The following is a 57671-nucleotide window of genomic DNA, read 5'->3' as shown; positions in this document are numbered from 1 at the left end:
GCGAGGATTTCGAATTCCATCTTCATCGCTTCCACCACCACCACCGGTTGCCCTTCGGTGACCTGGGCTCCTTCGTCCACCAGCAGCTTCCAGACATTGCCGCTGATTTCCGCGCTGATCAGGTGCCCGTTGACTTCGCCAATGTCCGTTTTGCTACCGAGCATGGCGGAGGCGATGGCGGCGTCTTCGTTCTGCCAGCGCGCCACTTCCTCACGGTAGGCGGCATCCCGTTGCTCGGTGAAGCGGGCAATGCTGTCGGCATTGTCGGCGAGGAACTGGCGATGTTCGGCAAGACTGAAGGGTTCTTCGGTGATGTCGATCTGCAGATGCCCATGGCGGAAAGCGTCTCGCATTTCGTCGAGTTGCGCTTCGCTGACCGGGTAATAACGGACCTGATCAAAGAACTTGAGCAGCCAGGGTTCGTCGTTGGCGAATTGCGGATTTTTCAGGTGTTTGTTCCAGATCGGCAGGGTGCGGCCCACCAGCTGGTAACCACCCGGGGAGTCCATGCCGTAGATGCACATGTACACCCCGCCGATGCCCACGGTGCCTTCGGCGGTGTAGGTGCGTGCCGGGTTGTACTTGGAGGTCATCAGACGATGGCGTGGATCAATGGGCACGGCACAGGGGGCGCCCAGATACACGTCGCCCAGCCCCATCACCAGATAGCTGGCGTTGAACAGGGTGTCGCGAACCTGATCGATGGAATCGAGACCGTTGATACGACGAATGAATTCCACATTGTTGGGCAGCCAGGGCGCTTCGCTGCGAATGGTTTCCTGATAGCGGGTCACCGCATCCAGGGTGGCGCTGTCTTCGAATGCCATGGGCAGGTGCAACACCCGCGAGGTGACCACCATGTCATCCATGCTGCCGAGGCGGTTTTCCCGCTCCAGCAAGGTGTTGACCAGGTCTCTCTGGGTGATCAGGCGGGAGTCGTAATGCACCTGCAGGCTGCGCACCCCCGGGGACAATTCCAGGATGCCTGACACCGGTGTCGCCTTGAGGTTTTCCATCAGGGCGTGGACACGCATGCGCAGGGCCAGATCGAGCACGTTGTCGCCGTATTCGATCAGGATGTACTTGTCGCCGGCTTGCCGATAGACAATGCGAGGCGCATCCCCGTCGGCGTCTTGTTCCGCCAGCATGGTGTGCGAGGTAAAGGCATGGTCTTCGGAGCTCACCTGGGGATGAATCACCGGGATGCAGCCAAGGTTGTCGATGGAGGCATCCTGGGCTTCCTCCATGGCTCTGGCTTCGGCAAAGCTGATGGGCGAAAAGCGAATGCTGTCGCCGGGTTTCAGCTGGCCCACTTTCCACAGTTCGGCCTTGGCAATGGTGACCGGACAGACAAACCCGCCGAGGCTGGGGCCATCCTTGGTAAGAATGACGGGGAAATCCCCGGTGAAGTTAATGGAGCCGATGGCGTATTCGTTGTCGTGGACATTGGAGGGATGCAGCCCGGCCTCACCACCGTCAGTCCGGGTCCAGCTGGGCTTGGGGCCGACCAGGCGAATGCCGAGGCGATTGGAGTTGTAGTGCACCTGCCAGTCTGCAGCAAAGAACTCGTCGATGGCGTCTTGGGTAAAAAAGTCGGGGGCACCGTGGGGGCCGTAGAGTACCTTGATGTCCCACTGCTGCGGGTAGTCCGGAATCAGTGAGACTTCCGCACCGTGAGGCTCGGCCACTGGCGCCGGGGTGGGGCAACCTGCGAGCCGAGGTTGGCAGATGGAGAGGACGTCTCCCTTGCGCAGGGTGCGTCCTCCGTGGCCGCCAAACTGACCCAGGACAAAGGTGGATTTGCTGCCGAGATAATCGGGTACATCAATGCCGTTGCGAATGGCGATGTAGCTGCGGCAGCCAGAGGTGACCTTGCCGGTGGTCAGGGTTTGCCCGGCGTTGACCGTGATTGGCTGCCACAGGGCAACGGGCTGGCCGTCCAGTTGGGCCTCGCAGTCTGCGCCGGTCAGGGCAATCACGGTGTCACAATGAAAGGTCAGTGAGGGGCCGCACAGGGTCGCTTCCAGTCCTGCTGCGGAGGGATGGTTGCCGACGATGCGGTTGGCCAGCCGAAAAGCAAAATCGTCCATGGGGCCGGAAGGCGGAACGCCGATATCCCAGTAGCCGTCACGGCCGGGGTAATCCTGCACCGTGGTGTAGGTGCCGGGGTCCTCAATTTCGAACGCGGTCGGGGCGTAGTGGAAGGTTTCCAGGTAACGGGTGGAGACCTTGCCGGCGATCACGTTTTCGTCGCGCAGGATCTGGCGCAGGTAATCCAGGTTGGTGGCGATACCGGACAGTCGGGTGTGTGCCAGTGCATCCTGCATTTTAGCCAGTGCATCAGTGCGGTCGGCACCGTGCACGATTACCTTGGCAATCATCGGGTCGTAGTGCGGGCTGACCACGGTGCCGGTGTCGACCCAGCCGTCCAGTCGAATGTTGTCCGGGAAAAAGACTTCGGTCAGTTCACCGGGGCTGGGCTGGAAATCTTTCAGGGCGTCTTCTGCGTAGATACGCACTTCCATGGAGGCGCCCTGGCTGATGTAGCTTTCGTTTAGCGGGGGGCGTTGGCCGCCCGCCAGTTCCACCATCCACTGCACCAGGTCCACGTTGAAGACGGATTCGGTGACGCCATGCTCCACCTGCAAGCGGGTGTTCACTTCCAGGAAATAGAATTCGTCGCGCTCGTCGTCATAGATGTATTCCACGGTGCCCGCGGAGCGATACTTAACGGACTGACCGAGTCGTACGGCGCTGGCATGAAGTTTTTCGCGGGTGGCCTGGGGAAGATTGGGGGCGGGGGTTTCTTCTACCACTTTCTGGTTGCGCCGTTGCAGGGAGCACTCGCGTTCCCCCAGCGCCAACACGGTGCCTTCGCCGTCGCCAAAAATCTGTACTTCCACATGGCGCGCCCGGGCCACAAAGCGCTCGATGAATACCCCGCTATCGGAGAAAAAACTTTCGCCAAGGCGTTTCACGGATTCATAGGCGCAGACCAGTTCGGCCTCGTTGTTGCACCGTGACAGACCGATACCGCCGCCGCCGGCGGTGCTCTTCAGCATGACCGGGTAGCCGATATCGCTGGCCGCCTGTCTGGCCTCATCCAGGCTTTGCAGCAGGTCGGTGCCGGGGGCCAGAGGCACTCCGGCTTTTTCTGCCAGGGCACGGGCTTCATGCTTGAGCCCGAAGTTGCGAAGCTGGGCCGGGGTCGGGCCGGCGAACGCGATGCCGTTGGCTTCACAGGCTTCGGCGAACTCGGCATTTTCTGACAGGAAGCCGTAGCCGGGGATGATCGCATCGGCACCAGTATCGAGGGCCGCTTTCAGAATCAGGTCGGTTTTCAGGTAGCTCTCTGCGGCGGTTTGACCGCCCAGCGCCACCGCTTCATCGGCGGCGCTGACGTGCTGACTGTTGCGGTCCGCGTCGGAATAGACGGCTACGGAGGCAATGCCCATCTGCTTCAGGGTACGGCAAATTCGTACGGCGATTTCACCCCGATTGGCGATCAGCACTTTCTTCAACATCAAAGAGCTCCCTCTTGTTTCAGTTTGGCAATGTAGTTTCTCCAGCCTCCCAGCGCGGTAATGTCGGTGGCGTCATCGATGGCCCACGGTTCACAGATAAAGCCTTTTACCCAGCGGCCATCGACGGTTTCCAGGCTGCCAATGCCGAGCGGTGCCGGTATCAGCCCGACAAAACTGCCGAAGTGTTCGACGGGCATTTGCCACAGTTCGATGGGAATGCTGTCGCCGCCGTCTTTCGGGTTACGGATCAGCCCGGGTTTGGGGGGCACGGTGTTGGCCAGGGCATACAGCCGGTAGCGGGGTGCGGTATGGGTGGCTTCCAGCAGCACGGCGTTGCGTTCGGTGAGCTGGCTGTTAAGGGGCATGCCGGTGAGATGGGCACCGACCACTGCCACAGTAATGAAATCACTGCCGTCATTGTTGGCGGCGCGGTGGGCGGGGGCGGGTAATGCCTGACCGGTAGCGCCGGCTTGCCAGGGCTGATGTTGCTGCCAGCGGCGGCCGAATTCTGCCAGGGCATGGTCCTGCCAGGCGTCGCCAACGAGAGTCACGCCGGCGGGCAGACCGTCAGCCCGGAATCCACCGGGCAGGGCCAGCGCGCACAGGTCCAGTAGATTCACAAAATTGGTCCAGGTGCCAAGCTGGCTGTTCAGGGTAATGGGGTCATCACTGACTGCTGCCCGGGTATAGATGCCCGGTGTGGTCGGCAGCAGCAGGGCATCTACCTGGGACAGCAAGGCGTCGGCTTCGCGTTTCAGTTCGGCCAGCTGGTATTGGGCCCGGAAGCTGTCGGCAGCCTTCAGGTCGGCGGCGGGCTCAAGGATGTTGCGGATCACAGGCAGGACGGCGTCTGGCTGAGTCTGCAGCAGTGACTCTGTGACGGTGAAGCGTTCAGCCACCCACGGCCCCTGGTAAAGCAGCGCTGCCGCATCTTCCAGCACCATGGTATCCAGCGGCACCAGATCGGCTATGGCCTGAATACTTTCCAGCTGTTGTTCCCACAGGGCTTTGGCCTGCGCGTCACCGAACCAGGGCAAGACGTTGGGAATGCCCAGTTTCGGCCGCGCCGGCAATCCGCTGGCTTGCCGTGCCGGAGCTGGACGGCTGTAGGCATCGTGTTCATCGAATTGCCCGGCAATCTCGTAGATGGTCTGCGCGTCATCGACATTCAGGGCAAAGACGCTTACGCAATCGAGTGTCCGGCAGGCGGGAACAACCCCTTTGGTGCTGATGGCGCCACGGGTGGGTTTTAGCCCCACCGTATTGGTGAACGATGCCGGGACGCGGCCAGAACCGGCGGTGTCGGTACCCAGGGCGAAAGGTACCAGTCCCAGGCTTACGGCTGTGCCGGAGCCGGAACTGGAGCCGCCACTGACATAGTCCGGGTTGAACGGATTGGGGACTTCACCATAGGGCGAGCGGACGCCCACCAGGCCGGTGGCGAACTGGTCCAGATTGGTCTTGCCTACCACGATGGCGCCGGCCTCGCGTAGCAGGCGCACAACGGTGGCGTCTTCTTCGGGGGTGTAGGCAAACGCGGGGCAGGCTGCGGTAGTCGGAATGCCCGCCACATCAATATTGTCTTTCACCGCAAAGGGAATGCCATACAGGGGCAGGGAGGGATCGGTGAGGGCGCCGGCCTGGGCAACCAGGGAAGACTCGTCCAGCAGATGAATCCACAGGGCGCGCTCGCTGTCATGCAGATGCATCGCCAGTTGTTTCATGGCCTGCACCGGGGTGAGGTCCCCGCTGCGGTAGGCCGCCTGCCATTGTTGGAGAGTCCAGCCGATCATTTCGTTAGCACACCTGTTTGTATACAAGTTGGTATGCGTTCTTGTGCAAGGCGAGTGCCAGATGCGGCGGTCGTTGGTAATTGTCTGTTTTTACAATAGTTAATGGGGGTGGGATTGAGTACGGCGGTGGCCTCTGCCAATACTGGGTGCGCCAACATGAAGCGGTTGCGCTGAATCGGTGCAGCCCGGGTGGGCCGGCGTCTGGCATCAGCAATGCCGATGGCAGGGACAGCAAGGATCTATTTCCGCAACGTTGGCGGCTTTGCCATTGTGGTTACGGGGTATTCACTGATTTCCCCAGTGGAGGAAAGCGATGTCACAACGAGCGTTGGTGGTAGAAGGTGGTGCCATGCGCGGCATTTTTGCGGCGGGGGTGCTGGATGCGTTTCTGGAAAAGGATTATCGGGATTTCGATTTTGCAGTGGGGGTGTCGGCCGGCTCCACCAATCTGATCGGGTACCTTGCCGGTGATCTGGGACGCAGCCGAAGAATCATTACCGACCATGCTTGCCGTCCCGATTTCATTAACTGGCAGCGGTTCATGAGCGGGGGGCATCTATGTGATGTGCACTGGTTATGGCATCAGTCTCGCCTCGAGGTGCCCTTGCATCTGGAGCAGCACTGGCAGGGCCGAGTGCCTCTGTGGGTGGTGGCTACGTCGGTGGAAGATGGCACCCCCCGTTATTTCCAGGCCAGCCCCGACAACCTGGACGACATCATGACTGCGTCCTGTTCCATCCCCTTTGCCTATCGGGCGTTTCCGGAAGTGGCCGGGCAGCCCATGACCGATGGCGGTCTGGCGGATTCCATTCCGGTGCAATGGGCCTACGAGCAAGGGGCGCGGGATATTACGGTGGTGCTGTCCCGGCATCAGGGATATCGCAAGAAACCCAGCGCTCTGACGCCGCTGATCAAACCGTGGGTAAAAGATATGCCTGCCCTGTACGACGCCATGGTCAAACGCACTGACGTTTACAATGCCTCGCTGGCGTTTATTGCCAACCCACCGGCGGACTGCCGGATCACTGTGATTGCACCGGATGAACATTTCCCGGTGAACCGTCTGACGACCAATGCCCGGAAACTGGAACAGGGCTATCAGCAGGGGCACTGGGCCGGGTTGCAGGCCCTGGGGGTGGAGATACCGTCTGCATCCAGCGGTTAATGCGGCGCCCACAAGGGGGGATGGCCTGACAAGGCAAGAAAGCGTGTCCTGTCAGGCCTGGAGAGATGTTGATGGCGACTACGAGGCGTCTTTCTCTTCGCAGTGCCACACCCATGCATCGAGCTCGATGTGTTCGATACCGCGGAACTGGCTTTCCATCATGAATTCACGGCGGTCTTTTACCACGCCACGGTTGCCGTCGGCTTTTTTAATCGCCTTGCGCAGTTTTTTCTTCACGTTGTTGTCGATGGTTTCGTCGCTGAACAGCATGCCCTGCATCTTGCTGCCGGACGATACCGACACCTCGCCCCTTTCTTCGCAACCCTGAGGCGCGTCACGAAGAATCAGGATGTCATCGGCTCTGGCAAGCAGGCTGGTGGCCGTCAGCAGAAAGATCAAGGTAAGGCGCATTTCAGGCTATTCCGTTGTTGTTATGGCTGGCAGGCCTGGCGCGCTTTGGCCACATTTTCCTGCAAGTGCCTTGGGTTGATGGTGCCGGCAATGATACTGCTGACACCAGCGGTGCCAAGGATCTGGTTCAGGCTTTCCTGCACCGGGTCCGCAATATTGTCATCCAGATGGCCACTGGCAAAGGCTTTCTTGATCAGGATGCCTTTCAGGTCGGCGGCGGCCTGCTCAATGACCGGTACTTCGTCGTGATGGCTCAGGTTGTAAGTGACCATGGCGATGTCGGCATGCTGCAGGGTGGCGAGGCCCCCTTCCACGGTTTTGGTGGACATGCCAGTGGCGCGAATCAGACCCGCCTTTTTGAGATCGTTGAGGGCATCCAGGGTCCCTTGCTCGATGATGGCCAGGTCATTGCCATCTGAATGTACCAGCACACAATCGAGATAATCGGTTTTCAATCGTGTCAGGCTGCGTTCCACCGAGCGGCGAACATGCTCGGGGGAAAAATCAAAATGGCTGGCACCGCTGTCGTTATCAAATTCCTCGCCCACTTTGGTGACGATGATCCATTCTTGTCGCTGGCTCATGAGCTGGCCGAGTCGTTGTTCGCTGTGGCCATAGGCGGGGGCGGTGTCGATCAGGTTGATCCCCAGATCGCGTGCCTGGGCCAGCAGTTCGACGACGGCGCGATCATCGGGGATGGTGAAGCCGTTGGGGTATTTCACGCCCTTGTCGCGGCCAATTTTTACCGTACCCAGTCCCAGGGCGCTGACGGTCAAACCGGTGTTGCCCAGCGGGCGCATGAAAGACATGAAAGCTCCTTAGCGGCAAGCTACAAGCTTCAAGCTGCAAGGCGCGGTTTAGGTCATCTGATCTGGCTGGCCGTGCCCGCGACCGCTATAAGCAACAAGCGCGGAGCAATAACCTGTCAGATCCAGAGAGCACTGCCTCGTGTTGTAGCTTGAAGCTTGTAGCTTGCTACTGAATATTTAAAAACACCTATGCCAGTACGGCACGCCCATGGGCGCCTGTTTCAGTTCCGCTGGCAGCATCATTGGTTCGCCCGGTTGCAGGCCATGCTCTTCCACCAGCGCCATGACTCTGTCACCCAGGTCCGGGGCCAGGGTCAGTTTGGTGGGCCAGCTGATGATCAGGTTCTGGTCGCGACGGGCATAGGCGCTGTCCGGCTTTACCAGTGTCTGTTGCTTCGGTTCGGCGCGCACTACATCCAGCGTGGCCAGTTGCGCCTGACTGAAATCCAGCCAGGGGAAGCGCTTTTTCAATTCTGCCTGGCCTGCGGCCAATTGTTCGGCATCCGTGCGCTGCACGCCCTGCTCAGCCAGATCGCCCCCCAGGTACCACACCACCTTGCCATCCGGGCAATCGTGGGTGGTCACGGTCAGTACCGGTTTGTTGCTGGTGCCCACACAGTGGGCATACAAGCGGTGGCCCAGGTCATGCTTGACGAGCACCATTTTTAGCGGCCGCAATTGGCTGTCTTCCTGCTCGAGCAAATGGGCCTTGTGAGCTTGCTCCAACAGGGCCGGGTTGCCATTGCCTGCAGCCAGAACGGTCATGGCCGGCTCGATTCGCAGGCCGTTGACGGTGGCGCAGGCCAAGCCGGCATCGTTCCAGGTCAGGGTGTCGTGCTGCGGATCAAACGCCAGCAGTCGATGGCGGACCGGGGCGGCCAGCGTCGCAATCAGGGATTCGGTATTGATGACCAGATCGTCCAGCGAATAGACGTTGCCCTTGAAGGCCTTGTCGGCAAGTGCAGAGGGATAATTTGCCCGCGACAGTTTTTCAATACGGCCCCGCAGCATCTTGCTGGCGAAGAAATTGGTCATCCGCGATGCCACCGAACCACTGGACCACATGTGCTGGGTGTCGCTGAGCACGCTAAGGTCGCGCAGGTCCACTGGGTCGTTGCCTGCCATGGCGGCACGCCAGCGATCAGGCATCTCGGCGATGGATTCCGATTCGCTGGAAAGGCTACCGCCCAGGGCGTATTTCAGCCCGCCGTGAATAATGCCCTGGCTGGCCAGTGTCTGATCGCCCCCCAGGGTATGGCTTTCCAGCAGCAGGCATTGATAGCCGGCCGCATTGAGCCGGTTGATCAGCCACAGCCCGGCGATGCCACCACCGAGGATGAGAATGTCGGGTTTCAGTGTGGATTTGCTCATGGCACACCATCTGACAAAGGTGGGGCTATGCTAGCATAGACGGGTCGGGCGTCAGACGTCCGGCGTCCGATGTCAGACACAAGAAGCCCTATGCGAACCTTTTATTCTCTTCTCTGGTATTTGCTTCTGCCTTTCCTGTTCCTGCGACTCTGGCTGCGTGGGCGCAAGGCGCCAGCGTATCGACAGCGCTGGAAAGAGCGAATGGCCTGGGGCTATCGGCCGGGTACCCTGCGGCGCTCTTTGTGGGTTCATGCGGTGTCGGTGGGGGAGACCCTGGCGGCAGCGCCGTTGATTGAGCGGTTGCTGGCCGATCATCCGCAGACACCGCTACTGGTTACCACCACGACGCCAACCGGGTCGGAGCGGGTGAAAGCCCTGTTCGGCGACCGGGTAACCCATGTCTATTGTCCCTGGGAGGTGCCTTCCGCCCTGAAGCGCTTTTTCCGGGCGTTTGATCCCCAGCTGGTGGTGGTACTGGAAACCGAGCTCTGGCCGAATCTTTGTGCCGAGACAAAGCGTCATGGGGCAAGGCTGATGCTGATGAACGGGCGTTTGTCTGAAAACAGTTTTCGCGGCTACCGCAAGCTGCCACGGCTGGTGCGGCCGATGATGGCACAGTTCGATGTGCTCGCAGTGCAGACGCCGGTGGAGGCCGAGCGTTACGTGGCGTTAGGTGCCTGGCCGGAGCGTGTCCATGCCATTGGCAGTGTGAAGTTCGACATGACCCTCGATGAGCCGGTGCGTCAAAAAGCAGCCGCACTGCGGGCCGACATTGGCGCGCGGCCGGTGTGGATCGCCGCCAGTACGCATCCCGGTGAAGATGAGCAGGTGCTGGCGGCCCACCGCGATGTCATGGCCCGCCATGATGATGCGTTGCTGGTGCTGGTACCGCGTCACCCTGAGCGCTTTGATGATGTGGCATCGCTGGTGCGCCAGCAGCAGATGACGGTGGCCCGGCGTAGCGCCGCTGAGCCGCCTGCGCAGGCACAGGTGTATCTGGCGGATACCATGGGGGAATTGCTGATGTTGTTTGGCGCCGCCGATCTGGCCTTTGTGGGGGGCTCTCTGGTGCCGGTGGGCGGGCACAACCTGCTGGAGCCGGCGGCCTGGCAAAAACCGGTACTCACCGGCCCGCACCTGCATAACTTTACCGCCATCTCGCAGCTGCTGGACGAGGCCGGCGGGCTTTCGATGGTGAACGATGCCGGCGCACTGGCAACGACCCTGCTGGCACTGTTTGACGATGCGGCGCGGTGCCGGGCGCAAGGTGAGGCGGCGGCGGGAGTGGTTGAGGCTAATCGTGGTGCGTTGGAGAAGGGGCTGACGTTGATCAGTGAACAGTTAACAGTGAACAGTTAACAGCGCACGGTTGGGGGTGGTTGGGGTCTGCAGGGTGTTTGGCCGCGTTCAGGGTTTGGGTGAGGATTGTGGTTGATCGCTTGCAGGCAAGCTCCCACAGCAAGTAGATGCCTGTGACAGGTTCTCCTCAAAGCAAGAGGCCGCGCCCTGTGTCTGGGCGCGGCCTCTTTGCGTTCAGTTAATGCTGGCGCGTTACGCGCTTAACTATTCATTGTTCGCTGCATTTTCTTCCATCATTTCCTCACTCTTTCCTTCCAGATCTGGTTGGTAAAGGTTGAGGGTCTCGCTGGGGGACAGCCACTGGTTCACGGCGGCCAGGTCGCCTTGTTGCAGATCACCGGTGGTGGATTTGAGCGTCAGGGAGTCGATGATGTAATCGTAACGGGCGTTGGCGTAGTCGCGCTCGGCGGCAAACAGGGCGCGCTGGGCGTTGAGCACGTCGACCACGTTACGGGTACCTACCTCATAGCCGGACTGGGTGGCATCCAATGCAGAGCGGGTGGAGCGGATGGCTTGCTCACGGGCCTTGATGCGCAGGGCATCGGCTTCTACCGTGCGGTAGGCGCTGCGGGTCTGCTGAATGATGTCGCGCACTGCCTGGTCGTACTGGAAGTCGGCTGCATCGGCACGCAGATAGGCTTCCTTGCGACGGCTGTTCAGGCCGCCGCCCTGGAACAGGGGCATGCTGACTTCAATGCCGATCTGGCGGTTCTGTGTGTCATACAGCCAGCCGCCGCTGCCCGCACCACCGCCAGTGGTGGCGGTATTGTCGTCCGGATCCAGGTGGGAGTGTTGATACTGTGCCACCAGCTGCACCTGCGGCATCATGGTGCCGAGTTGACGCTTGGCGGTGTTCTCGGTGAGCTGGGTGTTGTACAGCGCAGCGCGGACGCCGGGGTTTTCTGACTGGGCCTTGTCAATCCATTCATTCATGGCGGAGGGTTGCGGGCCATCCATGGGCAGGTCGTCTTGCAGCTCTGACAGGGTTTCCCACTGTTGCCCGGTGAGAGTCTCCAGCTGGTCACGGGCAATTTCGTATTGCTGGCGGGCCACAATCAGGTTGACCTGGGTCAGGTCGTAGGTGGCTTGTGCTTCTTCTACATCGGTGGCGGGCACCAGGCCCACATCGAAACGCTCCTGGGTCTGCTCCAGCTGGCGGCCGATGGCTTTTTCTTCGGCTTTGGCGGATACCCAGTTATCCCAGGCTCGCAGCACGCCGAAGTAACCCTGGGCGACGCGCAGGACAAAATCCTGACGGGCTTGTTCAAAGTTGGCCTGGGCGATGTCGGTGCTGGATTTGGCTTCTTTGTAGCCGTACCAGGCATCCACCCGGAACAGCGGCTGGGTCAGGGTAAAGGTGCTGACTTCGCTGCCGTAATTCTGTTCCAGTCGCAGGTCTTCGATTTCCTGTTCGTTGTCATATCGGCCATAGCTGGCAGACACATTCGGGAAGAGTGCGGCACGTCCTTGCACCAGCAACTGCTGATCGGCGTTCCAGGTCATGCGGGCGGCGCGCCAGGTGCCGTCGTAGGACCAGGCTGCGTTGGCGACTTCCACCAGATTGGCGGCATGAACAGAGCCGCCCAGGGCGGTCAGCAGGAGGGCGAGGGACTGGGTGTAGCTGCGCTTCATTCTGGTGCACTCTTCCTGTGGGTTGATAACAAATAATAGTACTGGCTGGTACAGAAAATTGGTACTGCTTCTGCGGCCCGGGGTCTGCGGTTGTTTGGCCAATGGGCGCTGGCGTATAGTGTCCGCCATTCCTCATTGTGACCCCACTTTCTGGAGGCCGACGTGCCAGACGATCAGCGCCCCATTGCCGCTAATGCTATTGAAGAATCCTGCCTGCCTATTGCCGGTTCGCAAAAAATCTATGTTACCGGCTCCCGCCCGGACATCCGGGTGCCCATGCGAGAGATCCGACAGGATCCAACGCCACTGGCGGAAGGAAGGTTCGAGGATAACCCACCCATCTGCGTTTATGATACCTCCGGTCCGTACACGGACCCCGATATGCAGATTGATGTGCGTAAAGGCCTGGCCCCGATTCGCCTGAATTGGATTCAGGAAAGGGATGATACCGAGGAACTGGGCGGCTTGACCAGCGAGTACGGTCGCAAGCGCGCGGCTGACCTGAAAACGGCGGGTCTTCGCTTTGAGCATGTCCGCACCCCGCTGCGTGCCCGTGCCGGCAAGAATGTCAGTCAGATGCACTATGCCCGGCAGGGCATTGTTACCCCGGAAATGGAATACATTGCCATTCGCGAGAATCAGCGACTGGACGAGCACCTGGCCTCGGGCCTGCCCTGCCAGCAGCATCCGGGCCAGAGCTTTGGGGCGGCGATTCCTGACCGCATCACCCCGGAGTTCGTTCGTGATGAAGTGGCCCGCGGGCGCGCGGTAATTCCCGCGAATATCAACCACCCCGAGCTGGAGCCGATGATCATCGGCCGTAACTTCCTCACCAAGATCAACGCCAATATTGGTAATTCGGCGGTGACCTCCTCCATCGAGGAAGAAGTGTCCAAGATGACCTGGGCTACCCGCTGGGGCGGTGATACCGTGATGGACTTGTCTACCGGGGACAACATTCACGAAACCCGTGAGTGGATCCTGCGCAACTCCCCTGTGCCCATCGGCACCGTGCCGATCTACCAGGCGCTGGAAAAGGTCAATGGTATCGCCGAGGACCTGACCTGGGAGATTTTCCGCGACACCCTGATTGAGCAGGCCGAGCAAGGGGTCAGCTATTTCACCATTCATGCCGGTGTATTGCTGCGCTATGTGCCGATGACGGCCAACCGGGTCACCGGCATCGTGTCTCGCGGTGGCTCCATCATGGCCAAGTGGTGTCTTGCGCATCACAAGGAAAATTTCCTTTACACCCACTTCGAAGACATCTGCGAGATCATGAAGGCCTACGATGTGACCTTCAGCCTGGGCGATGGCCTGCGGCCGGGGTCGCTGGCCGATGCCAATGACGAAGCCCAGTTCAGTGAGCTGCGGACCCTGGGTGAGCTCACCAAGATCGCCTGGAAGCACGATGTACAGGTGATGATCGAAGGCCCGGGCCACGTGCCCATGCATATGATCAAGGCCAATATGGATGAGCAACTGGCCCATTGTGGCGAGGCCCCGTTCTATACCCTGGGCCCGCTGACGCTGGATATTTCCCCCGGCTACGATCACATCTCCAGTGCCATCGGCGCGGCGATGATCGGCTGGTATGGCACCGCCATGCTTTGCTATGTCACGCCCAAGGAGCATCTGGGGCTGCCCAACCGGGAAGACGTGAAAGAAGGCATCATGGCCTACAAGATCGCCGCCCATGCGGCGGATCTGGCGAAAGGGCACCCCGGTGCGCAGATCCGTGACAATGCGCTCTCCAAGGCGCGTTTCGAGTTTCGCTGGGAAGACCAGTTCAATCTGGGGCTGGACCCGGATCGGGCGCGGGCTTTCCATGATGAAACCCTGCCCAAGCAGGCACACAAGGTGGCGCATTTCTGCTCCATGTGTGGCCCCAAGTTCTGCTCCATGAAAATCAGCCAGGAAGTTCGTGAGACCTACGGTGATGGCCGTGCCCAGGTGGCCCAGGCCGATCAGGCGGAATCCGGCATGGAAGAAAAGTCCCGGGAATTTCGTGAGCAGGGCAGTGCCTTGTACCATAAAGCCCATGACTGAACTGTCGCCTCCATTCACTCAGGATGACGTGGAAATCCTGGAAACGGAAACGCCTTTCCAGGGGTTCTTCCGCGTTGATGCCCTGACCCTGCGCCACCGTCACTACCAGGGGGGCTGGGGCAAGCCGGTTCGCCGCGAGCTGTTCATTCGGCCTCCGGCCGCAGCCGTGCTGCCCTACGACCCGGTGCGCGGCGAAATCCTGTTGGTGGAGCAGTTTCGCGTGGGGGCGCTGGAGTGGCGCGATACTCCCTGGTGTCTGGAACTGATTGCCGGTATTGCAGACAAGGACGGCGAAAGTGCCGAAGACCTGATTCGTCGCGAAGCCATTGAAGAAGCGGGATTGACCCTGGCCGAAATGGAGACCGTGGCCCAGTACATGCCGAGCCCGGGGGGTACCAATGAGCGGCTGCATGTGTTCGTGGGCAAGGCTGACCTGGCGGGCGCAGGAGGCATCTTTGGCTGCCCCGATGAAGGAGAGGACATCCGTGCCCTGACCTTGTCGGCGGATACCATCCCGGCCTTGCTGACTTCGGGGCGGGTGGATAATGCCGCCAGCCTGATCGCCTTGCAGTGGCTGCTGCTTAATCGCCAGGATCTGGATGCCCGCTGGGGGGCGAAGTGACGCGGCGAGACCGTTATCGTCTCGATTTTCGTGCCCTGATGAGTCAGTGCGAGGAGAACTATGCTCGCATGCTGCCACTGATGAATGCCCTCGGGGACCGTGATCAGATGAGTGTGGATCTGGGGCATGCCCATCACCCTCACACCCTGCGTATGCAGGTGCTTGAGCGTTCTCCTTACACCACCACGGTGCGCCTGGAAGATCAGGAGCTGCTGGACGTATTGCCTGCCTCCCGGCTGACGGTGCGCCTGTACCATGATGCCCGGTTGGCGGAAGTGACCGAGGCCCGGCCGTTCCGACGGATCAACGCTCGTTATGCCTACCCCAACCGCAATATGCATCAGCGTGATGAGAAAGCGCAGTGGAACCGTTTTCTGGCGGAGTGGCTTCGTCATGTCCATGATCATGGCCGTGACGGCGGTCAGCAGTGGCGCCAACAGGTCACTGGCGAACGCTGAGCACAGACTGGCCGGTTTGGCAATATGCAGCCCCTGCCCGAAAGGGTGGATTGTGGAGAAATGGTAACCAATTCCGGGTCTTGGACCGGATTCCTAGAAAAGTGCCATCATCTTGGTTATAAGGAATCGCAGGAGGGCGTGGGGACGCCCGAGAGAGCATGTGCTCTCAACCATGGGAACCAGAAGAATCATCACGGTCACGGGAGCGGGGATTTGACGCAGCAGTTGCAGCCCCTTCGAGTTGTGCAGTTATCGGACTGCCATTTGTTTGCCGACACGGATGGCAAGCTGTTGGGCCTCAATACCCAGTTCAGTCTGGACAAGGTGCTCGAGCTGATTCGCCTTGAGCAGCCAAACCCGGACTTGATTCTGGCCACGGGTGATCTCTCCCAGGATGCGTCTTTCGAATCCTATCAGCGGTTGGATCAGGCGCTGGCTGATTTCAATACCCCTGTGTACTGGCTGGAAGGTAACCACGACAAACCTGCCCCCATGCTCGAGGCTCTGGATACCCAGCGTGAACGGATGAGTCCCTGTGTGCTTGAGGTAGGGAACTGGACCATCGTGATGCTCGATTCCACCATTCCTGGTGAGGTGCCGGGCGAACTGTTCGATGAAGACCTGAAATTTCTGGATCAATCCCTGGCCCATGCCAAAGGGGACCATCTGATGGTCTGTTTGCACCATCATCCGGTGCCGATGGAATGTGCCTGGCTGGACACCCAGGTGGTCGGCAGTGCCAGCCAGTTCTTTGATGTGATCGACCGCCATGACCGCGTGCGCGCCATCATTTGGGGGCATGTTCACCAGGAATACGACAACGAACGCAATGGTGTGCGGATGCTGGCGGTGCCCAGCACCTGTGTACAGTTCAAGCCCAAAAGCGAAGATTTCGCGGTGGACGATACCAATCCCGGCTACCGCTGGCTGGATTTGCATCCCGATGGTCGCATTGATACCGGCGTCAGCCGGGTTGAGGGGATCACCTTCGAAGTGGACTTCACGGTCAAGGGCTACTGAAAGACCGTTAATAGTGAATGGTTAACAGTTAATAGTTGCGCGTGTGGCGCAGGTGCATACAGCCAGGCTGGAGGCCGCGCTCAGATTCTGGGTGTGGCCTTGTGCGTTTAAGGACAAGGAAAAGAAGAAAAACTTGACAGGGTATGTCGGTCGGGCAGCCTTGTTCACTGTTCACTGTTCACTGTTCACTGTTCACTGTTCACTGTTCACTGTTCACTGTTCACTGTTCACTGTTCACTGTTCACTGTTTTGGTTGCGATGCCATGGCCCCAGAAACCTCTCTTCTCTACATTCACGGCTTCAACAGCTCTCCGGCTTCGCACAAGGCAGGGATTCTGCGTGAGGTGTTCGAGCGTGCAGGCTGTGCGGAACGCCTGATTGTGCCGGCCTTGCCGCCGTCCCCGCGGCAGGCCATGGCAGAGCTGGATGCGGCCATCGCCTCGGCTGGGCCGGTGGCGCTGCTGGGCTCGTCGCTGGGCGGCTTCTATGCCACCTGGCTGGCCGAGCACCATGATCTCAAGGCGGCACACATCAATCCGGCAGTTCGTCCATGGCGACTACTGGACAAATACACAGGTATCCAGCATAACTATCACACCGGAGAGGCCTACCAGTTCAATCCGGCCTGGCTGGAAGAGTTGCGTCACTACGAAGTGGCAGACATTTCCAAGCCGGACAACCAGCTGTTGCTGACCCAGACCGGGGATGAAACCCTCAACTGGGAAGATGGTTGGGACTATTATGGCGACTGTCACCGCTATTGTGGCTTGGGTGGCAGCCACGCCTTTGATAACTTTGACGCCTTCATACCGCTGATTCTGCGGTTTTGTGGTGTGAGTCTGACGTCGGCAGTCTGACGTCTGACGCGACAACCCGTTTGTCAGTCGTCCGGCGTCCAACGTCAGACGTCCGACCCTGAATTCAAGATACTTTATGACCAACAACTATACGTCCGAGAATATTGAAGTACTGTCGGGCCTGGAGCCGGTGCGCAAGCGTCCCGGCATGTACACCGACACCACCCGCCCCAACCACCTGGCCCAGGAAGTGATCGACAACTCGGTCGATGAAGCACTGGCGGGCCATGCCAAGTCCATCAAGGTCACCCTGTTCAAGGACGGTGGCGTGGAAGTGGAAGATGATGGCCGCGGGATGCCGGTGGACCTGCACCCGGTGCAGAAGAAACCCGGGGTGGAGGTGATCCTTTCCACCCTGCATGCGGGCGGCAAGTTTTCCAACAACAACTACCAGTTCAGCGGTGGTTTGCACGGTGTGGGTGTGTCGGTGGTGAATGCCCTGTCCACCAAGCTGGAAGTGCTGGTCAAACGTGACGGGCAGCTGCACCGCATCGAGTTTGGCGATGGCGAAAAGCGCAGCGAACTGGAAGTGGTGGACACGGTGGGCAAGCGCAACACCGGTACCATTCTACGCTTCTGGCCAGACCCGTCGTATTTCGACTCCCCGAAGATTTCCGTTTCGCGGCTCAAGCACCTGCTGCGGGCCAAGGCCGTATTGTGCCCGGGCCTGAAGGTCATTCTGGAAAACCAGCTCAGCGGAGAAACCGAGACTTGGCAGTTTGAAGACGGCTTGATTGAATATCTGCTGGAATCGGCTACCGGCTGGGAGCGGGTGCCGGAAGAGCCCTTCAACGGCGCCATGAGTGCCGAGACCGAGGCAGTGGACTGGGCTGTCATGTGGTTGCCGGAAGGTGGCGAGCTGGTGCAGGAGTCCTACGTTAACCTGATTCCCACCGCCCAGGGCGGCACGCACGTGAACGGGTTGCGTTCCGGTTTGCTGGAGGCCATGCGTGAGTTCTGTGAGTTCCGCAACCTGTTGCCCCGTGGGGTGAAGCTGACCCCGGAAGACATCTGGGACCGGGCGGCCTACGTCCTGAGCGTCAAGATGCAGGATCCGCAGTTCGCCGGCCAGACCAAAGAGCGGCTGAGCTCACGGCAGACGGCGGCGTTCGTGTCTGGCGTGGTGAAGGATGCCTTTTCCCTGTGGTTGAACCAGCACACCGACGAAGCCGAGAAGCTGGCGGACCTGTGTATCAACAATGCCCAGAAACGGTTGCGTGCGGCCAAAAAGGTCACGCGCAAAAAAGTCACCAGCGGCCCGGCGTTGCCCGGCAAGCTGGCCGACTGTACCAGCGATGATCCGTCCCAGAGTGAAATCTTTCTGGTGGAAGGGGATTCTGCCGGGGGCAGTGCCAAGCAGGCCCGTGACCGGGTCTATCAGGCGATCATGCCCCTGCGGGGCAAGATCATGAACACCTGGGAAGTGGACTCTGGTGAGGTGCTGGGCAGTCAGGAAATCCATGATATTGCGGTGGCACTGGGGATCGAGCCGGGCAGTGATGATCTCAGTGGCTTGCGCTATGGCAAGGTCTGCATTCTTGCCGATGCGGACTCTGACGGTCTGCACATCGCGACCCTGATCTGCGCCTTGTTCCTGCGGCATTTCCCCGCGCTGGTGAAAAATGGTCATGTGTTTGTGGCCATGCCACCGCTGTACCGCATCGATGTGGGCAAGGACGTCTACTACGCCCTGGACAAGGACGAACGCGAAGGGGTGCTCGATCGCATCAAGGCCGAGAAGAAGCGGGGCAAGGTTAACGTCACCCGATTCAAGGGGCTGGGCGAAATGAACCCGCTGCAATTGCGTGAAACCACCATGGCCCGCGACACCCGCCGTCTGGTGCGCCTGTCCATCAGTGGCGACGATGACACCCACCAGTTGATGGACATGTTGCTGAGCAAGAAGCGCGCCTCGGATCGCAAGATCTGGCTGGAAGAAAAGGGGAATCTGGCTGAAGTGTAGCGCTGCGCTGCGGCGGGTCGGACGTCTGGGTTCGGACGTCTGACGCAAGGGAATAATCGGTTTTGTCGTCCGACTTCAGACGTCCGACGTCAGACTAAAGTGAGTATAGCGAGCAAAAATGGCTGACGAATTTGAAAGTTTTCCCCTGAGGGAATACACCGAAAAAGCGTACCTGGATTATTCCATGTACGTGATTCTCGATCGGGCCCTGCCGAATATCGGTGACGGCCTGAAACCGGTGCAGCGTCGAATCGTGTACGCGATGAGTGAGCTGGGCCTGAAGAATACCGCCAAGTACAAGAAGTCCGCCCGTACCGTGGGTGATGTACTGGGTAAGTATCACCCCCATGGAGACTCGGCCTGTTACGAGGCCATGGTATTGATGGCGCAGCCGTTCAGTTACCGCTATCCGTTGGTGGATGGTCAGGGTAACTGGGGCAGCGCGGATGATCCGAAGTCCTTCGCGGCCATGCGTTATACCGAATCCAAGTTGGCGCCCTATGCCGAGGTGCTACTGGCGGAGCTGGGGCAGGGCACGGTGGAATGGGTGCCGAACTTCGATGGCACCATGGATGAGCCGAAGCTGCTGCCGGCACGACTGCCCAATGTGCTGCTCAATGGCACCACCGGTATTGCGGTGGGCATGAGCACAGACATTCCGCCCCATAACCTGCGTGAAGTCGCCAACGCCTGTATCCATCTGCTGAAAGATCCCGGCGCCTCGCTGGATGATTTGATGGAGCATATTACCGGGCCGGATTTCCCCACCGAGGCGGAAATCATTACCCCGATCAACGACATCATCCGCATGTACGCCGAGGGCAAGGGGTCGCTGAAACAGCGTGCCGTTTACGAGCGTGAGGATGGCGATATCGTGGTCACGGCGCTGCCGTATCAGGTCTCCGGCGCCAAGGTGCTGGAGCAGATCGCCGACCAGATGAACAAGAAAAAGCTGCCCATGGTCAGCGACCTGCGTGATGAATCCGATCACGAGAATCCGACCCGGCTGGTGATTACACCCAAATCCAACCGGGTGGATATTGAGCAGCTCATGGGGCACCTGTTTGCTACCACGGATCTGGAAAAGAACTACCGGGTTAACCTGAACATGATCGGCATTGATGGCCGGCCACAGGTGAAGAGCCTGGACACCATTCTCAACGAGTGGTTGCAGTTCCGCATGGTCACGGTGCGCCGTCGCTTGCAGCACCGCCTCGACAAGGTGCTCGAACGCCTGCATATCCTGGAAGGCTTGTTGGTCGCATTCCTCAATATTGATGAAGTGATCCACATCATTCGTACCGAAGATGCGCCCAAGCCGGTGCTGATGGAGCGCTTCGGGATTTCCGACCGCCAGGCCGAAGCCATCCTCGAACTGAAATTGCGCCACCTGGCCAAACTCGAGGAAATGAAGATTCGTGGCGAGCAGGATGAGCTCAACGAAGAACGTGAAACCCTGGAAGCCACGCTCGGCTCCACGGCCCGCATGAAGAAACTGGTGGCGAAAGAGCTGAAGGAAGACGCTGAGAAATACGGGGATGACCGTCGCTCGCCGCTGGTGGAACGCAGTGCCGCTTCCGCGCTGGATGAAACCGATCTGGTCAGTGCCGATCCGGTGACGGTGGTGCTGTCTGAAAAAGGCTGGGTGCGTGCTGCCAAGGGGCATGATGTGGATGTGGAAGGCCTCAGCTACAAGGCCGGCGACAAATACCGCGCCAGTGCCCGGGGCAAGTCGAATCAGCCGGTGTGCTTTATCGACAGTACCGGGCGCAGTTATTCCCTCCCTGCACATACCCTGCCCAGCGCCCGAGGCCAGGGCGAGCCGTTGTCCGGGCGGGTCAGTCCGCCCTCGGGGGCCATTTTCATGGCCGCCGTCATGGGCAAGGAAAAGGATGCCTTCCTGATGAGCACCGATGCCGGCTACGGCTTTGTGGTGCGCTATACCGATCTGCTCGCTAACAAGAAGGCGGGCAAGGCCGCGCTGAGCGTGCCCAAGGGGGCCAAGGTGCTGGTACCGCAGGCGGTGGGCAGTGTCAGCGATGACCTTATCGCACTGGTGTCCAACGAAGGGCGTTTGTTGGTCTTCCCGGTCAAGGAGCTGCCGGAAATGGCGCGCGGTAAAGGCAACAAGATGATGTCGATACCGTCTGCACGGGTGGCGGCACGGGAAGAGTTTGTGCAAGACGTGCAGGTGTTGGGGCCGCAGGATTCGTTAACCATCTTTGCTGGTAAACGCCACCTGACGCTGAAGGCATCTGACCTGGAGCATTACTACGGTGAACGGGGCCGCCGGGGTGCCAAGCTGCCACGTGGTTTCCAGAACGTGGACAGCATGGCTGTTGAGAGAAAGGGCGCTTAAACAGCAGGGACTGAGGGAACAGTAATGGTACGGGGCGTCATTACAGTGTTGTTGTTGCTGATCAATACCCTGGTATTGATCGGCCCCATGATGGTGGTGGCGCTGCTGAAGTTGCTGTTGCCGGTAGCGGCCCTGCGGCGAGCCTGCTCGGTAATGGTGATGACCATTGCCGAAACCTGGGCGGAAATCTGCAAGGCGATCTTTGCCTTGATGACCCCGACACAATGGGATATCCGCGGGGTGGCAGCGTTACGCCAGGACACCTCCTACCTGGTGGTCAGTAATCACCAGTCATGGGTCGATATTCCGGCGTTGGTGCAGGCGTTCAATCGCAAGACCCCGTATTTCAAGTTCTTCCTAAAGAAGGAGTTGATCTGGGTGCCGTTTCTGGGCTTGGCGTTCTGGGCACTGGATTATCCGTTCATGAAGCGCTACAGCAAGGCGGTGCTGGCGAAACATCCGGAACTCAAGGGCAAGGATCTGGAGATTACCCGCCGGGCCTGTGAAAAGTTTCAGGGCATCCCGGTTACGGTGGTGAACTTTCTGGAAGGGACCCGTTTTACACCGGCCAAGCACAAGCAACAGGGGGCGCCCTACACCCACCTTCTCAACCCAAAGGCTGGGGGTGTGGCCTTCGTGCTGGCAGCACTGGGGGATAATCTTGACGCGCTCCTGGACGTGACGATCGCCTATCCGCAGGGCACGCCACCCGGTTTCTGGGCACTGCTAAGTGGCAAGGTGAATCGCGTGGTGGTGGACGTGCAGACGCGTCCGCTGGATCCCGCCCTGTGGCGCAGTGATTACCAGGAAGATGCCGAGTTTCGTGCCGAGTTACAGCAGTGGGTTAGCGAATTGTGGGCAGCCAAGGACCTGCACTTGCAAGAACTGAAGCGAGAAATCAGCTGATTCCTCGCTAGAAAGCGGGCCCCTGAAAGTTCAGTGTTAGCGCCACGTACGGGCCCCCAAATTTCAGGTTTACGGCCTGATTCCGGGAATCCTCGTCGAGTTTTATGAACATCTGATGGAAGCCGACTTCCAGCCCCAGTAAAAAATCCGATTGCCACCCTGCCCGTAAAATAAAGTCGCCCAACTGATCTTCATCCAGATAGATGCCATTGGCTTCGGCTCCCAGGTACGCGTTATCGGATAACAATGGGAACGGTAAATACCCCGCCAGATGGAATACCGGAAGCGTCTCGTCAATGCGGCGTATTGCCTGTGCCGAAGTGGAAAGAATTTCCAGTTCGCCGTTCAGATCCCGGGCTGCCAGCCCAACATTCACTTTGCCTCCGTTGTTGCGGGGGAGAGAGTAGTACAGGGTGGCATCAGAAACGCGGAGATCCAGATCGTTACGAATCTGGTCTCCGGCAATAAAACTTTCGCCTGCGAACTGCAGATCCCGGGGGGACGAAGTGCTGGCGGCATCGCGCACCCCCAGGTAGCGAAGCCGGGCATTGGGCAGCCAGTGATTGTCGTGTTCCAGTGTGAGGTAGGCGCCGCTCTGTCTGGCATGGTTGAACTGCAGATCGTTATCCAGATCCAGTTCATCTCCGTCGCTGATGGTGCCCTCCAGTTCACTGTTCCAGCTGTACCCTCCCCCGGATAAACGGACGCCCTCGGCCAAGGCAGAATGGCTGATAGCGAGGCTGGCACAGGCGAGGACAATCCCTGTCTTCATTGTTCGGGTCTCCTGCAAGGTCAGAAACCAATCGAGAGCGCCAGGTAAGGGCCGCCCATTTCCAGGTCGGTGTCCAGAGAGCTGACATCTTCCAGATCCAGTTGCAGGTAGCTATAGCCGACTTCAATGCCAATCAGGTAATCGGAGCGCCAACCGACCTGCACATCGAAATCATTGATGCCAGAGCCATCGTATTCAATGGCATTGATTTCCCCTCCCACATAGACACCGGGTACAGGGAGGTTGGCTCTGGCGCCAAGATGCAACATGGGGACAATTTCATCGACGTCGATTCGGGCATCGGAATTCAGACTATTGAGATGCAGGTAGCCTTCCATCTTGCGGACGGTCAGGCCCACATCCAGTTTCAGGGCAGTATCTACTGGCGTGTAGTAGAAGGTGCCATCGAGCATCTCCATATCAAAGTCGGTATCGACTCGGGTTTGCGCCACATAGATCTGGCCATTGAACTCGAAGGTGCGCTGGATACGGTTGCTGGCCGTATCAGAAAGATCCATATAGCGGACCCGGAAGTTGGGGAGGATCGGAACGGCGTGTTCAATGCCCAGATAAAGGACACCCTGATCGGCTTCGTTGAAGCCCAGATCATCCTGCACATCAATGTTGGCCCCGCCGGAGGAGAAGGTGCCTTCCAGTTCACTGTCCCAGCTGTACCCACCGCCATAGACAGTGAGGCCTGGCGCCGCGTACAGGGCAGAGGAGGTAAACAGGGCGGCGGTTGCAAGCAGCGTTCGTTTCATGAGTGATCCAGTCGGCAGGGAATGTCCCTGAAGTATAGCGCAGGGAGGATGCCGGGCGCCAAGGCAGTGCGGATTCTGCTAGAATCGCTCTACGCAAATGTGTTTAACGGGCTGCAGGCCCTGGAGTTCACACAGTCATGTTTCTTGACGAGATGCCCGGTCAGTTCCGTTACCCCGCCCCGGAAGATGCAGAAGATGAGGTGCTACTGGCAGATATCCAGCGCAAGGGATGGCACCATTTTGCCGTGCCTGGAGGTGATGGTCAGCCTGGCTATACTTTTAGCGTGGGGCATTTCCTGAACTTGAACCACCCCGAGCTGATCGTGGTGGGGTTGAAGGACGCGCTGGCCAGCCGCTTGCTCGACAGCGCTGCAGTGCGTATTCGTGGCCTGAACAAGCCGTATCAGCCCTACCGGCTATACAATGATATTGCCGATGGTCTCGAGGTCATGTTCCTTCCGGTGGGGTTTGCGCACTACAAGGAATACCTGGGCTTTGCCAACTGGTTCTACCAGAGCCTGCCAGCGCCATATCCGGCGTTGCAGATGGTCTGGCCTGACCCGAAAGGGGTGTTCCCGTGGCAGCCGGGCTATGATGCCCGCTTCCGACGCGCTCAGCCGCTGCTGGGGACGGCTCCGGCAACGCCCCTGGCCCGTTAAGCCGCCAGACGGAAGGGCAACCAGTTTGCCCTGCGACGATTCTGGTCACTGATAGATGAGAGATTTGCCATGAGCTCCCTGCAGGAACAATTGATGAAGGCCGGCCTGTCGGACCAAAAAAAGGCGCGCCGGGCCAAGCAGCAGAAACGTGAAGTGGCCAACAAGGTCAAGCGTGGCGAGATCGAACAGGACGATGCCGCCGAGCGGGTGCGTCGTCAGCAGGCGGAAAAAGCCGAAGCCGATCGCCAGCGCGAAGCGGAACGCAAGGCCGAGCGTGAGCGCAAGGAAATTGCTGCCCAGATCAAGCAAATGATTGAGCAAAGTCGCCTCGACCGAAACGGTGCCGAGGTGGCCTATCAGTTCGTGCAGGACAAGAAAATCAAGAAAACCTGGGTTACGGCAAAACAGCAGCAACAGCTGGAGCGAGGTCAGGTTGCCATTGTCGCACTGGGTGAGGGCGTTGAGCTGGTCCCCACGGTGGTGGCTGAAAAGATCCGCCAGCGTGATGACGCCCCCATTCTGGTGCTCAATGAGCGCGGTGCGCAGGATGTGGATGAGGATGATCCCTACAAGGATTTCCCCATTCCCGATGATCTGATGTGGTGATGAAAAGCGGCAAGCTTCAAGCTACAGCACAGGTGGGCACGGTGTGGTCTCGAAGGCACTGCCCGCGATGTCGGCCCTGATGAAATCCTGGCCTTTACTCTCCGACAACCGGACTCTCTTATGACGGCTTCTTCTTCCCTGACGCTGGGGCGTCGGTATTCGCTGGAAGTGATTCGGGCGGTGCGTAATGGCCTGTTACTGGACGGCGGCCCATTGGGCGATGTGTTGCTTCCGACCCGGGAAGCCGGTGACCTGCAACCCGGTGACAGCGTGCTGGTCACGCTTTACAACGATGGCCAGGGCAGCACCATGGCGTCGGTAAAAGCGCCCAAGGTACAACGGGGCGAAGTTGCCAGTCTGGGCGTGGTCTCCACCAGCAAGTTAGGCGCTTTTCTGGATTGGGGTATGCCCAAGGATCTGTTGTTGCCTTTGGCTGAACAGACCGCCCCCTTGCGGCCCGGAGGTCGGGCGCTGGTCATGGTGACCACCGATCGGGAAGGGCGGTTGTTGGCCAGTGCCAAGCTGGATCGTTTCCTGAAAGATACCTGCAATGAATTCCAGCAAGGTGATGAGGTGGCCCTGATTGCCGGGCGGGAGACCGATCTGGGCTGGAAGATGGTCGTCAATCATCGTTATTGGGGCATGATTGCCCGCAAGGAACTGCGTGCGCCGCTTAAACCTGGCCAGCGGGTCACCGGCTATGTGCAGCGTCTGCGCGAAGACGGCAAACTCAGCTTGTCCCTGAATGCGCCGGGTGCAGCCAAGAGTGATGCCCTGAGCGAGCAGATTCTGGCAGCACTGGAAAACGCCGGTGGCGAATTGCCGTTGGGTGACAAGAGTGCGCCGGACGCGATCTTCGATGCCTTCCGCTGCAGCAAGAATGCCTTCAAGCAAGCCATTGGCGGGCTCTACAAGGCGCGCAAGATCGTCATCGAGAAAGACCGTATCCGCAAAGCCTGATAAATCTTCCTGCTCGAGGAATCTCCATGCTGCTGACCCTGTACCTGATCGGTATCACTGCTGAAGCTATGACCGGGGCGTTGGCGGCGGGGCGATTGCGCATGGATTTGTTCGGGGTGGTGATGATTGCCACCGTCACCGCGTTTGGGGGCGGCTCTATCCGTGACCTCTTGTTGGGGCATTACCCGCTGACCTGGGTTGCCCACCCGGAATATCTGTTGCTGACGACCTCGGCGGCGTTGCTGACCATCTGGATTGCACCGCTCATGTCCCGCCTGCGCATGCTGTTTCTGATGCTGGATGCCCTCGGACTGGTGGCGTTCACGATTATTGGTGTGAAAGTGGCACAAAGCATGGGGCTGGGCATGCCGGTGGCGGTACTGGCAGGGCTGATTACCGGCATCTTTGGCGGGGTGATTCGTGACCTGCTGTGCAACCGTGTTCCGCTGGTGTTTCAGAAGGAACTGTATGCGGTGGTGTCGCTGGGGTCGGCTTGCCTGTTTCTGGTGTTGCAACAGATGGCCTGGCCGGCCTGGCTGATCACGCTGTTGACGCTGGCCGCTGGATTTACGGTCCGCATGCTGGCGATCCGTTATCAGTGGCACCTGCCGCGTTTTGAGTACAACGTCCCCGAGAAATAACCGTTACTGCCAGACCAGTGTCAGCGTTTCCTTGCTGGCAAAGCGCAGCAAGTGGCTGTCGATCACGGATTGCAGTTTCTCCACATTGTCTTCTCCCGCCTGACAGTGCAGATGCAGGGCCTCTGGTTGGGCGTCCAGCTCACAGGTGCCGAAAGGGAAGCGGATAATGCCACGGCTATCATCGAATTCCGTGTCGACTTTGTGGCTGAAGTGCCGACAGAGTTTTTTCAGGTACAGGCTGGCATGGGCGGTGGGGGCGTAGCCATGTCGATGTGTCATGGTGGTTCCTTTAATGGTTGATTGTGTCAACTATATTTGCGATTAAAGTTGATAAAGTCAACCAGTTTTGGGTGCATAGACAAGAGAAGGGGGTGCCATGCAGGAATCCATCAGTCAGGCGTTGGGGGAAGTCTTTACGGATATCCTCAATCGTCTTCGTGGTGAGATGCGTGAGGGGCTGGCGGACCTGCCCCTGAGCCTGGGGCCGCCGGACATTGGCTTGCTGGGCTTTCTTGCACGCTACCCGGGCAGCACCGCCCGCGAACTATGTGATTACCTGGGCCGCGACAAGGCGCAGATGGCTCGCAAGCTTAAGCAGCTGGAAGGTGCCGGCCTGCTGGGCAAGGAAGCGGATGCCCATGATCGCCGGCGGACCCATCTGTTCCTGACCCCGGAAGGGGAAGGAGTGGCGAAACGGGGGCAGCAGGTTCGCCAGCAGGCTTTCGCCAGTTTGCTGGTGGGGCTGGATGCGCGGGAGCAGGAGCAGCTCCTGGCGTTGCTGATGAAAGCCGCAGGCAAAACGGACATAAAGTGATGGCCGTCCTGTAGGCGGCTGGGTAAGGTGTCGGAATGCCGGGGTTGCCCCGGCAAGTTGATGATCAATGGAAATGAGTGACCGGGAGTGGTTATGAACAAGATGCGTGTTGGGTTGCTGGCGGTGTCGCTGGGTATGGTGATGAGTGCGCCGGTGCAGGCGTTCGACTTCAAGAAAATGACAGACTCTGCCAATGAGGCGGTGAACAGCGCTTCGCAAAAAGCGAATTCTTCCATCAGTGAGGCCAGCGATGCGGCCAACAGTGGCATGGCCATTACTGGTGAAGCCCAGGCTCTGGTGGACTCGCTGACCAAGGATCTGGGCGTGACTCAGCAGCAAGCCGCGGGGGGTGCCGGTGCGCTCTTGGCCATGGCCCAGAACAACCTGTCAGCCGACCAGTTCGGCGGTATTCTGGACAAGGTGCCGGGGCTCGATTCCCTGCTGGGTGGTGGCAGCGGTGTGGCGTCCTCCATGCTGGGCAACATTTCCTCGTTGCAGGGTGTCGCGAAGGTGTTTTCGTCGCTGGGTCTGAGCCCGGAAATGATCTCCCAGTTTGCGCCGAAAATTCTCGGCTTCCTGGGCAATGAAGGAGTGGGTAGCACGGCGCTGAACGCTCTGAAAGGCCTGTGGGGCGCCGGCGCGTCCTGATGCTTTGCCCGCTCGCTCTGCACTCCGGCAGAGTGAGCGGTCTGGGCGGGTTGTTGTTGTGCCCGCCTTCTTCCTCTCTCTCCTGTCCCGCGCCTCTTGGCTGACCTGCGTTTATGCAGGTGCCTTATCGTTGCGCAAATCGCAGCAGCTGCCGATGACACATGGCCGGGGTTTGCCCGCTCCAACGCTTGAAGGAGCGACGGAAGTTGGTGCTGTCGGTGAAATTCAGTCGTGCGCACACCTGATCCGGGCCCAGGCCATGAAAGGCAAGCCAGTGTACGGCCTGGTGCAGTCGGGCTTCATCCAGCAGTTGCTGGTAGTGACTGGAAAAACCTTTCAGGCGTCGTTTCAGGGTCGCGGGGCTGCACTCCAGCCATTCGGCGCTTTCCTGCAGTGACGGCGGCTGGTGAATGTGTTCCAGCAAGTGCAGGTAGAGCCCGTGACGCAGACTGAGAGTGCCTGGTAGCGAGGCGATTTCCTGTTGGCACTGCTGCAGGGCTGCCTGCCTGGCGGTGGCCGAGTGGTTGGGCCAGGGGCGCTCCAGATACTCCAGGGGCAGCAGCATGGCGTCTATCTGTGAGGCAAAGTGCAGTGGGCCGCTCAGATGAACCTGGTACTGCTCGGGGTAATCGGGGCAGTCATGCCGGAACAGAAATTGCCAGGGCAGACGTTCGCCGCTAAGCCAGCGGGTGACCGAGGCGACGCCGGTCATGGCGGCTTCGACGATGAATCGCCAATGCGGGCCGCTGCCAGCACAGTCGAGCCACTGCAGGCAGAGATGTTGCTCGCTGAGTGACAATCGAGCCCCTGCCAGCGGCTGAATCAGCACGCCGAAATCACAGAACACCTGCAGCGCCTGGGCCAGGTTACCGGCATTGGCGAGCAGGGTGCTGGCGGCACCATAATGGCCGGGGAACAGGCGCTGGCCATAGCGAAAGCTGAGTTCCGGATCGGCCAGGCTGCGGCGACTGTTGTGAATGAGCTGAAGAAAATCATGGCTGCTGAGCTGCGCCTCCCCCTGCACGATTTGTTCACGGAACAGGCCGGTATGACGTAGCAGTACATTGCTGTCGATGGCCTGATCCGCTGCCAGATCCAGCAGTACGGCAGCCTGCCCGTGGGCAGGAATAAAGCGCTGGTCATGCAGGAAAAAAACCATCTCAGGCGACTCGGGACGGACTGTGCAGGTTGCGATTGGCGCGCTCGATCAGGCTGTCGGCATCCTCGTCATGGGCCACAGCAAGACCGGCCATGATGGCCACGGGGTGGGTGATGCCGCGCTGGGTCTTGAACGCAAAATGGCGAACCGCCTGTTCCAGTTCCCGGGTCAAGGACTCGGCTTCCTGGCGCCCCGTACGCGGTAGCACAACGGCGAAACGGTCACCGGCGTAACGGCACAGCAGATCCTGCTGGCGCAGGTTGAGCAGCAGCACTTCGGCCACTTCCCTTAACAGCCGGTCACTGTCGTGGGGGCCGAGGAGTCGGCGGCTATGGTCGAAGCAGTGCAGATCCAGCATGACCAGTGACAGGGGTTGGTCCTGTTTGAGCAGTTCCATGGCCAATTGCTCGCGCAGGTAGCGTGGTCCGGAAAGTGGTGTCAGGCCATCGAGGCTGCGATGCTCCCGAAACACCCGCTCCCGTTTCTGCAGCTGGGCGGATATTGCCTGCTGTTCCCGGTGCCAGTGGTAGATCCCCAGTGTCAGCAGCAGCATGCCCAGAGGCATGGCGCCGGATTCCAGCCAGTGGTCCCACATCACGGCAGACGGTAACTGGATGAATTCATCCATCAGGTCCTGCCAGTAGGCCAGGAAAAGGGTACTCAGGCCTGTCACCAGCAAGCGGGTGACTCGACCGGTCGGGCGGCTGTTGAGAATCAGCCCAATCCACAGCAGGGCAAGCAGCGCGGCTCCCCCTTCCCCCGCGATGTCCAGCCACACCAGTTCCGATACCGTTTTCAGATCGCCACTGGCCAGGTTGGCCAGCACCACCAGGTTCGCCATGACCAGCAGGGCAATCAGGGAACCTCGATGCAGGCTGAGTCGCTGTTTCACATGCATTCTCCTTTCTGACTGCCGCAGCAATACGGGAGGGAGGTTGCAGTTTGATGAAAACCCTGTGGTGAGCGCGAGGGGTCGAATTGGCTCAGGGCAATGATGAATGCCCCTGGCTTTTCCGTGTTGTGACCGGCTCGGGTGAGTACAGGCCTGCCCTGGAGGGGGTCACAACAGCTCAAATTGACCGAGAAACACCGCGAAAACTGGCTCTTGTGGTGAGGCTGTAACCGAACTGAAATAGGGGCTGCCTAACGTGCCGGGCATTGCCAATTTCACAGGGCATTGCCCGGGGGACACCCATGTCATCTAACATGTTGTTTAACAGGCTGTTGAGAAGCCCGTTGCGTGCTCAGTCTTTCAGGCTGGTTCGCAATCTAGGCGCGCTTTTGAAGGTGTATGTCCATCCATCGAAAAAGCGCAACAACGAGTGCGGGCCAGCCTGGAAGACCCGAAGGGCGCGGCCTGAAGGGCCCATCTGCTGCGCTTTGTCGCTAGGAAAGGGAGCCACCCTGCCCGTCGCGACAAAACACAACAGCTGCACCCTTCAGGCCACGCTGAGCATGCAAGGGGCTTCTCAACAGCCTGTCGGGCCGCCTGTGGCGCGGACTCTATTGGCCACGGCGATTGCCGTGGTGTGTGGCCAGCTTCACGCACAAAGCGGGGAGCCCAACGAGATCGAAACGGTGCGCGTTATCGGTCAGGCGGCCAGTACCGACCGGGCGCTCAGTGAGCAGCGTGCGGCCGATAATATTGAAAGCAAGGTGCGGGCAGATGATATCGGGGACTTCCCGGACAACAACGTGTCCGAGTCCCTGCAGCGGATGCCGGGTGTCTCTATTGAACGGGATCAGGGTGAGGGGCGTTTTGTTCGGGTGCGTGGTGTGGCCCCGGATCTTAATGCGGTTAACGTCAATGGCATTCAGGTGCCGGCGCCCGAGGCCGGACGCCGCGCCGTGGCGCTGGATGTGATCCCTGCAGATTTGCTGGAGTCCCTGACCGTGGTCAAGACCCTGACCCCGGACATGGACGGCAACTCGCTGGGGGGCACGGTGGAGGTTGAGACCCTGTCAGCGTTTGACCGCGATGGCCTGTTTTATTCCGTCAGTGGCGCCGGCAGCTACGACGAGCACACCGATCAGACCAGTCCAGAATTCGCCGTGGCAGCCAGCAACCAGTTTTCACTGGGCGGCGGGGAAAAGAATCTTGGTGTGGCCGGTGCCGTGAGCTGGGGCAAACGCGATTTCGGGTCTGACAACGTGGAAACGGGCGGCGCCTGGGATTTTGATGATAACAATGCCCTGGAAGAATTCGAGCAGCGCGATTACATGATTACCCGCGAGCGGCTGGGTATGGCGCTGAACGTCGATTACCTGCTCAGTGATGACACCAGCCTGTATCTGCGCACTTTGCACAGTGAATTCCGGGATGAAGAAATTCGTCAGGCTAATGTTTTCGCCTTTGACTCTGCCCAGCAACCGGGGCAGACCGGCGTTACCGAAGTGGAAAAAGAACTGAAGGACCGTGAAGAAACCCAGGATATTTCGTCTTTCGTTCTCGGTGGACAGCACGTATCCGGGGAATGGACCACGGATTTTCGTGCAGGTTACAGCACGGCGCAGGAAGACGAGCCCCGCCATGCGGACAGCACCGTGTTCGTGGCGGACTTCACCGATGGGGGCTATCAGGGCCACCGCAAGCCTTCAGCGCTGTATCCCACGGGTTTCTATGACGACAGCAACTTCGATCTGGATGAGATTGAAGTGACGGAAGGCAAAACAACGGATGAGCAGGTCGATGTGGCGCTGGACTTTACCCGTGACCTGTACTGGAACGATAACCCGGCATCGATCAAGTTCGGCACCAAAGCCAGCCAGCGCACCAAAGACAGCGATGTGAATGTCTGGACCTATGGTCCCAGTGCCAGTCTGGCGGATCATGCCACCGATGTGGATTACGAGCTCGGCAACTTTGGTTCGGGCATTGATCCGGATTCCATTGACGGTTTGATTGCCGGCCCCGGTCAGTACGAAGATATCGCGTCGGCTATTGAAGACTACGAGATGTCGGAAGATCGTCAGGCGGCGTATCTGATGGGCACCGTGGATATTCAGCAACTGCGTATTCTTGCCGGTGTACGTTATGAGCGACTGGACTTCGAGGCGGACGGTTTCGGCGATGACAACGGCACCATCACAGCCAGTCATTACGACAACGATGAAGATCACTGGCTGCCGGCGCTGCACCTGCGCTATCAGCTGACCAACGATACGCTGGTGCGTTCTGCCTTTACCCGCAGTGTTGTACGGCCCACCTTTGAGCAGCTTTCTCCCGGGTTTGAAATTGATGGCAGTGAGGCCAGCTTTGGCAACCCGGCATTGAAATCACTGGAATCCAATAACCTGGATCTGGGCATCGAGCATTACATGGGCCGTGCTGGTGTGGTGTCGGCGTTTGCGTTCTACAAGGACATCAAGAACTTTGCCTACCTGACAGACAAGGGGGGCACGCCGGGTTACACCGCTTTTGATGATGCGGAGACCTTCGAGAATGGCAATGATGCGAGTCTCTACGGCATTGAGCTGGCCTACTCCAAACAGTTCAGCGAGTTACCTGCGCCCTTCAACGGCCTGCTGATGGGGGCGAATGCCACCTTGGTGGATTCCTCCGCCGAAATTGAAAGTTACGATGAAGGTAGCGGTACCACCTTCCGTCGTGACATCGCCTTGCCCAGTCAGTCCGATGTCACCGGTAACCTGATGGTCGGGTATGAAACCCAAAAGCTGAGCTTGCGTCTGGCGGCCAATTACACCGGCAAGTTCCTGCAGGAGGTCAGTGATTCGATGGACAAGCGCTATGACATCTACACGGATGATCACATCCAGCTGGACTTCAACGGGTATTACTTCCTGACCGATAACCTGCAGCTGACATTTGAAGCGATCAACATCAATGATGAACCTTTCTATGCCTACACCGGGAAGGAAAAGTTCAACGCACAATACGAAGAGTATGGCCCCACGTTCAAGCTGGGTCTTGCACTGAAAAGCCTTTAATCAGGCGGGCCGGGGGCGTGTTTCCCGGTCCTTTTTTTGTCTGAAGGATGCATATGATGAATATCAAACCATGGGCTTTCGCATTGCTGGTGGTGATGGCGGGCTGCCAGGTGGAGAGCCCGGCGGCTCCCTCTTTGGCAGAGAAAGACTGGCAAAAAGAAACCTCACTGGGGCAGCCAAAAGGACTCTGGGTACAGGATGACCATGTGGTGACCGTGGATGCCAACGGCAATCTGGTCAGCGGTCAGCTCACCCTGGCCGAGGGGCAGTTTGAAGGCGTTGAAGGCCGTGTGGATGACAAGGGCGTTGTGCAACTGGTGACGGTGGATACCGCCAGCAATGAGGCAGTGCTGTTCACCCGGCATCAGGGGCAGTGGCAACTGGCCCAGAGAGTGCCGGCCCCCGAGTATGAAATCACCGGGTTCTGTCTGTATCAGGATAGCCAGTCGTTACTGTCGGTGTACCTGCTGGATGAGCGCGGCGGCGCTGACCAGTGGTTGCTGGGGGCGGCGGACAAGGCGTTGCCCGTGCGTCATCTGGTGTTGCCCCCGGGGGTGGAAAGTTGTGCCGTGGATGATGACAGCGCCAGCCTGTATGTAGCGGAAGAGTCTGTCGGTCTGTGGCGCTATCACGCGGACCCGGAGCGGGATGCCGAGCGTCAGTTGCTGGATCGCCTGGCTCCCCACGGCAACATTGCCGAAAACGCCAGTGCGGTGGCCGTGCTGCCCGGTGGGGTGGCACTGGTAGACAAGGAGGCTGGGGCGGTCAATCTGTACCTGGCCGATGGCCGTCTGCAACAACGTTTCGCTGTCCCTGTGCTGGACGAACCGGAGACCCTGGTAGTGACGCAGCAAGGGGAGCGTCTTGCCCTGTATGCCGTGGATGATGGTGACAAGGGCGTGCAAAGCGTGATGCTGTCCTGGCCCCATGCCGCACAACCCGGCATCACCCTGCCGGTAGTGTTGCCCACAGCACAAACCGATAGTGTCGAGCGCTATGGTGATGCCGCCGATGACCCGGCCATCTGGGTGCACCCGACGTCGCCGGCTGACAGTCTGATTCTTGGCACAGACAAGAAGGCGGGTTTGTATGTGTACGATTTGCAGGGCCGCACCCGTCAGTTTCTGGAAGTCGGCAGACTGAACAATGTGGATCTGCGTTACGGTATCGATGTGGCCGGGCGGCGCTGGGACATTGCCGTTGCCACTAATCGTGATCACAACAGCCTGCATCTTTTCCTGATCGATCCGGCCAGTGGCAAGGTGCAGGAAGCGGGTCAGATCGCCACCGGCATGAAGGACATTTATGGCATCTGCCTGTATCAGGACGATCAGCGGTTGTATGCCTTTGCAAATGACAAGAGTGGTGTGATCGAGCAGTGGCAGTTGCTGGGAGGGGACAGCATCACCGGTAAACGCGTGCGCGAACTGAAGGTGGCAAGCCAGCCGGAAGGGTGTGTGGCCGATGAGCAACAACAGCGCCTGTTTGTGGGTGAAGAAGATCGCGCGGTGTGGGTCTTCGCTGCCGGCGCAGATCAGCCGGTGACCGCCACCGAGGTCAAGGCTGCCGGAGAGGTACTGGTTGACGATATTGAAGGCCTGGCCTTGTATCAGGCCGATGACAGGAACTGGCTGGTGGTCTCCAGTCAGGGAGATAACAGCTATGTCATTCTGGAAGCAGACAGCCCGTATGCGGTGGTCGGTAAATTCCGTATCGGCATGAACCCTGAGGCCGGCGTGGACGGTGCCTCCGAAACCGATGGCCTGGAAGTCACCTCGGCAAATCTGGGAGGGGTTTATCAAAAAGGGATGTTGGTGGTCCAGGATGGTCGCAATCGTCTTCCCGATGCGCCACAGAACTACAAGATCGTGGCGTGGAAAGACATTGAGGCGATGTTGGAAAAGCCTTGAGCTACGAGCTGCAACGCGGGGCGGAATCTGGTGGTGATGTTGAACGCCTCGACCGCGCCGAAACCTTTGGCGCGGGCAGGGCCTGGCAAAACCTGCAGGCCCCGTCCGCGACTCATAGCTCACAGCTCATAGCTGCTCTTACTCTTATTCCCAGCCCGCCAGTACCAGTTTGCCGATGGTGCTGCCGGACTCCAGCCGGCGGTGGGCTTCTTTCAGATTGTTGGCGTTGATGGGGCCAAGGCCTTCGCTCACGGTAGTCTGAATGACGCCCTTGTCGACCAGTGTCGCCAGCTCGGCGAGACGGTCACCCTGCTGCTGCATCCTCCGGCCAAACAGCGGCCGGGTGAACATGAACTCCCAGCTAAAGCGGGCACTCTTCGGTTTCAGGGGATTCAGGTCCAGGGGGCCGCGGGCATCGACGATGGCACAGATGCCGCCAAGGGGGGCCACCGCCTGACAGGCCGCCTGCCAGTAATCATCCAGATTCTGGGTCACGAAGATGCCATCCATCTGGCCATCGCTGACGGCATCCAGTTGCGGTTGTAGCGGTTGACGGTAATCCACCAGATGATGGGCGCCCATGGCGTCGCACCAATTGGCGGACTGCTCCCTGCCGGCAGTGGCAATGACCGTCAGGCCAAAATAGCGGGCTGCCAGTTGAATGGCGATGGAGCCGACGCCCCCGGCCCCGCCAATGATCAGCAAGGTCTTGCCCTGACACTCGCCAGGGCGGAAGCCCAGCTGGTCTTCCAGAGCCTCCCAGGCGGTCAGCGCCGTCAGTGGCAAGGCTGCGGCTTCCTGCATGCCAAGGCTGTCCGGTTTGCGGCTGACCAATCGCTCGTCCACACACTGGTATTGGGCATTGCTGCCTTGCCGTTGCGCGCTGCCGGCATACCAGACCCGGTCGCCTGCCTTGAAGTTTTCCACCTCGCTACCCACTGCCTCGACGATGCCGGCTGCATCAAAACCCAATACCCGGTAACCGGGCTGTTCCAGCGGCCGTTGCCGTAATTTGGTATCAATAGGATTAACGGAAATGGCCTGAACCGAGACCAGCAGGTCTCTGGGGCCCGGGGAAGGCAGGTCCAGCTGGATGTCTTCCAGAGCGTGAATGTCGTCGATGGCGCGGGGCTGATTGAATCCAATGGCTTTCATTGACTGCCTCTGAGGGGTAACCGAAACACACAAGAATTTGGCACAAGATGCCGTGCAGACTATGCCACAGTATAACGGTGTCTGCCGTTGGACCTTTGGCAGTGTTGGGAGAGCAGGAGTTCAGATGAATTTTGAAGAATACAGGGCGTTTGATGCCATGGGGCTGGCCGAGTTGATCCAGAAAGGCGAGGTCACGCCCGCAGAGTTGCTGGAAGTGGCCATTGCGCGCGCGGAAGCCGTGAACCCGCAATTGAATGGCTTGATTATTCCCCTCTATGACATGGCCCGGGAGCGGGCGGGGACGACATTAAGCGGCCCGCTGGCAGGGGTGCCCATGTTGGTGAAAGACCTGTTTCAGGAAATCGGCGGCGCTCCCTGCTATCAGGGTAACAAGGCCCGCAAGGCCAGAGACATTAAGGCCGACGTGGATTCCACCCTGGTGGCGCGCTGGAAACAGGCCGGGCTGGTGCCTTTTGGTCGAACCAACACGCCAGAGTTTGGCGCCAAGGGAATCACCGAGCCGGACTCCTTCGGCCCGGCACGCAATCCCTGGAACCCGGACCATACCCCGGGGGGCTCTTCCGGCGGGTCCGCGGCCATGGTGGCGGCTGGCGTGGTGCCGGTGGCTGGAGCCAACGATGGCGGAGGCAGTATCCGTATTCCGGCGGCCTGTTGCGGGCTGTTCGGCTTGAAGCCCGGGCGTGGACGGACCCCGTGGGGGCCGCATTTCACTGAGGCCATGCACGGTATTGCGGTCAATCATGTGTTGACTCGCTCGGTGCGCGACAGTGCCTTGCTGCTGGATATCGCGCAGGGTGATGAGCGTGGCAGTCTGTTCCGGATCGCTCCTCCTGAGCAGGCCTATGCGCTGTCTGCGGCCAGCCGCCCGGGCAAGCTGCGCATCGGGTTTTCCACCCGTTCCCCACTGGGAACGGAGGTCAGCCCGGAAGCGGTGCGGGCAGTGGAAAACACCGTGGCGTTGCTGCGTGATCTGGGCCATGAGGTGGAAGAGGCCGAGCCGCAGATGGATGCCCGCCAGATGTGCATGGACTGGCTCAGCGTCTGGTTTGGGCAGTGCGCGGCGGAAGTGGACGAGGTGAAAGAACTCACCGGTTGTGGCGATGAGGGGTTCGAGCTGGACACGCTGGCCATCGCCGCCTTTGGTCGTGCCACTCCGGCCCACGAATACGTGAAATGCCAGACCCGCTGGCAGGGCTACATGATTGCGCTGGATGCGTTTCTGGCGCGCTATGACTTCTGGCTGACGCCAACGCTGGCATTGCCGCCCGCCGAGATTGGTGCCATGGCCACGCCTCCGTGGCAACAGGCCGCGCTGAAGATGGTGCTGAAAGTGGGGGCGGAAAAGCTGCTCATGAAGAGCGGCATGATTGAGCAGATGGCGCTGGAAAACTTCAAGTACATGCCTTTCACCCAGTTCGCCAACGTGACTGGCGTGCCGGCCATGTCGGTGCCGCTGCACTGGACCGAGGCAGGCCTGCCGTTAGGCTCGCAATTTGTTGGCGGCCACGGCGATGAAGGCAAGTTGCTGGCGTTAGCGGCTCAGCTGGAAGAGGCGGAACCCTGGTTTAACAAGGTGCCGATGTAGCCTGAGCCATGGCCCTTGCCGCGTTATCCTTCTGCCGCCGCCATGGCGGCAGGAGAACGGGCCAGATAAGCCAGCGCCTGCTCCGTATCCCCTTCGTGGATCGGATGGAAGCGCGGGGATACCCAGCGGGCGGTGGCGCGTACCAGAAAGGAGAAGGTGGGAACATTTTCTGTCTGCTTGCCCACCCGCTGCAGTTGCAGTAACAGCTGAGGGATCAGTTTGCGGCCGATCTTGCGGGTTTCCGGGTCCGGGTCCTGTTTTGCCAGGCTGCGAGCCCCTTCGGAAATAAAGTAGACAAACAGCGGGAACACAATGGCCATCAACGCCTGACGACTGACGTAAAAGCCCAGCTGGGTACGGCAAAGGTGCTCGAACAGGTCGTAGGCGACAGTGCGATGTTCCACCTCTTCCGCCAGATGCCACTTGAACAGGTCGACCATGGTGGCATCGCCGTTGCGCTCCCAGCTTTCGTTATCCATGGCCCATTGGCCAAGCACGCCGGTGAAGTGTTCGATCGCCGCGATCACCCCGACCCGGAACACCAGCCACTGTTTTTTCCACATATCCCGTTGCAGCATCTTCATGCCGAACGGGGCCTCGCCCAGGAAGGTGCCGAACAGCCACTCGATACGAGCCACATACGCTTCCACGCTCAGGCCGTGGGCTTCCAGATAGCTTTGTGCCTTGCTGTGGGCGCGGGAATGGATGGCTTCCTGGCGGATGAAGCCCTGTACGTCTTCACGCAAGGCATCGTCCGTGACCATGGGCAATGCCTGGTTATACACCCGGCAAAACCACAGCTCGCCAGCTGGCAGCAGCATATGAATGCCGTTGATCACATGGGTCGAAAACGGATCATCCCGGAGCCAGTGCAGGGGGGTATTGGCAAAATCGAACTGCACTTTGCGGGGCAGGATTTGATGACGCTGTGTGCGGGTCATGGCGTAGCTCTCAGTTTGCTTTCCCGGTTCCTGATCATGCCGGGCGTTTGGGGTGCCCCGACCAGATGGTGATGCAAGAAAGCTACAATGCAACTGTATCATTAGTCAATGTAATGGTTTGGCCTCATATTCCCTTGCCGGGAGCGTTGTGGTCATAGGACTGGAAAGTGAAAGAAATTCAGTAATGCTCAGGGGCCTTACAAAATTTACGAATTGAATCTTCTTCACATTTGTAAATGGTTCTCATCATCAATAATACTGCGCGGCGATTTTAATCAGACGACGCAGGTAGTTGAGATGAAAAAGGGGTATGGGGCGCCGTTGCTGGCAGGCCTGGTAGCAGGGGGCTGGGGAATGCCGGCCATGGCAGAAGAGAATCAGGCCCATGAGCTGGGCTCGGTAAAGGTGGTGTCGGCTGCGGGTTACGAGCAGAAAATAACCGATGCGCCTGCCAGTATTTCCGTTATCAGTCAGGAGGAGCTACACAGCCGGCCCTTTACCTCCGCGATTGATGCGGTACGTGAGCTGGAAGGGGTTGATGTGGGTGAGACCCGCGACAAGACCGGCCAGTCCACCATCTCCATGCGCGGCATGGGCGCTGATTACACCCTGATCCTGATCGACGGTCGTCGTCAGAATAACCACGGCGATATTTACCCCAACAATTTCGGGGGTAACCAGTTCAACCATATCCCGCCACTGGAAGCGATCGAACGCATCGAAGTGATCCGTGGCCCGGCCTCCACCTTGTACGGTGCCGACGCCATGGGCGGGGTGATCAACATCATCACCAAGAAAAATTACACCCGTTGGGGTGGCGGCATCAATGTGACTCGCACCCTGCAAGAGCATGACGAGTACGGTGATTCCAGCACGACGGACTTTTCTGTCTCCGGCCCACTGGGTGACCAGTTTGGTCTGGCCGTACGCGGCAGCCTTTACGATCAGGATGCATCCAACCCGGAATATGCACCGGTAACGGACCCCAATGGGGTGGTGCAAGAGCGTGAGCTGGGCTTCGGCGCGGGTGGTCGTACTGTTGACAATGAGGACACGGCGCTCGGTTTCACCCTGCGTTGGACCCCCACGGATAATCAACGCATTTCGCTGGACTACGATAACTCTGTCCAGACCTATGACAACTCGGAAAGCCAGCTGGGTACCCACGACAGCCCAGAAAGGTTGCCTCGCGCCGGTTATGCAGAAGACCAGGAGTTTACCCGTGAGCAAATCGCTCTGACCCATGAAGGTGAATGGGGCTTCGGTTTCAGCAATGTGTCCCTGACGTATCTGGCTACAAATAACGAAGGTCGCACCATGCCGCTGTCTGCAGCTGAGCGTGCCGAGTATGACGACATCATCGCCAACAATGCCGACTGTGTAGCGGATGCGGGCAGTGATGCCTGTTTGGCGGTGCTTGGGTCCACTTTCCTGCCGCGCCCGCAGCGCAAGCTGGAAAGCAATGAGCTGCGCCTGGACGGCAAGCTGGATATGCCGGTCAATGATCAGCATCTGGTTGTGGTGGGTACACAGATCTTGCGTGGCGAACTGGAAGACGGCGTGTTCGGGTTGGAGGGAGGAGACCCCGGCGAAGTGTCGGAAAATAATTTCTGGGCACTCTACGCCGAAGATAACTGGACGATCGTTGAACCATTTACCCTTACGACAGGGGTACGCTACGACAACCACGAAACCTTTGGTGACCAAATCAGCCCTCGCCTGTATGGGGTTTACCAGGTGCGGCCTGGCTGGACGGTGAAAGGCGGCGTGAGCACGGGTTACAAAACTCCGAAGACCACTGACCTGTATGACGGGATTACCGGTTTTGGCGGACAAGGCACTCGCCCTTGGGTGGGTAACCCGGACCTTGAGCCGGAAACCAGTGTGAACTCGGAAATTGCCTTGTACTGGGAAAGTCCGAATCGTCACAACGCCAACATCACTCTCTTCCAGAACGACTTCAAGGACAAGATTTCCCGTCAGGATAGTCAGCTGTGTTCTGCCACCGGTGGCCAGAAACCTTGTGTGGATCTGGGTAGTTATGAGTCGGTTGGCGGCATCGTGACGCAGCCGGTGAATGTGGACAAGGCTGTCATCAAGGGTGTTGAGGTAGCAGGTCGCTACCAGATCTCACCCCGCTGGTCCCTGCGTGCCAACTACACCTATATCGACAGTGAGCAGAAGAGTGGTGACGCCAAAGGTTACCCGCTGACGGGCAGTGCGCGGCACATGCTCAACGGTACACTGGATTGGCAGACCACCCAGAAGTTCGGCATGTTCCTGACAGTGGAAGGCCGCCACGATCGCTTCCGTGGCTTCGGTCGCAGTGGTCTGAACACCGATGCCAGCGGTGGCGAGTACTGGAAAGATTATGAAATTTACCACTTGGGGGCACGCCTGATGCTCAACGAGTCGGTGACGCTGCACGCCCGTGTGAACAACCTGCTGGACGAAGACTTTACGACCTACGATGTGGGCTTCGTGGATGACGGTTCCGGTGGCTACGACGTGGAATACTACGACGACTACAACAACAAGGATGCCCGTCGTAATTTCTGGATCGGCCTGCAAGCAACTTTCTGATCCGCACACCGCCCCTTGGGGGCGGTGTTACTCGCAAGGCGCGACAGGGAAGCCTGCCGTGCCTTGCTTGTGAATTGCGGCCTCACGCCGCTGGGTCAAAATGCAGCCTTGTGGCTTCAGTTGCTGATGGTAGAGGCACTGCTGGTGTTAACGGCACCTTTCAGCGAATGGATCTTGTCCACTTCTACCACGCTGCGGCCATCATCATGCTCCACTTCACCGGTGAAGTTCACCCGGGTGCCGGCTTTAAGTGGCCGGTCGGCGGTAAGCTTGTCATCCAGCTCAATTTCAATCTGGCCCTTGCGGTCACGCAGCAAATAACGCTCGTCACCGAGTGACTGGACTATCTCGCCTTCCATGCGGACCTGGGTACCTTCCTTGATGCCCTGATTAATGGCAGCGCTGTCGCTCTCGATAATGTCTCCAGCGGTTACGGTCGCCGCGGCGCCCATCAGTACAGAAGCAATAATCAGTTTTTTCATGAGTCATCCTCCTTGGTTGATGTCTCATGGAATTAGTGGGCGTAACGGGCAGAGATGTTCCTGATATTTGTAAAAGCAGGGTTAAAGTCCCAGGGGTAGCCACAGGGTTACAACGGATGGGCATTGAAGGTGTGCCAGAACAAGGTAGGACCAGGTTGTTGTTGGCTTATCGCAGAAAAGGCCGCAAAGGCCTTGCCGCTGTAGGTGTCTTCGACCAGGAGTCCCTGACGGGCGGCCTGCGTTTTGGCCTGTCGGGTCAGCTCAGAGGCCTGCCCATACCCTTTGCCCAGATAGTTGTCGTGCCAGTGCAGCAGGTGTGGGTTCAGCTCGCCGGGCTCGCCAAGTTGCTGCCAGGCAGTGTGGGCCATGCCCAGCGTCAGGCGTGCATTACAAACCGAAAACGGGCCGAGTCGTGTTGGGGCTACTTGCACGGCATGAATACGGGTGTTGAGGCCGCTGATCTGACTGCCCACCAGCAAGCCTGCGGCCGTGGCGCAGGACCCCGCAGCCACAACCAGTGCCGCAGGTGCCGGGCAGAGCCCCTCGTCGATCTGCTGTTTGAGTTCCAGCATGGCGTTGACATAGCCCAGGGTCGCCACCGGGTTGGAACAGCCTGCGTAGAGAAAGTAGTAACCGCGCTTAAGACGGCCGGGGTGCAGATACCAACCGAGGGCGGCACCAAGGAGACTGCCCCGGTCGTGCAGTCTGGCGCCGGCCTGTTGCATGGCCAGGCGGTTTTGCCTGACCACTGGTGAGTCCGGTTGCGGGAAGGTGAAGATGTCGCATCGCAGTCCTTCTTTCTGGCAGAGCAGGCTGGTGGCCAGGCCCGCATTGGTGCCGGTGGCGCCCAGGGTGACGACGGTGTGGGCATCTTCACGACGAATGTCCGGCAGTATCCATTCCAGCTTGCGCAGCTTGTTGCCACCGTAGGGGCGGGCACTGATGTCATCGCGTTTGACCCAGCAATTTGCGCCGAGACCCGGCAGGGGTTCCACTGGCGTGGGGAGCGTGCAGAGTGCGCTGGGGTTGAGCATGGCCAGCTCCGGGTAACGTTCCAGCAGTGGCCACGGCATCACGCACCCTCGCCCTGGGGCAGTGGTGGCCACCACTGGCGAATGGCCTGATCTTCCCAGACCGCCAGATCACCAAATTGCAGCATGACAAACTCGCTTTGAGTGGGGCGGAAGAAAATCTGGTCGTCCGGGGTCAGGGCTGTCTCGGGGCTGCCGTTGTACATCATCTGATTGGTGCTGACGCCATAGACACCGTTGGCCTGGATGCCAGCGGGAGACACTGGCTGTGCTTTCCAGTAGCCCCCGTAGATAAAGTAGGTGCGCTGACGATTGGGATCCCAGCGCTGCCAGGCGTCACCCAGGGGAATGGGGCCGGGGAGGTTCAGCCCGTCCATGGCCTTGATCACGGGAGCGGCAATGAACACCGCTGGGGCAAAGGCATCCAGGGAGGGCAGATCGAAATCGCTGGCCTTCACCAGACAAGAGCCGGCGCTGAGTTCGTTGACCACGGTGCTGTCGTCGTACAAGGCCAGGGTGGGGCTGCCAGCACCGTTAAAGCACAGTGATTGGGTCTGGTATTGCGGTGCCTGCTGGTATAGCCGATCAATGAACGACTGATAACGACGCTCGGTATGGCGATGGCCTTCTTCGGCACTTTCGATAAAGCCGGGCAACTTGCCCACGTGGGCGTCATAGCCCATGAAGCCGCTGAACTGCAGGTGCCTGGGGTTGGCATGGATCAGCGCAAGCAGGGCGTCCAGTTGTGACGGGTCGCCAAGGCCGCCACGGTGCAGCCCCACATCGATTTCCACATTGATGCGCATGGGCTGGTCGAGCTCCCGTGCCAGGGCCAGGTATTGTTCCAGACGCGGCAGGCTGTCGATCAACCACTGCAGTTGCAGGCTCGGGTCAAAGCGATGGGCTTCGCCCAGCTCCTGATAAAACCGACGGGCAGCCTGTATCGGCATGGGTTTGCCCAGCAGCATGTCGCAGCCCGGCTCGGCGTCGGCCAGGGCATTCATGAATGGTTGGTGGAACAGCATTACCCGCTGGCTGCCAGTATGGGTCATGACCTCCTGAATCAGGGGCACACTGGGCAGGGATTTGGCCACAATCCGGAAGTTGCACCCACTGGGTATCATGCTCATCAGGGTGCGGCAGTTGTCGGCGAGTCGTTGTCGGTCGATCAGCATCAGTGGACGGCCGGGCCCTGCGCTTTTCAGGGTGTCATTCAATTGCTGGAAGTAACGGTCATGGGCAGCACCACGGTTGTCTGGTCGCAGCAGCCAGCCCCCCGCCGCCAGGGCGCCCAGCCCGATCAACACTCCACGACGTTTCATGTGTTCTCCCCGGTTTGCCCAGGCTTGTGCCTGGTTCATCCTTGCCATGACCACAGGAACAAGCGGCCAATGGGCGTGGCGTACAGTGTTATGCAAACAACCGCTTCAGGTGTGCATTCAGCATTCGGCCTTGCGGGTCCAGTTCCTTGCGCACCTGTTGGAAGCGATCAAACGCCGGGTACAGCTCGGCCAGTTCGTCGCGCCCCAGACTGTGCAGTTTGCCCCAGTGTGGCCGGCCCTGATAGCGGCGCAGAATGGGTTCCACCGGCTGAAAAACCTTCTGGTAGTCCTGGGCGAAATACTGGTGGATGGAGAGGCTGGCGCCGGGGCGCTGGTGGTACATGGACAGTAACCGATCGTCTTCGGCCACGTAACGGAACTCGATAGGGAAGAACACATTGATGTCTTCTTTGCGCAGGGTGTCGCAGACCTCTTCGAGGCAAGCGATGCCGTCCTCGGCGGGGACGGTGTACTCCATCTCGTTGAAGCGCACGGTGCGCCGGTTGGCGAACACGGTGTGGGAGGGGCCAGTGAAGGTGCTGTCTTCCACAAACAGGGTGACCAGCTTTTGCAGGCTGGGGGTCAGCCAGCCGGCATGCATGGCCAGTTTGGAGACCAGCTCCAGCAGCTCGTTGTCATCTTCCCGGGCAGGGCTGTCCTCGGGATCGTCGGTGATCTCCATGGTCTTGATGATGGCCTGTTCACCGAGCGGAAAGGCAAAAAACTCGATGTGACGAAAGCGATCTTTTTCCTTTTCCACAAAGTCCATAGCCTCACGCAGAGGCAAGGTCCAGGTGTGCTCCTTGAGCCGGTAAGCGGGGGCATGGCGAAAGGTAATGTCGGTGACAATCCCAAGGGCGCCGACACTGCAGCAGGCGGCGAGGAAGCGGTCGCCATCACTTTGGTCCAGCGTCAGGCTGTCGCCATTGGGCAGCATCAGGCGAAGGCTCTCCACCTGCCCGGACAGGCTGGTGAGTCCGGTGCCGGTACCGTGGGTACTGGTGGCAATGGCGCCGGCCAGCGACTGCAGGTTGATGTCGGGCTCATTGAGAAAACTGTGCCCCAGGCTGTGCGCCTGGGCGCTGGCCATGGCCAGCCGGGTGCCGCCGCCCCAGGTAAAGCGTTCGCCGTCTTGCTGGCGCAGTCCGGCCATGGCTTCCAGCGAAATCAGGGTATCGTCGGTGGGTACCACGGCGCTGAACGAATGGCTGCCACCAAATGCACGCAGGCCTGCGTCACTGGCGGTGACCGCGTTGCGTAATGCCGCTTCATCACGGGGAAACAGCAATTGAGCGGGGTTGGCGGTCTGGTTCCCGGACCAGTTCTGCCACTGGGCAGCCGGCTCGGACTCTTGTGCCATCAGCCGCTGGGGCGCCAGCGCACCCACTGCACCCGCGCTACCCAGCGCCTTCAGAAAACCCCGTCGATCAATGGAATCAAACAATGCCATGCGCCATCCTTGTTCTTATTTGGCACGACGGTACAACAAAGGCGGTTAACAGTGAATAGTTAACAGTGAACAGCGGCGCGATAGCGCGTTGTTGTCATTGCGATGTAAAGTGCCCGCGACGTGAATTTGGGGCTGCCTCACGCGTTATAAAAACCAGGAAAACCGCGAAAAACTTGACACGATATGCTGCTCGCGCAGCCTTCACTGTTCACTGTTCACTGTTCACTGTTCACTGTTCACTGTTCACTGTTCACTGTTCACTGTTCACTGTTCACTGTTCACTGTTCACTGTTCACTGTTCACTGTCGATGCCAAGGCTTTCCCACATCGCATCCACCCTCTCCTTGACCGCCTTGTCCATGCTGATGGCGCGGCCCCATTCGCGGGTGGTTTCGCCGGGGAGTTTGCTGGTGGCGTCCAGGCCCATCTTGGAGCCCAGGCCAGCTACCGGGGAGGCGAAATCGAGGTAGTCGATGGGGGTGTTTTCCACCATCACGGTATCGCGGGCCGGGTCCATGCGAGTGGTGATGGCCCACATCACATCTTTCCAGTCGCGGGCATTCACGTCGTCGTCGCAGACGATCACAAACTTGGTGTACATGAACTGGCGCAGGAACGACCACACGCCCATCATCACGCGCTTGGCATGGCCGGGGTACTGCTTCTTCATGGTCACGACGGCCATGCGGTAGGAGCAGCCTTCCGGTGGTAGATAGAAGTCCACGATTTCCGGGAACTGCTTTCGCAAAATGGGCACGAAAATTTCATTCATGGCCACGCCCAGCACCGCGGGCTCGTCCGGTGGACGGCCGGTGTAGGTGCTGTGGTAAATCGGGTCGCGACGGTGCGTGACACGCTCTACGGTGAATACCGGGAACCGCTCAACTTCATTGTAGTAACCGGTGTGGTCGCCGAACGGGCCTTCATCGGCCATTTCATCCGGATAGATATGTCCCTCGAGGACGAATTCCGCGCTGGCAGGGACTTGCAGATCGTTGCCGATGCAGCGCACCAGCTCGGTTTTGGAGCCGCGTAACAGGCCGGCAAAGGCGTACTCGCTGAGTGTGTCCGGGACCGGCGTGACGGCGCCAAGAATGGTGGCGGGATCGGCGCCCAGTGCAACGGAGATCGGAAATGGTTCGCCGGGATGTGCTTGCTGCCATTCCTGAAAATCCAGGGCGCCGCCACGGTGGCTGAGCCAGCGCATGATCAGTTTATTGCGGCCGATCAGTTGCTGGCGGTAGATGCCCAGGTTCTGGCGTTCCTTATGGGGCCCACGGGTAATCACCAGCGGCCAGGTGACCAGCGGACCGGCATCGCCGGGCCAGCAAGTCTGGATCGGTAACTGGTACAGATCCACCTCGTCACCTTCCAGGATTTTCTCCTGGCAGGGCCCGCTGCTGGACACCTTGGGTGACATGCTCAAGACCTTGCGGAACACCGGCAGCTTATCCCAGGCGTCACGAAAGCCCTTTGGTGGCTCCGGTTCTTTCAAAAACGCCAGCAGTTCGCCAAGCTCTCGCAGCTCTTCCAGTGACTCCCGGCCCATGCCCAGCGCCACCCGGCGTTCGGTACCAAACAGATTGCCCAGCACCGGGGTCCCGAACCCCTTCGGGTTTTCGAACAACAATGCCGGGCCGCCAGCACGTAGGGTGCGGTCGCAGATTTCGGTCATTTCCAGATTGGGGTCCACTGGCACGGTGATGCGCTTGAGTTCCCCGCGCTGTTCCAGCTGGGTAATGAAGTCACGCAGATCGCGGTATTTCATGGCGTTCCTTGTTGGTAGGGGGCACCAGGGAAAGTAATTAAGCGAGTATAGCAGGCTGGATGTGAGCGGCGAGTCGAGAGCGGTGAACCTCGCTTTCGAGGAGGGCAAAACCCAAAATAGTTCCAGCGTGTTTTAGAAGATCGCAGACGCCCTCCAGATCGTTGAGTTCGGCGCCCATAAAACAAAACCCCGCCGGGGCGGGGTTTTGCGTATGGTGTTCCAGTGTTGCTTATTTGCGCTTCATGGACTCGAAGAATTCCAGGTTGGTCTTGGTCTGCTTCATGCGGTCAATAAGGAATTCCATGGCACCGATTTCATCCATTGGGTGAAGAACCTTGCGCAGAATCCACATTTTTTGCAGTTCATCTTCACCTACCAGGCGCTCTTCGCGACGGGTGCCGGACTTCTTGATATTCATGGCCGGGAAGACGCGCTTCTCTGCCACCTTGCGATCCAGATGCAGCTCCATGTTGCCGGTGCCCTTGAATTCTTCGTAGATCACTTCGTCCATCTTGGAGCCAGTGTCCACCAGGGCGGTGGCGAGGATGGTCAGGCTGCCGCCTTCCTCGATGTTTCGCGCGGCGCCGAAGAAGCGCTTGGGTTTTTCCAGGGCGTGGGCGTCAACACCACCGGTGAGGACCTTGCCTGAGCTGGGCTGTACGGTGTTGTAGGCACGGGCCAGACGGGTAATGGAATCCAGCAGGATCACCACGTCTTGCTTGTGCTCAACCAGTCGCTTGGCTTTCTCAATTACCATCTCGGCCACCTGAACATGACGGGCCGGAGGCTCGTCAAAGGTGGACGCCACCACTTCACCGCGCACGGTTCGTGACATTTCAGTCACTTCTTCCGGGCGCTCGTCAATGAGCAGCACGATCATGTGGGTTTCGGGATTGTTGCGGGCGATGGACTGGGCGATGTTCTGCAGGAGCATGGTCTTACCGGCTTTGGGCGGGGCCACGATCAGGCCGCGCTGCCCTTTGCCGATTGGGGCCACCAGATCGATCACCCGGGTGGTGATGTCTTCGGTGGAGCCGTTGCCTATTTCCATTGCCAGACGCTCGGTGGGGAACAGGGGCGTCAGGTTTTCAAACAGGATCTTGTTTTTTGCGTTTTCCGGCTTGTCGAAATTGATCTCGTTAACCTTGAGCATGGCGAAATAGCGTTCGCCATCTTTCGGGGGGCGGATCTTCCCGGAAATGGTGTCGCCGGTGCGCAGGTTGAAGCGCCGGATCTGGCTCGGAGAGACATAAATGTCGTCAGGGCCTGCCAGGTAGGAACCTTCAGCAGAACGAAGGAAGCCGAAGCCGTCCTGCAGGATTTCCAGTACGCCGTCACCATAAATGTCGGAGCCATTTTTGGCAGCGCGTTTAAGGATGGAAAAGATGACGTCCTGCTTGCGGGTTCTTGCCAGATTCTCGAGTCCGAGTTCTTTGGCAATGTCCAGAAGTTCTCCAATCGGCTTCTGCTTCAGTTCAGAAAGATTCATTGGCGGTCTGTTTTGGTCTTGGATGAATGAGAGGATGCACCACCTGCGGTGCCGCAGTTGTTATGAAAATCCGGTTATTTCGGAATCTGGCCCGGCAAGCCTAGAGGGCCATCAGGAATAAAAGGTAACCAGAGGTTCCGAAGGACTTACTAAAAGGGGGTGCTTGACTTAAAGCTGGTTCTGGAATCTACCACTCTGACAGGGGGCTGTCTAGAGTCTGGTGGGATGTAATGCCCCCGTCAGTAGACAGGGGCGTTACAAGGTGTTTCCGATCTTACAGTGTGCTGTCCAGGAAAGCGGTCAGCTGGCTCTTGGACAGGGCGCCCACTTTGGTGGCTTCCACGTTACCGTTTTTGAAGACACTCAGGGTGGGGATGCCGCGAACCCCATATTTCTTGGGGGTCTCAGGGTTGTCGTCAATGTTGATCTTGGCAATGGTCAGCTTGCCTTCGTACTCGCCGGCCAGCTGTTCCAGGATCGGCGCGACCATTTTGCAGGGGCCACACCACGGTGCCCAGTAATCGACCAACACGGGGCCGTCTGCATTGATGACCTGGGCTTCGAAGTCCGCATCGGTCACATTGATAATCTCGCCGCTCATTGAATTCTCCTGCTATAAAGGGATTGGCTGGCCCGGGCGAGGGCCGTTGCGCTGGGGAATAATATCAGGGTGTGGCCGGGCATTTTCAAGCAACCGCAGTCAATAATCCCGAGAGTTAGCGGCTATGACATCGTAACGCCATGATTTTTGGTTAGAATCGACCCAACGAAAGAAGGAGCTTGCATGGAGCACGGCGAACATCTGGCCGCCATTGATCTGGGGTCGAACAGTTTTCATATGGTGGTGGCCCGTCAGGTACACGGGGAAATCCAGATTCTGGATGGGCTATCCGAGAAAGTGCAGCTGGGCGCAGGCCTGGACAAGGATAATCGACTGGATGCCGATACCCAGGAACGGGGACTCGAGTGTCTGGGGCGGTTCGCTCAGCGGATTACCGGGATTCCCCGAGGCAGTGTGAGGGTGGTAGGCACCAACACCCTGAGACAGGCGCGCAACGCCCGGGAATTCATTGCCCGTGCCGAGGATGTATTGGGGCACGATATCGAAATTGTGGCTGGCCGCGAGGAGGCCCGGCTGATTTATCTGGGGGTGGCGCACACCCTGGCGGATGATGCCGGGCAACGTCTGGTGGTCGACATCGGCGGCGGATCAACCGAACTGATTATCGGTGAGCGTTTTGAACCTTCTGAAACCGAATCCCTGCACATGGGCTGCGTCAGTTTTGCCAAACGCTTCTTCCCGGAAGGGGCGCTTACCGAGAAAGCGTTTGATCGTGCCGTCACGGCGGCCCGACAGGAAGTGTTGTCGATTCACGCCAACTACCGCCGGATCGGTTGGGTACAAAGCGTAGGGGCGTCCGGGACGATCAAGGCGATTAGCCAGGTCTGTGTCGAGAATGGCTGGTGTGAGAGCGGTATCACGCTGGATGCGCTCAAGAAAGCTCGCAAGAAGGTACTGAAAGCGGAAAGCCTTGAGCGGTTGTCCCTCAAGGGGTTGCGCGAGGATCGGGTGCCGATTTTTCCGTCCGGGCTGGCGATTCTGTACGGTATTTTCGAACAGTTGGGGCTGGAGCAGATGGAGGTCTCGTCAGGGGCATTGCGCGAAGGGCTGCTCTACGATCTGTTGGGGCGGTTTGGTCATGAAGATGTGCGTGACCGTAGCATTCAGGCCTTGATGAACCGTCATCATGTGGAGCGCAGCCAGGCTGAGCGGGTGTGCGATACGGCCATGGCATTACTTAAGCAGGTTGCCAGCGAGTGGGGACTGGCGGGTGAGGACATGGCCGATTCTCTGCGCTGGGCGGCATTGCTGCACGAGCTGGGGTTGGCGGTGTCGCATAGCCAGTTTCACAAGCATGGCGCCTACTTGATCACCAATTCTGACTTGCCGGGGTTCTCACGCCAGGAGCAGCAGGCGGTAGCGGTGTTGGTACGAGGCCATCGCCGCAAGGTGCCGCTATCGGCGCTGGAGGATGTGCCTGAAGATGAGCGCGAGCCGCTGTTGCGCCTGTGCCTGGTGTTGCGCATCGCTGCGCGGCTGCACCATGCCCGCTGCGACGAAGCGATTCCCGATATTGGCCTCACCGCGGTTGAGCGCAAGCTGACCCTCTCGTTCCCGGCAGGCTGGCTGGAAGAACACCCTCTCACCCTCGCCGATCTGGAGCAGGAGCAAGAGTACTTTCAGCAAGCGGGCTGTGAGCTAAACTTGAGCTGAGTGTTCGCCCTATCGTTTGCTGGCAGGCCCGACAGGGGCGGTGCGGTCAGGGGTGGGAGCGGTTTCCACTGCGAATAAACGGCGTGGAGACTGCCCCTACCCCAAAGTATCCAGCAACGTCTGCTGCGCCATAAACCGTTCTTCCCCCTCTGCCGGCTGGGCGCGTTGGTAGCTGCCATCGGGCTGCAGTAACCAGGCACGGCTGTTGTCGCGCAAATAATACTGCAAGCCTTCTTCCAGCATCTGGCTCTTCAGCGCCGGGTGATTGATCGGGAAGCAGGTTTCTACCCGGTTGAACAGGTTGCGGTCCATCCAGTCGGCGCTGGAGCAATACAGCAGGTCTTCGCCGGCATGGTGGAAGTGGTAGATGCGGGTGTGTTCCAGAAAGCGCCCAACGATGGAGCGCACCCGAATGTTATCGGACAGCCCGGCGATACCCGGTTTCAGGCAGCAGATGCCGCGAACGATCAGGTCAATCTGCACGCCCGCCTGACTGGCGCGATAGAGCGCCTGGATGATTTTTTCTTCGGTCAGCGAGTTGAATTTGGCGATGATGCGCGCAGGCCGACCAGCCTGGGCTTCCACTGTCTCAAATTCGATCCATTCAACCAGTGACGGATGCAGGGTGAAGGGCGAATGTTTGAGCTGTTTCAGGCGGGCGGCCTTGCCCATGCCGGTCAGTTCCTGGAAGATTTTGTGTACGTCCTGTCCTATAGATTTGTCGCTGGTCATCAGGCCGTAGTCGGTGTAAAGCTTGGTGGTCTTGGTGTGGTAATTCCCGGTGCCAAGGTGGACATAACGCTTGATGCCATCCCCGTCGCGGCGGACGACCAGCAACATCTTTGCGTGAGTCTTGTAGCCCACCACACCGTACACCACGATGGCGCCGGCTTCCTGCAATCGGCGCGCCCCTTCGATGTTGGATTCCTCATCAAAGCGAGCGCGCAGCTCCACGATGGCGGTCACTTCTTTGCCGTTGCGCGCTGCGGTTTCCAGATGATCCAGAATTTCCGACTTGGTCCCAGTGCGATACAGAGTCTGCTTGATTGCCAGTACCTTGGGATCACGGGCAGCTTCTGCCAGCAGGGAAATGACCGGCTGAAATGACTGGAAAGGGTGATGCAGCAGCAGGTCTTCCTGGTCAATGGCATCAAAGATGGATTCTGATTTTTTCACCGTGGGGTGAACTTTCGGGGTGAAGGGCGGGTAGTGCAGGCGTGGCCGGTCCACGCTGGTAAACATCCGCGCCAGATTCACCGGGCCATTCACCTCGTAGAGGTCATCCTCGCCCAGCTCAAATTGCTCCAGCAGGTAGTGCATCAGATGCCGTGGACAATTGTCAGCCACTTCCAGGCGTACTTCGTCTCCGTAGCGACGGGAAAGTAGCTGGCCTTTCAGGGCGCTGGCCAGATCTTCTGCTTCTTCGTCCACTTCAAGATCCGCATTGCGAGTCACTCGAAATTGGTAGCAGCCAGTGGCTTTCATGCCCGGGAAAAGATCCGAGACATGGGCATGGATCATGGAGGAAAGGAAAATAAAATTATCGTCGCCGTCGCCACTGATTTCGTCCGGGATGCGGATCAGGCGCGGCAGCGAGCGCGGAGCAGGCACAATGGCCAGTCCTGTGGAGCGACCAAATGCATCCTTCCCATCCAGCGGCACGATGAAGTTTAAGCTCTTGTTGACCAGGCGCGGGAAGGGATGGGATGGGTCCAGTGCGATGGGGGTCAGAACCGGGTAGACCTGCTCACGAAAATACTTTTTGACCCATTCAGCCTGGGCTTCGGTCCAATCTTCGCGGCGCAGGAAGTCGACGCCTTCCTCGCGCAGTGCCGGTAACAGGATGTTGTTCAGGATGTGATATTGCCGGTCCACTGCTTCATGGGTGATGCGGCCGATTTCCCTGAGCAGCTCGGCCGGCAGCATGCCATCCGGGCCCGGTTGACCTGTGCCGGTTTCCAGCTTGTTGCGCAGACCCGCTACACGAATCTCGAAGAACTCGTCCATGTTGCTGGAAAAAATCAGCAGAAAATTCAGCCTTTCCATCAAGGGGTGGTTGTCGTCCATGGCCTGCTCCAGCACCCGCAGGTTGAACTGCAGCAGGCTCAATTCCCGGTTGAAGTAGTAGTCGGGGTTATTGAGGTCGATGGCGCTGTGCTCGCTGGCAATGTCATTCATGGTCTCGTCCTGAGCGGAACCGCAAGGGCCCTCTATTCCATGACATATATATGACACGGTAATGACAGGGAACGGGATTCACCCCTGTCCAGCTTAATCCTGCATGAACAAAGGGGAAAGAATGAGGCAGGTTCAATCATGGGAAGCAGACTGACAAAGCTTACTTTTCAGTGTCGCGGCAAAGGTGTAGAATGCGAATCGTTATCGTTTTTAGTCTTTTTATATTTTGGAGCTTGCCAATGACTTGCCGATATCGCGCGATTTGGGGCGCGCCGCTGGTAGGGATGTCCCTGCTTTCTTTGTTTCCTGTGACGGTACTCGCTGAAGAGCCCTCTACCAATGTGATTCCTGCTGTAGAGGTAAGCGCCGAGGGCGCTGAAGAAGCGGGATATATCACTGAAAGGGAAACCGCCAAAACGGGCAAACTGGATGTGGCAGTGGAAGAGACACCATTTGCCATTAGTGTTGTAAATCAAGAGTTTATTCGTGATACCGGGGCCAAGAATATTCAGGATGCCCTACTTTACAGTTCGGGCGTCTATGCCGGTGCATTCGGGTTTGATACCCGTGGTGATTGGGCAAAGATACGCGGAATGGATGCGTCCTTTTATCTGGATGGGCTGCGCTCGATTTATGGCAGCTATAACAGTGTGCGCACCAATGTCTATGCTCTGGAACAGCTGGAGGTCCTGAAGGGGCCGTCTTCTGTGCTGTATGGCCAGTCTGAATTGGGCGGCATCATTAATTCCGTCTCGAAGCTCCCCAAGCCAGAGCAGCAGGGAGAAATCTGGGCGCAGGTGGGTTCCTATGACCGCAAACAGTTGGCGGCAGACGTTACCGGGCCTCTCTCAGAGGACGGGAAGTTACTCTATCGTCTGGTGGCGCTGAAGCGCGAAAGCGGTACCCAGGTGGACCATGTGGATGATGACGGTTTCCTTTTTGCGCCGTCTATTACCTGGCTGCCTACGGATAACACCAGTATTAGCCTGCTGTTTAATGCCCAGGAAAACTCAGGCGGCGTTTCGGCCCAGTTTCTTCCGGCCCAAGGGACTATCGAGCCTGGGGTGAGAGGTGATCTTCCTACGGAGACTTTTGTTGGGGAGCCTAGCTGGGATCGTTATGACCGCGAAAAAAATGAAGTCACCTTGTTTGTGGATCATCGTCTGAACGAGCAATGGAACATCGCTGCCACCGGCCGTTACACCTCCTCTGAAGCGGAAACCCGTGAGCACTGGGCATCGATTGGTTTTGGTGTTGCGCCCAATGGTGACACTGCGCGTACCATCTATATGGCGGATACCGGCACAGAGGTAACGAATTTTGATATTCGCCTTCAGGGTGATCTGAATCTCGGCATGACCCGCCACCGTCTGGCGGTTGGTGTTGATCGGCAGGACGCGCTCTGGGAGCAAAGCAACTATTACTACGGTTATGCCCAGGGTGGCACCATTAACCTTTATAACCCGGTATACGGCAATGTGAACTATGCGGCCCTGAACCCCGCTGACCGTCCGGATAACGAAATCAAGCAGACCGGGGTCTACTTCATTGACCACATGGATATTGGCAACTTCGCCATTTCCGGGGCGCTGCGTCACGATGATTCAACCAATACCACTCTGGCGGTTACAGGGCCGGATACCAAAAGTGATGATGAAGAAACCACAGGCCGCCTGGGTTTGATGTATCACTTTGATTTTGGGTTGTCCCCCTACCTGAGCTATGCGCAGTCATTTACTCCGAATCTGGGAACGGATGGATTTGGGGAAAGCCTCGATGCGTCGACAGGTGAGCAGGAAGAGGCCGGTGTCAAATACGTGAGTGAGAGTGGAGATCTCTCCGTGACTGCCGCTTACTTCTACATCGAAGAAACCAATCGCGTGATCCAGGGGTCGCAGCCGCAGTCAGTTGACCAAGTTGGCGCCAAGTCTGAAGGTTGGGAGCTGGAAGTGAAGAAAATGCTGGGAAATCTGGAACTTCAGGCCAGTATGACCGACCTCCGGGCCATCGATGACGATAGCGGTGTTCGGTTGCCTTACGTGGCGGACCGGCTTGTTTCTGGCTGGGGTAAGTATGAGCTGGAAAATGGTCTGCGCTTTGGTGCCGGGGTACGTTATATCGGTGACAATGTGGGCTTCGGCGGCGCGCCGAAGGTACCGTCCCAGACATTGTATGATGCGATGCTGGGCTATGGGATCCAGAACTGGGATTTCAGCATGAACGTCCAGAATTTGACGGATGAAGAGTACGTTTCCTGGTGCCGAAGTGCCGGTACGGATTGTGGTTTCGGTGAGCGCCGTACCATTACGGCAAATGCCCGTTACCGTTTCTAGGGATCGGGCCACAAAAAAACCGGCGCATGCGCCGGTTTTTTTGTGGATGACCAGGGTCGGTTACCCCTGAAAAATCCATGAAGGCTGCACGATCTCTAGCTGTTGCATCTCTTCTTCCGTCGGCGCGCGGGCGTCAGCGGTCGCGATGGCGGAAATGGCAAGTCCCAGTACCAGTATCAGGGTACGCATAACATGACTCCTCGGGTCAGTGACCCAATCTCAGAAAAGTATCAGCGCGATTAAAAGCGGCGAAATCATAACCGCTTTGTGCCGATAGCCATTGGCTGCAGCACGGTCGGGCGGGGCGTTGCGGTGTATTCCACTCGACGAATGACTTGATTTATATCGTATGGTGTAAATACACTAAAATAAAGTGCCATGCTTGCCGCCTTCCCTGCAGGGTGGCAGCGCTTTCGCATTTTTAGTGTATATACATCAAGGAGAAGACGATGAAGGCGTTCCTGATTTTGATGGCGTTGTTGAGCCGGATTACCCCGGCCAGAGCCAGCCGCATGGCGTTAAGCATGATGACCACGCCGCGGGTGGCGGCGGTCCGTCGTGACAGCAATCCGGCCCTGCGGGATGCCGGTGAGTTCATGCCGGTAGGGACCCGCGCTCGATGCTGGGTGCGCCCGGGCGGGCCACGGCGGGCGCTGTTTGTGCATGGCTGGTCAGGGGATGTGTCGCAGTTTCACGCGCTTTTGGAGACCGTCGATCCGTCGGATTGGACCTGTTTCGTGCTGGAAATGCCTGGTCACGGAGTGGTGGCGGACGGACCATCGAATGTGGGGGAGTTCATCACGACGGTTAGAGCCGCGCTGGAACAGATGGGAGAGCCGGTGGATCTGGTGGTAGGGCATTCCATGGGGGCGTCGGCGTTGGCCTTTGTGCTGGCGGAGCGCCCGGAAATTCCGCAGGCCGTGTTGATCTCGGCGCCAACGGACTTTCGCGCGGTGGTCGGTCGCATGGCGAGTTTTCTTCGCTTCGGCGCCCGTGCCCGGCAGGGGTTGCTGGACGCCATGGCGGACCGGGTCGGGATCGGTTATGAGGTGCTGGATATTGCGCGCCGGGGGCGTGGCATCGAGAGTGAGGTGCTGGTGATCCACGACACGCTGGATCGGGAAGTCCCGTTTAGTGATGCCCTGCGTCTGCATCAGGCGCTACCCCATGCCAGCCTGTTTCAGACCCAGGGGCTCGGGCATCGGCGGTTGCTGGAGGCGTCCCAGGTCCATGCCGCCATTGAGGCGTTTGTGCAGCCGGCGGCGGCCGTCAGAGTGTCTGCTTGACCTGGCGGCTGAAACCGCGCAATTCACGGGCGATGTCAGCCCAGTTGGCGGCACCGACCAGCGACTCGAATTGCTGCTGGGCGTGCTGCCAGCCCTGCAGGGCTTGCTGGTAGCGTGCTTCACCGTCTGCGGTCAGGCTCAGGCCCAGGGCGCGTTTGTTGCCGGTGGGGGCTGCCTGCACCAGACCGTTGTCGATCAGTTTGTCCACGGTCCGTTGCAGGGAGGTACGCTCCATGCCCAGCAGTTCCGCCAGCTGGAAAATGGATTCCGGCGGTCGCGCCTTGATCGCATTGAGCACGGAAAACTGGGTGATGCGCAGGCCGCTGTCCGCCAGGCTGCTATTGAACAGCCGGGTCACCAGCCGGGAAAACACCCGGGAGTGCAGGGCGGCGCATTGCAGGCCGACCTGCTCGGGATCGGGGGTAGGGCGTTGGCGGCTCATGCGAAAACTCCGGATAAAGTGTGCATGCATTATATGGCCGCACCGGCCCGGGTTGGCAAATCAGCCGTTCAGTTTGATGGCGGCGGCCTTGGCAAAGTAGGTAAGAATACCGTCGGCCCCGGCGCGCTTGAACGCCAGCAGGGATTCCATCATG

General features: G+C 59.0%; 47 protein-coding genes (2 of these 47 running past the window's edge). 23 read left to right on the top strand and 24 right to left on the bottom strand.

Annotated elements, in window-relative coordinates; genetic code table 11:
- Both uca and atzF read right to left on the bottom strand, forming a co-directional pair.
- Positions 1-3524, bottom strand: partial view of an urea carboxylase gene (gene uca / locus D4A39_RS06280; RefSeq protein WP_102791858.1) — the 5' portion only. Its footprint begins 100 nt before the window's first position; 3524 of the gene's 3624 nt are visible here — the first part of the coding sequence; the start codon lies at positions 3522-3524; its stop codon lies beyond the left edge, outside the window.
- Entirely contained in the window at positions 3524-5317 is a 1794-nt protein-coding gene (atzF, locus tag D4A39_RS06275; RefSeq protein WP_022984151.1) for an allophanate hydrolase, read from the bottom strand. Before atzF ends, uca begins: the two co-directional genes overlap by 1 nt.
- Before the next feature lie 313 nt (positions 5318-5630).
- Here atzF and D4A39_RS06270 point away from each other — a divergent pair, with 313 nt between their 5' ends.
- Positions 5631-6482, top strand: coding sequence for a patatin-like phospholipase family protein (locus D4A39_RS06270; protein ID WP_022984150.1), 852 nt, complete (start codon positions 5631-5633; stop codon positions 6480-6482).
- A gap of 78 nt (positions 6483-6560) precedes the next feature.
- Here the strand turns inward: D4A39_RS06270 and D4A39_RS06265 are convergent, their stop codons facing one another.
- From D4A39_RS06265 to D4A39_RS06255, 3 genes are all read right to left on the bottom strand, one after another.
- Positions 6561-6893 (bottom strand): hypothetical protein, encoded by a 333-nt coding sequence (locus D4A39_RS06265; RefSeq protein WP_022984149.1) that lies wholly within the window; start codon positions 6891-6893, stop codon positions 6561-6563.
- Positions 6894-6913: 20 nt separating this feature from the next.
- Positions 6914-7702 carry an aldo/keto reductase gene (locus D4A39_RS06260; RefSeq protein WP_102791859.1) on the bottom strand — a complete coding sequence of 263 codons (789 nt, stop codon included), beginning with the start codon at positions 7700-7702 and terminating at the stop codon, positions 6914-6916.
- Between the two features lie 177 nt (positions 7703-7879).
- Positions 7880-9073, bottom strand: coding sequence for an FAD-dependent oxidoreductase (locus D4A39_RS06255; RefSeq protein ID WP_102791860.1), 1194 nt, complete (start codon positions 9071-9073; stop codon positions 7880-7882).
- Positions 9074-9163: 90 nt separating this feature from the next.
- Between D4A39_RS06255 and waaA the strand changes: the two genes are divergently transcribed.
- A complete protein-coding gene (gene waaA, locus D4A39_RS06250) occupies positions 9164-10432 on the top strand; it encodes a lipid IV(A) 3-deoxy-D-manno-octulosonic acid transferase (RefSeq protein WP_102791861.1) in 1269 nt (422 codons plus the stop codon).
- Between the two features lie 204 nt (positions 10433-10636).
- Here the strand turns inward: waaA and D4A39_RS06245 are convergent, their stop codons facing one another.
- Positions 10637-12064, bottom strand: coding sequence for a TolC family outer membrane protein (locus tag D4A39_RS06245; RefSeq protein WP_119917718.1), 1428 nt, complete (start codon positions 12062-12064; stop codon positions 10637-10639).
- A 162-nt stretch (positions 12065-12226) separates the two neighbouring features.
- Here D4A39_RS06245 and thiC point away from each other — a divergent pair, with 162 nt between their 5' ends.
- The 8 genes from thiC to yihG all read left to right on the top strand — a co-directional run bounded on the left by thiC (position 12227) and on the right by yihG (position 22298).
- On the top strand, positions 12227-14113 hold the full coding sequence (gene thiC / locus D4A39_RS06240; RefSeq protein WP_022984144.1) for a phosphomethylpyrimidine synthase ThiC: 1887 nt from the start codon (positions 12227-12229) through the stop codon (positions 14111-14113).
- The gene (locus D4A39_RS06235) at positions 14106-14735 is read left to right on the top strand and encodes an NUDIX domain-containing protein (RefSeq protein ID WP_022984143.1); all 630 of its coding nucleotides are present in this window, start codon (positions 14106-14108) and stop codon (positions 14733-14735) included. The genes thiC and D4A39_RS06235 overlap by 8 nt, the downstream gene beginning before the upstream one ends.
- Positions 14732-15193, top strand: coding sequence for a DUF1249 domain-containing protein (locus D4A39_RS06230; protein ID WP_022984142.1), 462 nt, complete (start codon positions 14732-14734; stop codon positions 15191-15193). Before D4A39_RS06235 ends, D4A39_RS06230 begins: the two co-directional genes overlap by 4 nt.
- 213 nt (positions 15194-15406) lie before the next feature.
- Positions 15407-16213: a 3',5'-cyclic-AMP phosphodiesterase gene (cpdA, locus tag D4A39_RS06225; RefSeq protein ID WP_199699426.1), complete on the top strand. Its 807-nt coding sequence runs from the start codon at positions 15407-15409 to the stop codon at positions 16211-16213.
- 263 nt (positions 16214-16476) lie between these two features.
- Positions 16477-17070, top strand: coding sequence for a YqiA/YcfP family alpha/beta fold hydrolase (locus D4A39_RS06215; protein ID WP_031226912.1), 594 nt, complete (start codon positions 16477-16479; stop codon positions 17068-17070).
- Between the two features lie 76 nt (positions 17071-17146).
- A complete protein-coding gene (gene parE, locus D4A39_RS06210; RefSeq protein ID WP_022986370.1) occupies positions 17147-19033 on the top strand; it encodes a DNA topoisomerase IV subunit B in 1887 nt (628 codons plus the stop codon).
- A 118-nt stretch (positions 19034-19151) separates the two neighbouring features.
- Positions 19152-21392: a DNA topoisomerase IV subunit A gene (parC, locus tag D4A39_RS06205; RefSeq protein ID WP_022986371.1), complete on the top strand. Its 2241-nt coding sequence runs from the start codon at positions 19152-19154 to the stop codon at positions 21390-21392.
- A 24-nt stretch (positions 21393-21416) separates the two neighbouring features.
- Positions 21417-22298 (top strand): 1-acylglycerol-3-phosphate O-acyltransferase, YihG family, encoded by an 882-nt coding sequence (gene yihG, locus D4A39_RS06200; RefSeq protein ID WP_022986372.1) that lies wholly within the window; start codon positions 21417-21419, stop codon positions 22296-22298.
- A 7-nt stretch (positions 22299-22305) separates the two neighbouring features.
- On the opposite strand, the gene D4A39_RS06195 is transcribed toward yihG, so the two are convergent.
- Together D4A39_RS06195 and D4A39_RS06190 are read right to left on the bottom strand one after the other, a co-directional pair.
- Positions 22306-23070, bottom strand: coding sequence for a TIGR04219 family outer membrane beta-barrel protein (locus D4A39_RS06195; RefSeq protein ID WP_022986373.1), 765 nt, complete (start codon positions 23068-23070; stop codon positions 22306-22308).
- A 20-nt stretch (positions 23071-23090) separates the two neighbouring features.
- Entirely contained in the window at positions 23091-23831 is a 741-nt protein-coding gene (locus D4A39_RS06190; protein WP_022986374.1) for a TIGR04219 family outer membrane beta-barrel protein, read from the bottom strand.
- Positions 23832-23968: 137 nt separating this feature from the next.
- Between D4A39_RS06190 and D4A39_RS06185 the strand changes: the two genes are divergently transcribed.
- The 4 genes from D4A39_RS06185 to D4A39_RS06170 all read left to right on the top strand — a co-directional run bounded on the left by D4A39_RS06185 (position 23969) and on the right by D4A39_RS06170 (position 26697).
- Entirely contained in the window at positions 23969-24490 is a 522-nt protein-coding gene (locus D4A39_RS06185; RefSeq protein WP_022986375.1) for a DUF4262 domain-containing protein, read from the top strand.
- Positions 24491-24559: 69 nt separating this feature from the next.
- On the top strand, positions 24560-25096 hold the full coding sequence (locus D4A39_RS06180) for a DUF2058 domain-containing protein (protein WP_031226914.1): 537 nt from the start codon (positions 24560-24562) through the stop codon (positions 25094-25096).
- A gap of 120 nt (positions 25097-25216) precedes the next feature.
- Positions 25217-26056 (top strand): CvfB family protein, encoded by an 840-nt coding sequence (locus tag D4A39_RS06175; protein WP_022986377.1) that lies wholly within the window; start codon positions 25217-25219, stop codon positions 26054-26056.
- A 26-nt stretch (positions 26057-26082) separates the two neighbouring features.
- Positions 26083-26697, top strand: a complete 615-nt coding sequence (locus D4A39_RS06170; protein WP_022986378.1) for a trimeric intracellular cation channel family protein — start codon at positions 26083-26085, stop codon at positions 26695-26697.
- A gap of 3 nt (positions 26698-26700) precedes the next feature.
- On the opposite strand, the gene D4A39_RS06165 is transcribed toward D4A39_RS06170, so the two are convergent.
- Positions 26701-26976, bottom strand: a complete 276-nt coding sequence (locus tag D4A39_RS06165) for a DUF2218 domain-containing protein (protein WP_022986379.1) — start codon at positions 26974-26976, stop codon at positions 26701-26703.
- A gap of 97 nt (positions 26977-27073) precedes the next feature.
- On the opposite strand from D4A39_RS06165, the gene D4A39_RS06160 reads away from it, so the two are divergent.
- Positions 27074-27511 carry a MarR family winged helix-turn-helix transcriptional regulator gene (locus tag D4A39_RS06160; protein WP_022986380.1) on the top strand — a complete coding sequence of 146 codons (438 nt, stop codon included), beginning with the start codon at positions 27074-27076 and terminating at the stop codon, positions 27509-27511.
- 93 nt (positions 27512-27604) lie between these two features.
- Positions 27605-28159 (top strand): DUF2780 domain-containing protein, encoded by a 555-nt coding sequence (locus D4A39_RS06155; RefSeq protein WP_022986381.1) that lies wholly within the window; start codon positions 27605-27607, stop codon positions 28157-28159.
- A gap of 124 nt (positions 28160-28283) precedes the next feature.
- On the opposite strand, the gene D4A39_RS06150 is transcribed toward D4A39_RS06155, so the two are convergent.
- Complete coding sequence (locus D4A39_RS06150) at positions 28284-29318, bottom strand: AraC family transcriptional regulator (protein WP_022986382.1); 1035 nt, start codon at positions 29316-29318, stop codon at positions 28284-28286.
- A gap of 1 nt (position 29319) precedes the next feature.
- Entirely contained in the window at positions 29320-30210 is an 891-nt protein-coding gene (locus D4A39_RS06145) for a GGDEF domain-containing protein (protein ID WP_233192276.1), read from the bottom strand.
- A gap of 563 nt (positions 30211-30773) precedes the next feature.
- Between D4A39_RS06145 and D4A39_RS06140 the strand changes: the two genes are divergently transcribed.
- On the top strand, positions 30774-33266 hold the full coding sequence (locus D4A39_RS06140; protein ID WP_052017529.1) for a TonB-dependent receptor: 2493 nt from the start codon (positions 30774-30776) through the stop codon (positions 33264-33266).
- 56 nt (positions 33267-33322) lie between these two features.
- Positions 33323-35176 carry a phytase gene (locus D4A39_RS06135; protein ID WP_022986209.1) on the top strand — a complete coding sequence of 618 codons (1854 nt, stop codon included), beginning with the start codon at positions 33323-33325 and terminating at the stop codon, positions 35174-35176.
- 144 nt (positions 35177-35320) lie between these two features.
- On the opposite strand, the gene D4A39_RS06130 is transcribed toward D4A39_RS06135, so the two are convergent.
- Positions 35321-36331 carry a zinc-binding alcohol dehydrogenase family protein gene (locus D4A39_RS06130; protein WP_022986208.1) on the bottom strand — a complete coding sequence of 337 codons (1011 nt, stop codon included), beginning with the start codon at positions 36329-36331 and terminating at the stop codon, positions 35321-35323.
- Positions 36332-36455: 124 nt separating this feature from the next.
- On the opposite strand from D4A39_RS06130, the gene D4A39_RS06125 reads away from it, so the two are divergent.
- Positions 36456-37937 (top strand): amidase, encoded by a 1482-nt coding sequence (locus D4A39_RS06125; RefSeq protein WP_022986207.1) that lies wholly within the window; start codon positions 36456-36458, stop codon positions 37935-37937.
- Positions 37938-37960: 23 nt separating this feature from the next.
- Here D4A39_RS06125 and D4A39_RS06120 read toward each other — a convergent pair whose 3' ends face one another.
- The gene (locus D4A39_RS06120) at positions 37961-38878 is read right to left on the bottom strand and encodes a metal-dependent hydrolase (RefSeq protein WP_119917716.1); all 918 of its coding nucleotides are present in this window, start codon (positions 38876-38878) and stop codon (positions 37961-37963) included.
- Between the two features lie 297 nt (positions 38879-39175).
- Here D4A39_RS06120 and D4A39_RS06115 point away from each other — a divergent pair, with 297 nt between their 5' ends.
- Positions 39176-41461, top strand: coding sequence for a TonB-dependent receptor domain-containing protein (locus tag D4A39_RS06115; protein WP_119917715.1), 2286 nt, complete (start codon positions 39176-39178; stop codon positions 41459-41461).
- A 116-nt stretch (positions 41462-41577) separates the two neighbouring features.
- On the opposite strand, the gene D4A39_RS06110 is transcribed toward D4A39_RS06115, so the two are convergent.
- From D4A39_RS06110 to trxA, 7 genes are all read right to left on the bottom strand, one after another.
- Positions 41578-41943, bottom strand: coding sequence for a NirD/YgiW/YdeI family stress tolerance protein (locus tag D4A39_RS06110; RefSeq protein WP_022986204.1), 366 nt, complete (start codon positions 41941-41943; stop codon positions 41578-41580).
- A 107-nt stretch (positions 41944-42050) separates the two neighbouring features.
- A complete protein-coding gene (locus tag D4A39_RS06105) occupies positions 42051-43016 on the bottom strand; it encodes a 1-aminocyclopropane-1-carboxylate deaminase/D-cysteine desulfhydrase (RefSeq protein ID WP_119917714.1) in 966 nt (321 codons plus the stop codon).
- A complete protein-coding gene (locus tag D4A39_RS06100) occupies positions 43016-44296 on the bottom strand; it encodes an alanine racemase (protein ID WP_119917713.1) in 1281 nt (426 codons plus the stop codon). The genes D4A39_RS06105 and D4A39_RS06100 overlap by 1 nt, the downstream gene beginning before the upstream one ends.
- A gap of 88 nt (positions 44297-44384) precedes the next feature.
- Complete coding sequence (locus tag D4A39_RS06095) at positions 44385-45746, bottom strand: D-arabinono-1,4-lactone oxidase (protein ID WP_119917712.1); 1362 nt, start codon at positions 45744-45746, stop codon at positions 44385-44387.
- A gap of 292 nt (positions 45747-46038) precedes the next feature.
- Complete coding sequence (ubiD, locus tag D4A39_RS06090) at positions 46039-47514, bottom strand: 4-hydroxy-3-polyprenylbenzoate decarboxylase (RefSeq protein ID WP_119917711.1); 1476 nt, start codon at positions 47512-47514, stop codon at positions 46039-46041.
- Positions 47515-47743: 229 nt separating this feature from the next.
- Entirely contained in the window at positions 47744-49003 is a 1260-nt protein-coding gene (rho, locus tag D4A39_RS06085; RefSeq protein ID WP_022985384.1) for a transcription termination factor Rho, read from the bottom strand.
- A 274-nt stretch (positions 49004-49277) separates the two neighbouring features.
- The gene (gene trxA, locus D4A39_RS06080; RefSeq protein ID WP_022985383.1) at positions 49278-49604 is read right to left on the bottom strand and encodes a thioredoxin TrxA; all 327 of its coding nucleotides are present in this window, start codon (positions 49602-49604) and stop codon (positions 49278-49280) included.
- Between the two features lie 183 nt (positions 49605-49787).
- Between trxA and ppx the strand changes: the two genes are divergently transcribed.
- The gene (ppx, locus tag D4A39_RS06075; RefSeq protein WP_119917710.1) at positions 49788-51278 is read left to right on the top strand and encodes an exopolyphosphatase; all 1491 of its coding nucleotides are present in this window, start codon (positions 49788-49790) and stop codon (positions 51276-51278) included.
- 96 nt (positions 51279-51374) lie between these two features.
- Here the strand turns inward: ppx and ppk1 are convergent, their stop codons facing one another.
- Positions 51375-53456, bottom strand: a complete 2082-nt coding sequence (ppk1, locus tag D4A39_RS06070; RefSeq protein ID WP_119917709.1) for a polyphosphate kinase 1 — start codon at positions 53454-53456, stop codon at positions 51375-51377.
- Positions 53457-53695: 239 nt separating this feature from the next.
- Between ppk1 and D4A39_RS06065 the strand changes: the two genes are divergently transcribed.
- On the top strand, positions 53696-55789 hold the full coding sequence (locus D4A39_RS06065; protein ID WP_031226452.1) for a TonB-dependent siderophore receptor: 2094 nt from the start codon (positions 53696-53698) through the stop codon (positions 55787-55789).
- A gap of 60 nt (positions 55790-55849) precedes the next feature.
- Here D4A39_RS06065 and D4A39_RS18165 read toward each other — a convergent pair whose 3' ends face one another.
- The gene (locus D4A39_RS18165) at positions 55850-55978 is read right to left on the bottom strand and encodes a hypothetical protein (protein ID WP_267899598.1); all 129 of its coding nucleotides are present in this window, start codon (positions 55976-55978) and stop codon (positions 55850-55852) included.
- A gap of 260 nt (positions 55979-56238) precedes the next feature.
- On the opposite strand from D4A39_RS18165, the gene D4A39_RS06060 reads away from it, so the two are divergent.
- Positions 56239-57075, top strand: a complete 837-nt coding sequence (locus D4A39_RS06060; protein WP_119917708.1) for an alpha/beta fold hydrolase — start codon at positions 56239-56241, stop codon at positions 57073-57075.
- Here the strand turns inward: D4A39_RS06060 and D4A39_RS06055 are convergent.
- Positions 57059-57517: a MarR family winged helix-turn-helix transcriptional regulator gene (locus tag D4A39_RS06055; protein WP_022985377.1), complete on the bottom strand. Its 459-nt coding sequence runs from the start codon at positions 57515-57517 to the stop codon at positions 57059-57061. The two genes, D4A39_RS06060 and D4A39_RS06055, sit on opposite strands and share 17 nt — an antisense overlap.
- Positions 57518-57577: 60 nt before the next feature.
- Positions 57578-57671, bottom strand: partial view of a porphobilinogen synthase gene (gene hemB / locus D4A39_RS06050; protein ID WP_022985376.1) — the 3' portion only. It continues 911 nt past the right edge of the window; only the last 94 of its 1005 coding nucleotides appear in the window; its start codon lies beyond the right edge, outside the window; its stop codon occupies positions 57578-57580.

The organism is Alcanivorax profundi, assembly GCF_003597125.1.
Lineage (GTDB): Bacteria > Pseudomonadota > Gammaproteobacteria > Pseudomonadales > Alcanivoracaceae > Alcanivorax > Alcanivorax profundi.
This window is presented reverse-complemented; position numbering and strand designations above follow the sequence as displayed.

What these genes read in the sequence shown, in the direction of transcription:
- atzF (WP_022984151.1), bottom strand. Translation starts at nt 5,317, where the DNA reads ATGATCGGCTGGACTCTCCAACAATGGCAGGCGGCCTACCGCAGCGGG.
- D4A39_RS06270 (WP_022984150.1), top strand. Translation starts at nt 5,631, where the DNA reads ATGTCACAACGAGCGTTGGTGGTAGAAGGTGGTGCCATGCGCGGCATT.
- D4A39_RS06265 (WP_022984149.1), bottom strand. Translation starts at nt 6,893, where the DNA reads ATGCGCCTTACCTTGATCTTTCTGCTGACGGCCACCAGCCTGCTTGCC.
- D4A39_RS06260 (WP_102791859.1), bottom strand. Translation starts at nt 7,702, where the DNA reads ATGTCTTTCATGCGCCCGCTGGGCAACACCGGTTTGACCGTCAGCGCC.
- D4A39_RS06255 (WP_102791860.1), bottom strand. Translation starts at nt 9,073, where the DNA reads ATGAGCAAATCCACACTGAAACCCGACATTCTCATCCTCGGTGGTGGC.
- waaA (WP_102791861.1), top strand. Translation starts at nt 9,164, where the DNA reads ATGCGAACCTTTTATTCTCTTCTCTGGTATTTGCTTCTGCCTTTCCTG.
- D4A39_RS06245 (WP_119917718.1), bottom strand. Translation starts at nt 12,064, where the DNA reads ATGAAGCGCAGCTACACCCAGTCCCTCGCCCTCCTGCTGACCGCCCTG.
- D4A39_RS06235 (WP_022984143.1), top strand. Translation starts at nt 14,106, where the DNA reads ATGACTGAACTGTCGCCTCCATTCACTCAGGATGACGTGGAAATCCTG.
- D4A39_RS06215 (WP_031226912.1), top strand. Translation starts at nt 16,477, where the DNA reads ATGGCCCCAGAAACCTCTCTTCTCTACATTCACGGCTTCAACAGCTCT.
- parE (WP_022986370.1), top strand. Translation starts at nt 17,147, where the DNA reads ATGACCAACAACTATACGTCCGAGAATATTGAAGTACTGTCGGGCCTG.
- parC (WP_022986371.1), top strand. Translation starts at nt 19,152, where the DNA reads ATGGCTGACGAATTTGAAAGTTTTCCCCTGAGGGAATACACCGAAAAA.
- yihG (WP_022986372.1), top strand. Translation starts at nt 21,417, where the DNA reads ATGGTACGGGGCGTCATTACAGTGTTGTTGTTGCTGATCAATACCCTG.
- D4A39_RS06195 (WP_022986373.1), bottom strand. Translation starts at nt 23,070, where the DNA reads ATGAAGACAGGGATTGTCCTCGCCTGTGCCAGCCTCGCTATCAGCCAT.
- D4A39_RS06190 (WP_022986374.1), bottom strand. Translation starts at nt 23,831, where the DNA reads ATGAAACGAACGCTGCTTGCAACCGCCGCCCTGTTTACCTCCTCTGCC.
- D4A39_RS06185 (WP_022986375.1), top strand. Translation starts at nt 23,969, where the DNA reads ATGTTTCTTGACGAGATGCCCGGTCAGTTCCGTTACCCCGCCCCGGAA.
- D4A39_RS06180 (WP_031226914.1), top strand. Translation starts at nt 24,560, where the DNA reads ATGAGCTCCCTGCAGGAACAATTGATGAAGGCCGGCCTGTCGGACCAA.
- D4A39_RS06175 (WP_022986377.1), top strand. Translation starts at nt 25,217, where the DNA reads ATGACGGCTTCTTCTTCCCTGACGCTGGGGCGTCGGTATTCGCTGGAA.
- D4A39_RS06170 (WP_022986378.1), top strand. Translation starts at nt 26,083, where the DNA reads ATGCTGCTGACCCTGTACCTGATCGGTATCACTGCTGAAGCTATGACC.
- D4A39_RS06165 (WP_022986379.1), bottom strand. Translation starts at nt 26,976, where the DNA reads ATGACACATCGACATGGCTACGCCCCCACCGCCCATGCCAGCCTGTAC.
- D4A39_RS06160 (WP_022986380.1), top strand. Translation starts at nt 27,074, where the DNA reads ATGCAGGAATCCATCAGTCAGGCGTTGGGGGAAGTCTTTACGGATATC.
- D4A39_RS06155 (WP_022986381.1), top strand. Translation starts at nt 27,605, where the DNA reads ATGAACAAGATGCGTGTTGGGTTGCTGGCGGTGTCGCTGGGTATGGTG.
- D4A39_RS06150 (WP_022986382.1), bottom strand. Translation starts at nt 29,318, where the DNA reads ATGGTTTTTTTCCTGCATGACCAGCGCTTTATTCCTGCCCACGGGCAG.
- D4A39_RS06140 (WP_052017529.1), top strand. Translation starts at nt 30,774, where the DNA reads ATGCAAGGGGCTTCTCAACAGCCTGTCGGGCCGCCTGTGGCGCGGACT.
- D4A39_RS06135 (WP_022986209.1), top strand. Translation starts at nt 33,323, where the DNA reads ATGAATATCAAACCATGGGCTTTCGCATTGCTGGTGGTGATGGCGGGC.
- D4A39_RS06130 (WP_022986208.1), bottom strand. Translation starts at nt 36,331, where the DNA reads ATGAAAGCCATTGGATTCAATCAGCCCCGCGCCATCGACGACATTCAC.
- D4A39_RS06125 (WP_022986207.1), top strand. Translation starts at nt 36,456, where the DNA reads ATGAATTTTGAAGAATACAGGGCGTTTGATGCCATGGGGCTGGCCGAG.
- D4A39_RS06120 (WP_119917716.1), bottom strand. Translation starts at nt 38,878, where the DNA reads ATGACCCGCACACAGCGTCATCAAATCCTGCCCCGCAAAGTGCAGTTC.
- D4A39_RS06115 (WP_119917715.1), top strand. Translation starts at nt 39,176, where the DNA reads ATGAAAAAGGGGTATGGGGCGCCGTTGCTGGCAGGCCTGGTAGCAGGG.
- D4A39_RS06110 (WP_022986204.1), bottom strand. Translation starts at nt 41,943, where the DNA reads ATGAAAAAACTGATTATTGCTTCTGTACTGATGGGCGCCGCGGCGACC.
- D4A39_RS06105 (WP_119917714.1), bottom strand. Translation starts at nt 43,016, where the DNA reads ATGCCGTGGCCACTGCTGGAACGTTACCCGGAGCTGGCCATGCTCAAC.
- D4A39_RS06100 (WP_119917713.1), bottom strand. Translation starts at nt 44,296, where the DNA reads ATGAAACGTCGTGGAGTGTTGATCGGGCTGGGCGCCCTGGCGGCGGGG.
- D4A39_RS06095 (WP_119917712.1), bottom strand. Translation starts at nt 45,746, where the DNA reads ATGGCATTGTTTGATTCCATTGATCGACGGGGTTTTCTGAAGGCGCTG.
- ubiD (WP_119917711.1), bottom strand. Translation starts at nt 47,514, where the DNA reads ATGAAATACCGCGATCTGCGTGACTTCATTACCCAGCTGGAACAGCGC.
- rho (WP_022985384.1), bottom strand. Translation starts at nt 49,003, where the DNA reads ATGAATCTTTCTGAACTGAAGCAGAAGCCGATTGGAGAACTTCTGGAC.
- trxA (WP_022985383.1), bottom strand. Translation starts at nt 49,604, where the DNA reads ATGAGCGGCGAGATTATCAATGTGACCGATGCGGACTTCGAAGCCCAG.
- ppx (WP_119917710.1), top strand. Translation starts at nt 49,788, where the DNA reads ATGGAGCACGGCGAACATCTGGCCGCCATTGATCTGGGGTCGAACAGT.
- ppk1 (WP_119917709.1), bottom strand. Translation starts at nt 53,456, where the DNA reads ATGAATGACATTGCCAGCGAGCACAGCGCCATCGACCTCAATAACCCC.
- D4A39_RS06065 (WP_031226452.1), top strand. Translation starts at nt 53,696, where the DNA reads ATGACTTGCCGATATCGCGCGATTTGGGGCGCGCCGCTGGTAGGGATG.
- D4A39_RS18165 (WP_267899598.1), bottom strand. Translation starts at nt 55,978, where the DNA reads ATGCGTACCCTGATACTGGTACTGGGACTTGCCATTTCCGCCATCGCG.
- D4A39_RS06060 (WP_119917708.1), top strand. Translation starts at nt 56,239, where the DNA reads ATGAAGGCGTTCCTGATTTTGATGGCGTTGTTGAGCCGGATTACCCCG.
- D4A39_RS06055 (WP_022985377.1), bottom strand. Translation starts at nt 57,517, where the DNA reads ATGAGCCGCCAACGCCCTACCCCCGATCCCGAGCAGGTCGGCCTGCAA.